Source organism: Pseudoalteromonas sp. TP27 (genome assembly GCF_056470645.1).
Map to the genome: position 1 here is coordinate 1 of NZ_JARDAK010000014.1, position 57,671 is coordinate 57,671.

Genomic DNA, 57,671 nt, shown 5'->3' on the forward strand with positions numbered 1-57,671 from the left:
CTGTTAACAGGCAATAAAATAGTTGGCTAAAATTAGCGACGAAGGAGCAAAAGCCAACTGTTTTTTGTCCTTGTTTAACAAAAATTAAGATGACACCCATCCTAATTCTTAGTTCGTCAAAGTGTAAAGTTTAGGATAGGTGCTAAGATGGATGTTTGCTAAGACGCGTCAATTCGCCAAACAGCTCAAGTAAACTAAGTACGATAAAGCACTTTAATAACATGCCAGCCGAATTTAGTTTTAACTAGGTGGGGTTCTAAAATTGCACCTTTAAATGCAATTTTGTCAAACTGTGGGACCATTTGTCCGCGTCCAAATTCACCTAAGTCACCGCCTTTTTTGCCCGATGGGCATGACGAATACTTTTTAGCTAAGGTTTGAAACTTTGCACCTTTACCTAATTGCTTAATAATATCTTCTGCAATTTCTTTGTGCTTAACCAAAATGTGAAGTGCATGTGCTGTGTTTGCCATGAAAAAAGCCTTTTATACCGTTAGCTAAAATTAAACGCGGCGATTTTAACACAACCCCATAAACCTAGCATCTACTTATACTGCAGTGTATTAATGCCTAATTTATAAATAATGTTTAGCATCATCTGGGTTGGGAATTCTACAATACTGATATTTTCCAAATAAGGTATAGCGGTTTAAGGCAACCCTATCGTATAACCAATTATTAAACCTATTTGGCAAAATACTAAATACGTTTGCTAGTTTATATGGGTAACCTAGTTGCTTAACAACGTTAAAAAAAGCATGGCTTTGTGTAAATGCTTTACCATTTTCAACAAGCACCATTGAAGCGTATTCATTCGTCGAAAAACCAAAATGCGTTAACAACAGATCCCCTTTTGGGGATTGCACGCTGCATAATTTAAAAATAGTATTGGCATCATTGTTAATAATAAAATTACACCACGCGCTGCACAGCTTACATTGCGCATCGAATAATATAATTTTTTGATTATGCATTAATATAGTTGCATCATCGCTCATAACACCTTCCTTAAATTAAGTACTTTACTGCTGCACCGGCTTTTTTTGTAATTTACGCTGTAACGTGCGCCTGTGCATATTAAGTTGCCTTGCGGTAACCGACACATTGCCATTATTACTGTGTAATACTTGTTGAATATGCTCCCACTCTAAGCGCTCTGGCGACATAACTGCATCATCAATAACATTCGATGCCGATGCCACAGGCTCGGTGTTAAGCGCTTTTAATAATGTTGCCATATCAACCGGTTTAGTAAGGTAGTCGTTTGCGCCTAAACGCATTGCCTCTACTGCGGTTGCTATACTTGCAAACCCAGTTAGTAAAACAATATGAGTTTGGGGGAGCAAACTACGCAGCGGTTTTATGAGTGCAAGTCCGTTATCGTCTCCTAGTTTCATGTCTAATAAAACAAAGTCGGGCAATAGTTTACGCGCAGCAAGTAACGCATCACTTTGATTATGCGCCACCTCGCAAGTAAAGCCTTGTTTAGTTAGGCGCCTTGCTAGTGTGCTGGCTAAATTAATGTCGTCTTCAATTATAAGTAACTTCATGAGGCTGTTTTCTCGGTGTTTACAATAGCGAGTTTAACTTTGGCGACAGCGCCGCCATCTGCATGGTTAAACAAGGTAAGTGAGCCATTTAAACGCTCAAAAGTAACATTTGATAAAAGCACAGCAAGCCCCATTCCTTGATCGCTTGGCATAAGTTGCCCGCCCAGCTCTGCTAATTGAGATGACGAAAAGCCACAGCCAAAATCGCGAATTAACAAGTAAACGAATTCACTATGTAAGTTATCTTGCTGCCAACTCAGCTCTAATTGAGTTTGACCTTGTTTTTGATTAGCGAGTGCGGCGTTTTGCAATAAATTTAAAATAGCAGGCAATAACATCGCATCACTCAATAGCGTTGCCGCAATAGGTGGCGTAATCCATTTAATGTGCTGATCAGGGTATTGCAGTAAAAGTGTGTCGGTAATTTGTGTTTGCAGTTGCTTTACCGTTGTATGCTCTTGTGAATTTTTAAGACGTAACTGCTCTGAGAGTTTTCTAAAGTCGTTAAGTTGTGTGCTGCACTGAGTAAGCGGCGCTTGCATGTGCTTAACTATAGGATTGTTTGGTTGATCTTCTAATAACTCTTCAAACAGTAACTGTAAGTTTGCTATAGGGGTCGCTAGTTGATGAGTTATTTGCGTAGCAGCGCCATCTAAGGTAACAAGCTGTTCGTTACGTAATTGTTTTTCACGCACGTTTGCAATAATTCGCTCTCGCTCTTTAAGTGCCCTGCTCATTGCGCCAATAACAAGTGCAATTACACTAGCACTTAAAACAAAATTGACCCACATACCAATAAAGTGACCACTCATATTCATTTGATGCATACTGTGATCGGGCATCTTTATCAGCAAAAAACTGTATGCGGCAATGGCTAATACTGCAATATAAGCTAATCCTTTTTCTCGCAGCGTAACAGCAGCGATCATTATCGGGAGCAATAACAGTGATACAAATGCATTAGTTGCACCACCGCTTAGCGAGAGTAAAACCGTTAAAAATAATACGTCTGCAGTTAGCTGCATCAACATACCTACAGGTTTAGCTTGGCTTACATTACGATAAGCAAACAGGCTAATAAGCTGAAACACAGCCTCAACGGCAATAACAATCAGTAAAGGCAGTAATGCGATTTGATGTTCTAATAAAAAATAAACGCTAAGCACAGCAATTAATTGCACCGCAATAGCACCGCTTCGCAGCATTAATAGTCGACTAATAGTGGGGTCGGTACGCATTAACAAAAGGTAATTGCCTAATCAAATGTTTAATAAGGGTATTTTAACGGGTATATGGTTTTTAATCATCATCCATCGAAATTGAAAACGGTGCACAAGGCGTTCCTTGGTGAAACACCATTTGCCATTGCTCACCTTGCTTACGCCAAAGCGACATACGTAACGAGTAATTAAACTCAGCCCGAGCAGAGCGCCTATAAGCGGCTTGATAACTAAGTTGCGCTACATCATCGCTCAGCATTCGGCCCTTAAAATGCTGATTATAAAACTGTGGCACAACCTCGGTAGGTAAGCGGGTAAGTACTTGGTATTTATTAAAGGTAGTGCCATTGGCAGCAATTTCGATAAATTCATCATCGAGTAAAGCATCTAATGCGCGCTCAGATTGGCGAATTTCTGGGTCGAGTAACTGGCGCTCAGCGTCAATCAAATGATTAAACAACGACACTTTTATTTTGCTGCTCATAACCTTCCCTATTGTTTATAAATTGACTTTGTTTTTATAACCCATGACGCTCTAAAATACGGTAGCATTTCGACAATAATTTATTGAATTAATACTATCTGCTTGCATACCAACACTCAAGCCACTAATTTTTATTATAAGAAGAGCGATCAGCCTGAACACTAAGATTATACTTAGGCTTGCTCTTTTTTAAATCAACTTATATGTAATTCTCTTTTAATTATCAGTAATTACACGCCAAAACACCTCATAAACTAGTCTTGAAAGCCATTTTTTGATATAACGTCCTCATAAGTAATACATGTCAGACCACCTTAAGAGAACATACTATGCCTTACGCACATATTACTGGTTGGGGTAAATGCATTCCACCAGCAAGCATTAGCAACGATGAAATTAGCGAAATAGTTGATACCACCGACGAGTGGATAACCTCGCGTACAGGCATTAAATCTCGCCGAGTGAGCCATGTAAGTACCGCCGAGCTGGCAACCGTTGCAGCTAAGCATGCTATTGCGTGCGCAGGCGTTGATCCTAAAGATATTGATTTAGTGATATTAGCAACCTGTACACCTTCTACTGTTGTGGCAAATACCGCCTCACAAGTGCAAAAAAATATTGGTGCAACAGGCGCTGCCGCAATGGATACAAACGCGGCATGTTCGGGCTTTCTATATGCATTGCAAGCCGCTACTGCACAAATTCAAGCCGGTATGATCAAAAAAGCAGTAGTAATAGCTGCAGAGCGCATGACGTGGTACGTAAACTGGGCACGTCGCGACAGCGCTGTTTTATTTGGCGATGGTTCAGGTGCAGTCGTACTTGAAGCTGCAGAAACACCAGCTGGTTTACTGGCAACCAAAACCGGTTGTGACAGTGAAGACCGCGATATTTTACACATCACTAACTTTGGTAGTGATTTAAATAAATATGAGCCAATTGGCCCGTCTGATTTATTATTTGAAGGTCGTGAAATTTTCAAACGTGCTGTTAAAGGCATGAGCGAAGCGTGCGACGATGTACTTAAACAAGCCGATTTGAGCCTTGATGACATTAATGTACTCGTTCCACACCAAGCTAACTTACGTATTATTCAGGCTATTCAGCATCGTTTAAAAGTACCTGACGAAAAAGTAATGGTTAACATTGGTGAGTATGGTAATACCTCTGCAGCCACTATTGCTATTGCGTTATGCGAAGCGGTTGAGCAAGGGTTAATTAAACCGCATTCGAACATTATGTCTGCCGCATTTGGTGCAGGCCTGACATGGGCTGCAAGTTACATAAAATGGGGCGAACGTGTAACGCCTATTAGTGTAAGCGATGCTGCTTTACCACCATGTGATAAAACAGGTTTAGAGCTTGTAGCACCGGCCGTTAAAGCATGTAAAGAAGCTGAGCCAAGCTAAAAATACATGTAATAAGCTATACATAAAACGCACTTAATAGTGCGTTTTTGCTTTTCAAGGAATTAAATTTGAAACTTTTAGGTATTCATCACGCTGCTATTATTTGCAGTGACTACGTACGCTCTAAACACTTTTATAGCAATGTACTTAAACTTAACGTTATTAATGAGCACTTTAGAGCTGATCGTAATTCATATAAATTAGATTTAGCCATGCCCGATGGTAGTCAAATAGAGTTATTTTCATTTGATGGAGCGCCTGTAAGACCAAGCTATCCCGAAGCACAAGGCTTAAGACATTTAGCTTTTAAGGTAGCTGATGTACAGATTGCAAAAACGTATTTAGAATCGTGCGATGTAAACGTTGAGGATATTAGAGTGGATGAGATAACCGGCAAAAAGTTTACCTTTTTTGCCGATCCAGACAATTTACCACTTGAGCTATACGAGGTTTAAAGTTCATAAGCTCAAGTCTTTGCTATTGACTAAAAAACTTATTTATTAAAACGATTTTGTAGGTAATTAAACACCGCGCGAATACCTAGTGCCTCGCCACCTGTTGGGCGACCTGGTAAAGCACGTAAGTTCCACGCCATTACATCAAAGTGTACCCACGGTGTTGTTGGTTCAACAAATTCTTTTAGATAAAGCGCTGCAGTAATAGCACCACCAAATGGTGTGCTTGCACAGTTTGCCATATCAGCTACATCGCTCTTTAAGAAGCTTTTGTACTGATCAAATAAAGGCAATTGCCAAACCGGATCGCTTACGTCCATTCCTGCATCAATAATACCGTTTGCTACATCGCGCTCTGTTGAGAAAAAGCCCGGAAGCTCTGTGCCTAATGCAACACGACATGCGCCCGTAAGCGTAGCAAAATCAATAATTAGTTCAGGGTTATCGTTTTGTGCTTCACTTAGCGCATCACACAATACTAAACGCCCTTCTGCGTCGGTATTATCAATTTCGACCATAATGCCTTTGCGGGTTTTAATTACATCACCTGGGCGAAATGCATTGCGCGATACCGCATTTTCAACAGCTGGTACAAGCACTCGTAATCTAATTGGTAAGTTAGCTGCCATAATAAGCTGCGCTAGTGCAATTACATGCGCTGCGCCGCCCATGTCTTTTTTCATGTTACGCATGCCAGAGCTCGGTTTTAAATCAAGTCCGCCTGAGTCAAAACATACGCCCTTACCTACTAGTGTAATTAATGGAGCGTCTGCTGCGCCCCATTTTAAATCAAGTAAACGCGGTTTATTTTCGCTAGCACGACCTACCATGTGAATAGTCGGGTAGTTTTGCTCTAGTAACTCATCGCCAACCCACTGTGAAAATTCGCCATTGTAAGTTGCAGCTAAATCTTCCATTACTTGCGATAAATGTTGCGGCATCATATCTACCGCTGGAGTATTAACTAAATCACGTGCAAGTGTAATGGCATCAGCTTGTTGGCTAATACGTTCATATAACGCTTTATCGCTAATGGCTAATTGCGCTTTAGCTGTTGGCTTTTCTTTATATTCACTAAATTCGTAACCACCAAGTACAAACCCTAAAGCAACTTGCTCTACAAAAGCGCTCTCGCCTTGAATTTGATAAGTACCAGTAGGAAGTGTATTTGCTAAATTACCCGCAGCCCAAAAATCATCGCTACTTTGCATTAAACAAAATACCTGGCTTAACTCGCCCGTTTTAGCATCAGGGATTAAAGCAACACCTTGCTTTTCAAAACCTGTATTAGTTAACCAATTTTGTATAAATGCAGGCTGCTGTGCTTGCCAGTCAGATAATTCGTTTTTAAGAATAAAAGATAAAGGAATACCAGAAGATGTATGACGTAGTAATGCACTCATTAAAAAGCTCATATAATATAAAAATGGTACTTAAGAGCATATCAATAAGCGCACCTAAAAGGTATCGCTAATTTGAAGGGATTTTAGTTACTTTTTTAAGCTATTTTTGGATTCTTGCTTTTGATTTTCTTGATCTATTTTTGCATCAAGCTCTTTAATAGATTTGCTCATATTAAACGAGCTTGGCAGTACATCAACTCCCACTAAACTCCCTAATTTAACAACTAAAGGAATTGTAAGCGGGGCAAAAGGTAATACTGCAAACACACCGAGCCCTAACCCTTTCAAAATATCAACAAACTGTTCATTAGCGCGTTTTAATTCTTCTTTACTTGTTTGGCCTTGGGTATAGCGCCTATAAATAGAAAGCATCTCTTTGGTTTCTTGCCTTTCTTGAGCAAGTGCAATTTTAAGCGCCACCATAGCACGACGAAAACGCAGCTGTTGGCGTTTCTTACTAATTTTAACTACCCGCCAAGGTGCACGGTGAATAACTTTATATAATCGCATAACTTTTATTTTCACACAGCAACACAGGTTCACAAAGAATAATTTACTTACAGCATCCTTTAACTTACCCTTTGCACCAAATTAGTATTAAATACATACAAAAGTGCAGAATATGACAAACCAATTACCGCAAAAACCTGAAAAACCAAAATCTGATGAATGCTGCGGTGGAGGCAGTTGCTGCCCCTGCGTGTGGGACGAATACAAAGAAAAATTAGCAGCTTGGCGATGCGAACAAAACATTGAAATCCCCACAAAAAAGAAACAAATAAATAACATTTAAACATTGCCAGCGCATTAACACTCCCCTAAAAAGCCCTATTTGCACCTATTTAGTTCATTTTGCCTTTACTTTGCACCACTATTGCATTTTTTCTTGAAGTGAACTTTTTTGTTATCAAATGGTTAATTAACAATTGCCCTTCCCGTTTTTTACCTATAGTCTGTAGATAGGACTTCACAAAAAGTAAGCTTAATTGATTAGGCTGTTGAGCTAAAAACTCAAACTTATGTGAAACAAAAAATTAAGCAAAAATAAAAGATGTGAAATCAGCATCAAAGATAAGAATTATTCTAACTGGGGAAAATTAGAATGAAATTAAAAAGTAATGCGCTAAACCAAGCAATTAAATTTGCCTTAGCTACAACCACTGCAGGGTTGTTTATTTCTGGATCTGCTATTGCGGCAGACGAGCAACAGCAAACTAAAGTAAATAAAAACGTAGAGAAAATTGCCGTAGTAGGTACGCGCTCAGCTCCACGTTCAATCGGTGACTCACCGGTTCCAATCGATATTATTGGTGGCGAAGAACTTGAAAAGTCAGGCAATACTGACATGCTTGAGCTTTTAAAAGGTGCAGTGCCATCTTTTAACGTACATCAAAATCCTATTAGTGATGCGGCCTCTCTTGTTCGCCCAGCTAACTTACGTGGTTTACCATCAGACAGCACATTGGTTCTTTTAAACGGCAAACGCCGTCATCGTGCTTCTGTAATTGCATTCTTAGGCGGTGGTATTAATGATGGCGCGCAAGGCGCAGATATTTCAGTTATTCCAAGCATTGCGATTAAACAAGTAGAAGTACTTCGTGATGGCGCAGCAGCTCAGTATGGTTCTGATGCGATTGCCGGTGTAATGAACTTCCAACTAAAAGACGCTTCTGAAGGTGGTAAATTAGAAATCCGCCATGGCCAATTTTATGAAGGCGACGGCGATACAACACAAGTGTCGGGTAACGTGGGTTTACCATTTACCGACAATGGCTTTGCTAACTTAAGCTTTCAATATAAAACAGCTGATGCAACAAGCCGATCAGTACAACGTGCCGATGCCGCTGCACTTTCAGCTGCCGGAGTTCCTGATGTATCTTCTCTTGCACAAGTATGGGGTGCACCAGAAGTAGATGACGATATTACTATTTTTGGTAATGTGGGTTTAGAGCTAACAAACGACTCTGAATTTTACATGTTTGGTAACTATTCTGAACGTGATGTACGTGGCGGTTTTTATTACCGTAACCCGCAAACACGTTCAGGTGTTTACTCAAACGATGGTGGCGAAACACTACTCGTTGCCGACACAACACCTGATATGAGTGCTAATTGTCCTACTATTGCAATAACAGATGCCAACGTACTAGATGATCCAGCTTACATAAATGGTGTAGCAAACAACCCAGATTGTTTTGCCTTTAACGAGATGCTTCCAGGTGGTTTTACACCTAACTTTGGCGGCAACATTACTGATACTTCTTTAACTATTGGTACTAAAGGCCGATTCACTGGTGGTTTCTTAAAAGATACTTACTATGACTTAAGCGGTACTGTGGGTTTAAATGAATCACGTTACTTTATTTACAATACGGTTAATGCCTCTTTAGGTGCCGATACACCACGTGATTTCAGCCCAGGTAAATATGAACAACTAGAGAAAAACTTTAACTTTGATTTATCAAAGGGTGTCAACTTTGGTTTAGCTTATGATGTAAACATTGCCGGTGGTTTTGAATGGCATGAAGAAACATTCACTATCATCTCTGGTGATGAAGAATCTTACACAGCGGGCCCTTTAACAGCACAAGGTTTTGGTATTGGCTCGAACGGTTTCCCTGGTTTTAAACCATCACAAGCTGGTGAGTTTTCTCGTCGAAACTATGCAGCATATGTTGATGTTGAAGCCCCATTTACTGAAGACTTTTTAATGGGCGTAGCGCTTCGCTTTGAAGACTACGACAGCTTTGGTACTACAACTAACTACAAAGTAATGGCTCAATACCATTTAACTGAAGATTTAAACATTCGAGGTTCTGTAAGTAGCGGTTTCCGTGCACCTACAGTTGGCCAAGCTAACGTAAGTAACGTACAAACAAGCTTAGATAGCGGTGTATTACAAGATTCAGCGCTTCTTCCACCAACAAACCCAATCGCAGTGCAATTAGGTGGTACAGAGCTTGAGCCGGAAGAATCACAAAGCTATACGCTTGGTGCTGTATACACAATCGGCGAGTTATTTTTAACGCTTGATTACTACAACATTCAAGTTGATGACCGTATTAGCCAATCAGATAAAATCAACTTAAGCCAAGCAGATAAAGATACGCTTACAGCGGCTGGAGTTCCTAATGTACAAGGTCTTGCTCAAGTAAGCTTTTTTACAAATGACTTTGATACAACAACTCAAGGTATTGATTTAGTTGCAAACTATACTGCTGAACTAATGGGCGGTAGCTCTACATTTAGCCTTGCTTATAACTGGAATGATACTGAAGTAACTCAATTTAGTGAGATTACAGGTGCGTTTAAAGTTAAACGTCTAGAAGAAGATTTACCTAATCATCGTGCAACGTTCACATTGTCTCAACAATGGGAATCAGTTTCTGCATTTGCTCGTGCAAACTACTACGGCGAATACCAAGGTGTTCACGTTGATTATGATGCAACAGCTAAAACAGCAGATGCTGCAGTGACTATTGATGCTGAAGTAACTTACTTCTTAAATGAATCAGTTAGCTTCTCTGTAGGCGCTCAAAACTTGTTTGACCAAGATGCTGAAAAACTTGATTTTGCAGATGCAACGGGTATCCCTAATAACAACTGGGGTGGTCAGTTCTACGAAACATCTCCGTTTGGTATTAACGGTGGCTTTTACTACGCTAAAGCAACGTATACTTTTTAAACTATTTTCATGAAGAACCAAAGGCGAAATGTTAAAGACATTTCGCCTTTTTAATTTTATAGTTAATAAAAATAATAATGAACAATACCAATTGCATTGAATAAGTGTTCTATTATAGCGCTCAGAAAATAGCGTAATAACAAGGCGAAAACTATGATATATAGTTGCTCTATATGAATAATTTTTAACGCAGTGAGTACGCTATTTAATGCGATAGAATGATTATTTTTTTAATAAAATTGGTATAACTATGCTACTTGAAAAAGCCAACCAACTACTGCAACAAAATAAACTCAAAGAAGCTGAGTTTCATTTTAAAACGCTATTAAATAGTAATCCCGAAAATGGTGAAGCTTTATTTGGCTTAGGCAGAATTGCCCTACGACTAGAGCGCTATGACGCTGGCGTATACTTACTGCAAAAAGCATGTGAGCGCATGCCCCATATGCTTGAACCATTACATGCCCTTGCAGATGCATTTAACGGTGTTAATTCGCCAAACGATGCGTTAACCGTACTTGAATACGCTAAAAAGTTGGCAAGTCATAACCCAGAGCCTCATTATTACTTAGCACAGCACTATTTAACACATGGCGAGTTAGATAAAGCCCATACAACCTTTGCCCATGCACTTAGCATTGGGGTATACCCTGTAACTGCTTATATTTTATTTGAACTTGTGCAGTTAGGCCGCTTTGATAAAGAGCATAATTATGTAAGTAATTTACATCACTTATTAACTCAAACGAGCAATTTACGTTTAAAAATGGTGTGTTACTACGCATTAGCAAACAGTTACGATAAACTTGAGGACACCGAGCAAGCATTTAATTATTTTATATTGGCAAATAAATTACAAAAAAAATTAAGTGAATTTAATACCAAAGATTTAATCCCTTTTTACGATGAAATAATAAAATACAACACCGAGGAATTTATTGCCTCTGCTGATAAAAAGTTTACAGGTAATATTACGCCTGTATTTATTATTGGTATGCCACGCAGTGGCTCTACACTTTTGGAGCAAATGTTGGCTAGCCATAGTCAGTTTTCGAGCCTGGGGGAGAGTACAAGTATTAGTAATAATGCAGTTGCTTTTATCGAACAAAAAACGGGAGTTGCTTACCCGCAATGTTTAGCGCATTTAACGCCTGACTTAATCAAAAAAGCCCGCGAACTGTATATCACAACATTAAAAACAGCATCGCCTATCAAGCCTTTTATAATAAATAAACTGCCGAGTAATTATCAGTCGCTCGGACTAATATATATCCTATTTCCAAATGCCAAATTTATAAATTTAAGTCGTGATTTTAATGCTACCGCGTTTTCTATTTTCACTAATTACTTTGCCGAAAACGAACCTTACTTTTGCTCACTACCTGAGTTTAAGCTTTACTATAGTGTGTATGAAAAACTAATGAGCCATTGGCACTCCTTCAACGATATGCCAATTTATGATGTCAGTTACGAAGATTTAGTGAGTAACCCAAAAGAGCAGCTAACGCAGTTACTTGGTTTTTTAAACTGCCATTTTGAAGAGCGCTGTTTAGCGTTTTATAAGCATAAAAAACCAGTAACCACGTTGAGTAAGCATGCTATTCGCCAGCCTATTAATAACGCCGCAATCGCTAAGTGGGAGCGCTACAAAACACCTCTTCTAAAGTTACTTAATGAGAGTTAATTAGGGCCTGTTTATCTTTCGAGGTTAAATTTGCAGCAGGCTGTTTGGTATTTAGGCAAGGCAGAGCCTATGTAGTGTGGTTGTTCCCCATAAATAGGCGATAACGCAGCATAAAAACCAAACATCCACTGCCCTTTGGGTTCTTTCTAGGGGCGATTAACTCTTTGTTGCTCGGTTTTTACTTAGCCCACTAGGTTACAAACTTCGCGCCGCGATTAAATCGCCCCTAGATTGAACAAATTTTAATCCTGAAAGGTCAACAGGCCCTTACTGAATATGCTTTAAACCAATTAAGTAAATCTTTAAATTGATCATCACGCGCACTCGGATGGGTAAGCATATTAATATGATCGTAATCAAAATTATGTCCGTGTTTACGACCGTAAATTTGCATTTTTTGAATGCCAGGCCCTGATTCGTCCATAAATTTTTTAATATCAATTGGTTGCGCTAATGCTTTATCTTTTACTGCAGCAATATGAAGCGTTGGCGGTAAATACAGGCTGTTTAGCGCTTTTGCATAATCAAAATTATCATCAGAATCTATCCATGGCTTCTTTTTAGCCCATTGCATACTTTGATAATGCGACTTTTGAGTTTCGTTATCACTTCCCCACTTATAGCCTTTTGCATCTAAATAACCGTGTTTTTTAGCGAGCAAAGGCGCCATAAAGTACCAAATCAAATTGGCTTGTAATAATTTTTGAGGATGGTTATTAAATAAAGAGCGTTTAGAGCCAAAATACACACACGCTTTTACATCGTTAATATATTCAGGAAAACGTGCAAACGCACTATTCATTAATACCCCGCCCCAAGAATGAGCAACCCAATAATCGGGCTTTTTACCTTCAATCAACTCTATTTGATTAATAAAAGCAGGGATATCTTCTAAAATAGCCTCGGTTTGCCCGTACTTAGCGTCACTTGAAATAACCGGTTTACTATCACCTCGCCCCCGTAAATCAGCAACATAACAACAATATCCATGCTCAGCTAAAAATGGTGCGAGCCCTTTATTAGAATGGGTATAAAAAATTTTACCGTTTTCTACAGCTCCATGCATAAAAAATACAACAGGCCCTTGCTGATTATCATCGCTAATACGGCGTAAATGAAGTGTTTGTTGAGCGTCTAAATTAATAATTATTGATTGCTGAGAAATTGCCACAGTTATTCCTTTTTATTACTTTCAACTCATCCTACCAGTAATATTATATATACCAAAGGAAATGTCTGCACTTTACCCACCTGCATTTGTTACAATCACCACATTATATCTGTTGTTAAAATGAAGCCATGAAAGAAAATAATACACGTTCAAAATTACACCCTCGTAACCTACATAAAAATGGATACGACTTCGATTTATTAACAACAGAGCACCCTGCTCTACTGCCTTTTGTTATAACCACACCAGCAGGCACTAAAAGCATTGATTTTAGTGACAACAAAGCGGTAAAAACACTTAATCAGGCGCTTTTAAAAGCGCACTACAATATTGATTTTTGGGATATTCCTGAGCATAATTTATGCCCACCTATACCAGGGCGTGTTGACTACATTCATTACTTAGCCGATTTATTAAGTGACGATAATCAACAACAAATACCTTTAGGTAGGCAAATTAAAGTGCTTGATATTGGCACTGGCGCTAACTTAGTTTATCCACTTACGGGTACAAGTGAATATAAATGGCATTTTACAGGGACTGATATTGATGCAGCATCAGTGAAAATAGCAAAGCAAATTGCGCAGTTTAATGGTTTAAAAATAACCTTAAAGCAGCAAAAAAACGCATCGCATATTTTTAAAGGCATTATAAATCAAAAAGATTTATTTCATTTAACACTTTGTAATCCTCCGTTTCATGCCAGTGAAGAAGAAGCAACTAAAGGCAGTGAACGTAAATGGAAAAACTTAGGCAAAACACCCAGTAGCGCACTTAATTTTGGTGGTCATAATAATGAATTATGGTGTGAAGGTGGTGAAGTTCAGTTTATCTCTAACATGATTAAAGAAAGCGAAGACTTTGCAGAGCAAGTACTGTGGTTTACGTCGTTAGTATCCAAAAAAGATAATATTGCAGCTCTTGAAGAAGTATTAAAAGCTCACCCAATAGCACAATATAAAATAGTTGATATGGCACAAGGTCAAAAGATCAGCCGCTTTATTGCATGGAGCTACTTTGATAAAGACACTCGTGAGCAAATTTGTAGCGAGCTGGCTTAGTACCAATTTTATTAAAAACAATAAAAAGGATAAGGCAATCATGATAGATTTTCGCTCTGATACAGTTACAAAACCAACAAACACAATGCGCGATATTATGTACAGCGCACCGGTGGGTGACGATGTATATGGTGATGATGAAAGCATTAACCAACTAGAAGCCTATGCGTGTAAGCGTTTTAACTTTGAAGCCGCACTTTATTGTAGCTCAGGAACACAAGCCAACTTACTTGCGTTAATGGCACATTGTGAGCGAGGTGACGAATACATTTGTGGCCAAAATGCGCATAACTATAAGTTTGAGGGCGGAGGCGCAGCCGTTTTAGGATCTGTTCAACCACAACCTATCGAAAACGAAGCTGATGGCAGCATCCCTTTTAGTAAAATAGCGGCAGCAATTAAACCAGACGATTGCCATTTTGCAAAAACGCGATTACTTAGCCTCGAAAACACCATTGGCGGAAAAGTACTCCCGCTTGAGTACTTAGCCCAAGCTCGTGACTTTGTTAATACGCATAATTTAGCGCTGCACTTAGACGGCGCACGTGCTTTTAATGCCGCTGTTGAGCTAAATGTTGATATCACTGAAATTACAAAACACTTTGATTCAGTTTCTATTTGTTTATCTAAAGGTTTAGGTGCACCCGTTGGCTCTTTATTATTAGGCTCACCAGCACTTATTAATAAAGCAAGGCGATGGAGAAAAGTACTTGGTGGCGGTATGCGCCAAGCCGGAATGCTTGCAGCCGCTGGGCAGTACGCACTTGAGCACAATGTAAATCGCTTAAAAGACGATCATGCAAATGCACGTTATTTGGCTCAACAATTAAGTGAGATAAGTGGTTTTACTGTTGATATGAGCAACACCACTAATATGGTTTATGCAACGTACACTAGCAGTATAAACATTGAAGAGATTGCTGAGGCACTTAAACAACAAGGTATATTATTTAGCCCAAGCAAGCAGCTTAGGCTAGTAACGCATTTAGATATTACGCGCGAAGATATTGATACATTTTTAAATGCTTTGTCGGCCCATATTTAACGCGGCTTTATAATGTTTGCGGCATACCGAAACGTATCGGTCATTGCCGCCAATTTCTACTTGGTTACCATCGGCTATTGCATCACCATTTTCATCAGTACGCAGTACATGGTTAGCTTTACGTCCGCAGTGGCATACTGTTTTAAGCTCAACTAACTTATCAGCCCACGCAAGCAAATATTGCGAACCTATAAATAACTCGCCTCTAAAGTCGTTACGCAAGCCATAACACAGTACCGGTATACCTAACTCATCAACCACATCGGTTAATTGCATTACTTGTTCTTTTGATAAAAATTGGCATTCATCAACTAATACACAATGGCGCTTTTTGTCGTTGTTAAGCGATTGAATAAGATCAAATACATCTTTACTAGCATCAAATACATGCGCGTCAGCTTGCAAGCCTATACGAGACGATACTTTACCCACGCCTTGTCTATCATCAATGGCTGCAGTAAGGATGACAGGTTCCATGCCACGTTCTTTATAATTAAATGCAGATTGTAATAACGTGGTTGATTTACCTGCGTTCATTGCAGAGTAGTAAAAGTATAATTGAGCCATTGCAGTGCCATTTTATAAAAAGTGCGCTTATGCTACCTTAATATTAAATTAATACCAATTTACAAACGCGAATTTAACGAGGTTATTTAAGTGTTTGTAAATATTTAATATAGATAGGTGCACTTTCAAATTTTGATAACCACTGCCACATTTTCAAGCTTAGAGCGTTATTTTCTTCGTAGAATTGTTTCGAAAAAATAAGATAACCATGGCTTGTTTCGTACGGTGGGTAAATCGGTTTAACATTATTACCTTCATACGGATAACTCGAGACTTTTAAGCCATCTACTTGGCATAGATCAACGCTCGCTTGCACCACGCCCTTATCAAGTAACTCAAAGGCTTTGCTTTTAGAAAACGTATTATGAATAAAAAATGGCTCTTCTTTTAACGCGCTATTTAGCCCATAGCCATTAGGAATAGCTATCGTAAATGCTTTATTTTGAAATACTTCGCGCGTCTCCCACTCTCTATGAAATTTATAGCGCCCTATAAGGCAGCTACCAAATTCACTTACTGCATACTTACTTTGCAACTTACCTTGCTCATTTATAGGGTAAACAGCAAGGTTTTCTCGTCCTTTGCGATAACTCGCAATAACGGCATCAACTCGATTAAATTCTAAATCGTTTAAGCATCTACGCCATGGTTTTCTTACATATGATATTTCTACATCGGGCAATGCTAAATCAAGTTGTTGGAGTATTTCGATTGATGCACCGGGTTTATCCGTTGGCGTATTTTGCCCTTCACCTAAAAACATAGGTGCTATATTTTTATCTTCGTAACAAAAAAGTAATTCTTTGGCCGTAACGCCATCGCAAAAAACAATAGACTTCAAAGCAAAAATATAAAGTAACGTTTTAATTTTCATAGTGATTTATATTTGTAAACTAAATCTTCAGTGTAGTATGTAGCACTAAACATACAAAATATTCGTTAAATTAATTTACATTAATCCTTCGTGTTTCAGTAACCAACGTTTTCTATCAAGCCCACCAGCATAACCCGTTAGCTTTGCATTTGCGCCAATGATCCTATGACAAGGCACGATTATGCTAATCGGGTTTTTACCATTAGCAGCGCCTACCGCTCTCACTGCTTTTGGGTTATTGAGTTGATTTGCAATATAGCCGTATGTTTGCGATTGCCCAAAAGGCACCGTTAATAGTGCTTGCCATACGTTTTGTTGAAATACTGTACCGTTTGTATCAAGCGGTACATCAAAAGTAGTGCGTTTTTTTGCAAAGTACTCGTTTAACTGTGCAGCGCAAATAAGCACCGCCTTGTTAACGACTTGCTCAAATGGCGTATAAGGGTGCTCAACGGGAGGATAAAACCCAACGTAACTCACACCTTTATCGGTCGCTTGAATAATTATGTCGTCTATAGGGCTCGAAATTGATGTTTGAATTATCATTATAATTGCTGCCAAAGTTGAAAAGTTAAGTAAGAACGAAAGGGAGCGCAATTAGCGGGTTCAAACGGGTTTGCCGCCGCTTGTGCTTTTTTAACACCTAAATCGCCATCAAGTAATATATCGGGTTGGCTTTGTCCTCGCAGCTTTGCGTAATTTACCGTCCAAGGGCCAATCCCCTTTAAACTAAGCCATTCGTCTAAATCGTCATTTTCAGGGGTTAAAGCACAAAACTGCGCTAAATTATGCAGTGCATTTTTACGCGCTTGTGGCATTTTAAAAAATGCAAAATCACTATTAGCAACAATGTTAGCAATAGGAAAGTAAATAGCATCACCGTCTTTTTCACCTAATTCATCAACTAACGTTGTTACTAAATTATGCGCTGCAGTAACACTCACTTGTTGCCCAAGTACTGCCCTTATACCGGCTTCAAAACTTGACCAAATCCCCGGCAGCCTGAGCCCTTCACACACTGTAAATGCATTGTTTATATTAGCCCTTAAATGCGTTTGAATTAAATTAATATCGGCATCTAAATCAAGCACACGACGTATATTATTTATAACCGATTGCAAATAAGCCGTATTATCTATATCGATAGATACAATAAAATGGTTTTTACTCTCTATAAATTCAGCAGTAAAGCTTCCTTTATATTCCTCACTTGCAAAAGTACGTCCGTAGCTCGTTTGCGTTATCCACTCCATTGGTTTTATCAAACGCCTTTGTAAAAAGCTCTGCAAAGCAGGCCAATTATAAGGCGGCCTAAATGGTAGCGTTAAAGTGAGTGTTGACGTTGGTTTTTTATCGCCACTGCGCAGCTTTGAGGGAGCTATATTTAACTGCTGTAAAAAAGCATCATTAAAGCGCCTAATGCTTTTAAAGCCAGCAGAAAATGCTATTTCGGTAAGAGGTAAATGTGTTTCTTGAATCAGCTTTTTAGCAAAGTGACACTGGTTAAATAATCGGTATTGCGTAATCGACACGCCAAAATGCTGCTTAAACAACTGTCTTAAATAACGACTACTTATGCCTAAACGAGCGGCTAATTTTTCGCAGTCGTGCTCATCATTTTGATCAATTAATTGCTTAGCTCTCAGAGCTGTGGTTTTTGTACCCTGCCAAGCAGCGCTGCCTGGGGCACTATCGGGTCTGCATCGTATACATGGCCTAAACCCAGCTTGGGCTGCATTATGCGCAAACTGATAATACGTGACGTTTTTTTCGTGAGCCGTTGGTGCAGGGCAAATAGGTCTGCAATAAATACCGGTACTTTTAACAGCAACATAAAAAAGCCCGTCAAAACGTGGATCGCGGCTCTGACGTGCTTTTTGCCAATGTAAAATGTCCATAAGCGACTCTGTAAAATAACCTAATAGAGTCTAGCTTATAGAAAAAAACTCACTTTACTAGCCATATTCGGAACTCAACTAATAGCAGCTAAGTAGCGCTTTTCAACTTCACTCCAATTAATTACATTATAAAAAGCAGCGATATACTCAGGGCGCTTATTTTGATATTTCAAGTAATAGGCATGTTCCCATACATCAAGTCCCAAAATAGGGGTATTTCCATGCATTAAAGGGCAATCTTGATTAGCGCTATTTTGTACAATCAGCTTTTCATCTGGCGTGACGCATAACCACGCCCAGCCACTACCAAATTGGCTAATTGCAGCGGCTGTAAATTCCTCTTTAAATTCATCAAAACCGCCGAGTTGCTCATTTATAGCTTGGGCCACAATACCTTCAGGTTTACCACCTCCTTGCGGGCTCATTACTTGCCAAAACAAACTGTGATTAAAGTGCCCACCTACGTGTTCTTGAACCGCTTTTTGCAATTGAGTGGGCAGCTTACTTATATTAATAAGTAACTCCTCAGCATTTACGTTAGCATATTCAGTGTTCTCTAATGCTGTATTAGCCTTATTTATGTAGGTTTGATGATGTAAAGTATGATGAATATACATTGTTTTACTGTCTATATGAGGCTCAAGTGCATCATATTCATAATTAAGTGCTGGCAAGGTAAACGACATAAATTACTCCTTTTTAGTGCAACTGGTTGTTTGGAGGTGTGTTTGAGCTTAAACAAAAATTCACTTGCTCAATAAGTTCTGGAAAAGAAGGATAACGCTGTGCGAATGATACAAGTTCAGAGGAAGTTTTAATGTAATGATGCTTACTCACTTTTTGTATATCGTAATGAGTATGCTTAATTAATGAAGAGAGTGTTAAGTGTACTTCGCATAGCCATTTGCATGCATTTTCAGGCTGTTGCATAGCTATATAGGTATCAGCTAAATTATGTGAAGCAACAACAAGTGCGGGTATACAATGCGTAATAGCATGAATGGCATTATTATTAATCTGAGCGTATAAAAACTGCTGAAGGAGATGATCTGCAAGTGTTTTGGCTAATAAATATTTATCGCGAGCTTCGAGTAAAGCACCTTGTTCAAATGCATAATTACCTTGCATTATGTTCGACTGCCAAGGGCTTAATGCTTGCTCAAGATAGAGTAGATCTGGGTGAGGCTGTTTTTGACTTGAGATCATATAATCATCTGCACATTTAATTATTGAGTGTGTATTTAACTTACACACCCAACAACGCAAATGCAAATGATTTTCATTAACTACTTAGCGAAATCTAATAATTCCTGCCCTGTTAAGCGATATATAATCCATTCGTTTTGTGGCTTTGCACCAATGCTATTGTAAAAATCGATAGCGGGTTTATTCCAATCAAGGACCACCCATTCAAAACGGCCACAGTTATTACTAATCGCATTATTAGCTAAGTGCTTCATAATGGCTTTGCCTGCACCATTGCCACGACTATCAGGGCTTACATATAAATCTTCTAGGTACAGGCCATTTTTACCTAACCAGGTAGAGTAATTATAAAAATATACTGCAAAACCAATTGGCTCATCGCCTTCTAAACAAATTATGCTGTGCGCGGTTGATCCTTCGCTAAACAAAGTATCTAGAATTGCTTGTTCATCTGTTTTTACCGCATCAGGTTCTTTTTCGTATATGGCAAGTTCGGTAATAAAGTGCAAAATTGTTTTTGCGTCACTTGGTTTTGCATCACGTATTATAACGGGTTTACTCATTGTATTTTGACCTTAAATATACAGCTCTAATTTATCTTTTAAAATATCTAATTGAATAGGTTTACTCAAGTAATCATCCATTCCAGCAGTTATACAACGCTCTTTATCGGAGTTCATTGCATTAGCAGTAAGGGCAATAATTTTTATATTTTTATGCTGCTCGCCCGCTCCCCCTTCGCGTATAGCTGCAGTTGCCCCAAAGCCATCCAAAACTGGCATTTGGCAATCCATAAGTACCAATTTAAAAAAGCCAGAATCATGCGCTTTTAGTATATCAATTGCCAATTGACCATTCCCGGCAATCGTAACGTCACAATTAAGCTTTTTAAGCATTAACCTAGCCACCTGTTGGTTAATGGGATTATCTTCTACAAGTAGTACTTGGGCAGATTCCTGCACCTTTTCTTTTTTAAGTGACGAAATATAGCCAGACGTAACTAATGGGAGCGTTTCGCCTGTTCCATTACTCGTAATAACCGACAATGCAGAAATTAAATCGGCAGTGGTCACAGGTTTAGGAAAGTATGCCTGAAAGCCAGCGTCAGAATAACGCTGAGCGCCTTCCATACCAGCAATACTGGTCATCATTACAAGTGGCATTGATTTATAATGTTCATGTGCTTTTAGTGTTTTACACAGCTCTATGCCGTCCATTCCTGGCATTTGCATATCAAGCACTGCAATATCGTACATACAATTTTTATCTTGGTATTGCTGCGCGCACATAGCAAGTGCTTGATGTGCATCGCATGCGAGCGCAACTTTTGCGCCCCAATGTTCAAGCTGTTGTAAAATTACTATTCGATTTGTTTCGTTATCATCAACAACTAAAACAGTTAATTCTTCCATATTAATATTAGGAATATACCGCTCTTTTTGATCGCCTGGTGTCAGCATTATAGTAGCAGTAAAGGTACTTCCTTTACCTGCTTCGCTAGTGAGAGAGATAGCACCACCCATTAACTCACAAAGCTGCTTACAAATGGCAAGCCCTAAGCCACTGCCCCCGTATTCACGCGTTGTTGATGCATCTACTTGAGAAAATGGAGTAAATAATTGCTGCTGTTTTTCTAAACTGATCCCTATACCGGAGTCTTTTATACTGACAATAAATTCTAAGTCTTGCGCCACTTTATTAATTTTCGCACTTACAACAACCTCGCCCTTACTCGTAAACTTAACGGCGTTACTTAGTAAATTAGTAAGTACTTGACGAATTCGCCCAGGATCACCGCATAACTGCGAAGGCTCAAGTGCAACCAAATCCAAGATTATTTCAATGCCTTTGTTTTGAGCCGTAAATGCTTGCGCGGCAGCAACTTCACCAATTAAATCGCGGGCATTAAAGTTAATTTCTTCAAGCTCAATTTTACCCGCTTCAGCTTTAGAAAAGTCCAAAATATCGTTAATTACACCCAATAAAGAATGCGCACTTGTTTTGGCTATATCTACTTTAGTTTCTATTGGTTTAGGTAATGACTCTAATTGAACAAGCTCTAACATGCCAAGTACGCCATTCATTGGCGTTCTTATTTCGTGACTCATCGTTGCTAAAAACTGGCTCTTAGCAATAGCTGCATCCTCTGCTTTTACAAGCGCAACTTTAAGCTCTTCACTAATTACTTTTCGCTTTTGAGAAACTAAAGTACTGCCCACTAAAGTAGCTAATGACCGAAGATAGGTTTCTTCACTTTGCGTCCAATAGTGGTGCTCATCAACAGTTTCAGCACATAAAATACCTAAATTACCATCGCCTGTTGCTATAACGGCATCAAGCATAGATTTAATATTGAGTGGTTTTGCATACGCTTCTATAAAATCAACAGTTGCCGGGTGAGTATAAACATCATCAATAGCCACTAAATTATGCATATAGATGGCATCATAATAAGCAGGATAGTCTTTAGCAGTTAAAACAGCATCTGTATCTACAAACCCTTGACCATCTATATATAAGCTATGACACGTCATCACATCTCGTTTTTCGTTAAAAATCCATACCGAAGCACGTGCAATATTTAGCACTTCACACATAGATTTAACCGCTAGCTTTTTAACTTGCTCTACATCACTATTTTGTACTTCAGGTGCAACCGTAAGCGCGGCTAAATTTTTGTTATATCTGTTGGCTTTTTCGCTTTCGAGTTCAAGGCGTTTATGTGCGTCAATACTTTGAAATGAGCCAAAAACACGCACACATTTACCATCTTTAAACTCTGTTTGCCCCATCGATTTAACCCAGCGTTCTTGCCCAGCATAGGTTAAAATAATAAGTTCAACACTCCAGCTTTCGCCTAATGTCACTGCGCATTCAAACAAAGTATTTATAGTATCTCGATGCACTCCTGGTTTATAAAAATCAATTGCGGTATCTATGTTCGGTTCAAAGCCCTCTGGTACTTCGTGGATAACTTTAACTTCATCAGACCAATAAAGCGTATGTGCTTCTAAGTCAATTTCCCATGCGCCAATCTGCCCTTGCTTACTCATTGACTCTAGTAAGCTCTGCTGACGACTTATTTTTAATTGTGTATTGTATCGCTCTGTAATATCTAAAATAAATCCATCTAAATGCAATATGTTGCCATCATCTGCGTAAATCGCTTGGCCTTTTTCGTTTACCCAATGCAAAGAGCCATCGCGGGCTGTAATTCTATACTCAACAGACCATGACTGCTTAGCACTGGCACAGCGTAAAATTTCAGCTTTTATTTTTTTAGAATCGTCTTCGCATATCAAATCAAAAAAGTTGAGTGTTTCGTTATGTATTAACTCATCAGGTGAATAACCTGTTATCTCACTTGCTTGCTCACTCATATAAAGCGTGCTTAATTTATCATCAAATTTACACCGATAAATAATACCCGGTATATTTGATACCAAAGATGCAAATCTATCTCGGCTTCCTTGCAGTTCAAGTTCAGTTGCTTTTTTATCTGAGATATCTAAGTGAGTGCCTATCATTCGCTTAGGCGAACCATCACTATTCCATTCAACCACTTTAGCTGTATCAAGCACCCACACCCAGTGGCCATTTTTATGCTTCATACGCGCCTCACTTTCGTAGTAATCTGTTTCACCAGCAAAGTGCGCTTTTAGCTTTAAGTCTGATTCAATTAAATCCTCTGGGTGAGCAAATTTATACCAAGTTTGTATTGTACAAGGTTCTAGATCACTCAGTTTATACCCTATAATTTCAGCCCAACGGTTATTAAACGTCACTTTATTAGTATCAATATACCAATCCCAAATACCTACAGCAGTTGTATCTATTACTAATTGTAACTGTGTTTTATGTTGCTCAAGCTCTAGCTCTTGTAGTTTAAGCGCGGTCATATCGGTACGAATAGCAATATAGCTTTGCGGTTTACCGCTTTCATCTAAAAATGGCGCAATGGTCGTATCTACCCAATAAAAGCCGCCATGCTTCGCTTTATTGCATATTTGCCCGTTCCATACATCTCCGCGTTTGAGGGTTTTATACATATTTTTAAAAAATTCTTTTTCGTGCTTTCCTGAATTTAAAATACGATGGTTTTGACCTATTAATTCATATTCATCATAGCCACTAATTTCACAAAACTTCTTATTTACAAAAGTAATGGTGCCATGCAAATCAGTTACTGCAACAATGGCATGTTCATCTAATGCGCTTTTTTGCTCAGCTAATTGTTTTAATGCAATTTGAAGTGCAGAGCGTTGTTTTTGCAGTATGCTTTGCTGTTCTGCTTTTACGGCCACTAACTTACGCAGGCCTAATGAAAGCTGATTAAACTCTATGCTGTCGTTTATTATTGGCACTTTAACCACATCACCTTTGGTAATGTTTTCAACAATTTTAGCTAAGTTAATTAAAGGACGAGAAAGCCGACGACCAAACCACCACGACGACGTTAATATAAGTAGTAACGCCCCCATATTTGTTAATATAGCGAGCTGCTTATAATAATTAGACCCTTTCAATGCAACGTCTTTTGGTTTTGATACAAGTAATTGCCAACCAGATTCATTTAAAAACTCTAAAGAATTAATATACCCATATAAAGTGACTTCATCTTTATTAGTATAAGAAAAAACACGTTGTGTTGGTGAGCCATTCTGAGAGAAAAATAGTGGTTGGGCATCGTCTGTATTATTACTTTTTTGAATTTTATTATTGTGCATAACATAAAATGTTATGTCTTTATTAGCTGTGTGTATTTTACTTAGATTATTCAATAAGCCGTTTAAATTTATATCTGCGAGCAATATGGTTTGTAACTTATTTTCGCCATTTAATACCGGTAAACCAATAATATGATACTCACGCCCTGAGACAGTCATTGACTGAAATTGAATTTCTCCTGTATTTTTAATACCAGAACGAATGTCGTTAAAGCGTTGATCTTTAATTATATTAAAAAAGGGGGATGTGGGGAGTGAATTAACGAGGTCTACATCAATAAGCTCTACATTATTAACAAAGTCGTACTGCTCAACAAATTGACTGATTAATTTTTGCTTTTTAGCAGGGCTAATATCAAACTGTGTCCTAAGCAAATATAGGTCTTTAACATGGTCTGCAAACCAAATATCAGCAAATTGCTTGCCTATATTATTAAGCTCGTTTAGTTCAGTGTCTGCATTTTGTTTAAGGGTGCTATTTACGTGTTCAAGACTAAACCACGTAAGTATACAAAGTGGCCCTAAGGCTATAATTATAAAGGTTATAATTAACTTACTTCGAACAGACTGTCCTTTACCTGTTAATTCACCAAAGTTTAAACCTTTGTCCATGCTTAATACCCAGCAGCTTTTAATCATTTAATATTACTTACATTAATGCACTAAATATATAAAGACGCAAGTTTTGAGCTGTAAACTCCTTAAAAAATCGATATTTAGCGTTACAATCTTAAATTCACGCATTCAAAAAAATACGCCTTTATCACTAACTTACAATTGCGTTCATTTACGCTATAACTCCTGTAGCTGTTTTAAATCACCCATGATATAAGCAATATTCAATCAAAGCATTTGAGGTCATTATGGCGCACGATCACTCACATAGTCATGTAGACGAAAACCAAAGCAATAAACAGCTAACCGTTGCTGTGGTTATTAATGTATTGCTAACTATAGCCCAAGTTATTGGCGGGGTATTTTCGGGCAGTTTGTCACTAATAGCCGACGCCCTACATAATTTAAGTGATGCTGCCGCTATATTTATCGCGCTCGTTGCACGTAAAATTGGTAATAAACCAGCTGACGGCACTCATCACTTTGGCTATAAACGCGCCGAAATACTCGCCACACTTTTTAATAGCAGTACATTAATATTAATTGGCGTGTATTTAATTTTTGAAGCCATTTCGAGCTATTTAAACCCTCAACCAATTAATGGCTGGATAGTTGTGTGGGTGGCAGCAATAGCATTGGTAATCGATTTAGCAACCGCATTTTTAACCTACCGAGCAGGTGCAAAGCACAGCATAAATATAAAGGCGGCCTTTATCCATAACGTATCTGATGCAATGGCGTCTATTGTGGTAATTATTGCGGGCACCTTAATTATTTTATACCAATGGTACATTGTCGATTTAATTGCCACTGTACTTATTTCTATCTATGTAATTTATCATGGCATTTTACTATTAAAGCAAAGCTGCAAAATTTTAATGCAAGCAGCACCCAATAACATCGACACACACGCAATATCGAATGCTATTGGTAGTGAATTTAATATCGAATCTGTAACCAGTATTAAGCTTTGGCAACTAGACGATAAAGAAAACTACTGCGAGCTTGTTATTAGCACTCAGCAAGCAATTGATTTGCCAACCTTAAAAAGCTTTTTACACGACAATTTTAATATCGAAAACTGCATAATAGAAATCCAACCAAATACACAACTATTTAATTGAAAACAGCTCGTATTATCATTTACAATGTTGCCATTAACTCATAATGAGATACCGTTTTTGAAACTTTGGTTACGTAGAATTCATTTAGGCCTTGCCCTTATTAGCGGACTATTTTTATTAATAGTGAGTTTAACCGGTGCTGTTATGATTTATGCAAAAGACATACAGCACCTAATAGAACCAAATAAATGGCTCGTAACGCCACAAGCAAACTTGATGCCTTACGATGTACTTATACAAAATGTACAAGCTCAAACTAAGCAAAAAATCACCTTTTTTATGCCCGAGCAAGCATCGGATGCCGCTTGGCAGTTCAGACTAGCTAATAAACACTACGCGAGTGTTAATCCCTACTCAGGGAGTGTACTAAACGTCTATGAATCAACCGACACGATTTATGGGTTTGCGATGGGATTGCATCGCTGGCTGTTGTTTGAAAACAGTAAGGGTGAAAAAACCTTTCGAAATTGGATGTCGGTGTGTGCATTGCTACTTTTAATCAATGTATTACTCGGCTTTTATTTATGGGTAAAGCCCAAAAACAGAATTAAACGTTTAGCCATAAAACCCAAAGCCAAATTTAGAGTGCTTATGTACCAATTACATACAGTGCTTGGTGTTTACTTTTTTATACCGCTGGTACTTATTGCCTTTACTGGCATGGCATTTAACTGGAAAACACAAACTCAATCGGTATTAGAATTTGTGACGTTTAATAAAGTAGAACAAAGACCTGAAGCGCCAAAAATAATAGCCCCTTCTCAAGCTACTTTAGACTATAACAAAGCAATTAAAAATGCAGAGAACGTATTTCCAGATGGTAAAGTATATAGGATTTATTTACCTAAAAAAGCCGACGAAGCAATTGCACTAAGAATGCAAAACCCTGGCGAAAGCCACGCTTACAGCTGGGTTTGGACTAACCCATTTACTGGTAAAGTATTAAACTCATTTGACGCCAGTAAAACCAACTTCACAACACAAGCATGGAACTTTAAGTATAAGTTTCACATTGGTGATTTTGCAGGTCCTATTGTGCAGTTTTTATGGTTATTAATAGCCCTTTCACTCGCATTTTTTATTGTAAGCGGTGTATATTTTTGGTTAAAACGCCATAAATGGAAATAAATCTCATTAACACTTGCGTCATTAGTTGATAATAATTACCATTACGTAAATTATTATCAACTAAGACACCCCATGTTAAAAACTTCGCTTTGCCTTATTGCTGTTGCAATAAGTACTAACACGTTAGCAAATGAAAATAATAAAAATGAATACACTTCTGATCAGTTAGAGCATGTCATTGTATCTGGCAGCCGCATATCAGAAAGCATTGACGAAGTACCTGCCTCGATTACCGTTATTAGTCAGCAACAAATACAACAGCATTTAAAAGTAAGTTCAGAACTAGGAAGTTTACTCGCGCAAATGGTTCCTGGCCTTGCACCCGATACCGGCAGTTCGAGTAATTCAGGACAAACACTACGCGGCCGTGCGCCTTTAATAATGATTGATGGTGTACCGCAATCAACCCCTCTTCGTAATGGTTCTTTAGGTGTAAAAACGCTTGATGCAAGTGCCATAGCGCGCATTGAAGTCATAAAAGGCGCAACGTCTATTTATGGTAATGGTGCCTCAGGTGGCATTATTAACTACATAACAAAACAGGCTCGCAGTGATGGTAAGCCTGAAGGCGAAATAAGTATTTCAAGTCGCTTTAGTGCGGTTAAATTAGCAGAAAGTGGCGGCGGTAGAATATCGGCAGCAGTAAACGGTAAGCTCGATAAACTAAGCTATCTGTTAACAGCAAGCTATGAAGAAAACGGCGTACAACGCGATGCAGAAGGTGATATTTTAGGTTTACAATATGGTTTATCCGACTCTGAAACTCAAAACTATTTTACCAAACTAACTTATGATTTTGACGACGAAAAGCAACTGCAGTTTAGCTATAACTTTTACAGCTCACAGCAAAAAACTGATTTAGGCGATGTTACTGGCGATGGCAATATAGGGGAAAAAACATACGCTATACACGTCCCCTTAGCGCTTCAAAAACAAGGTAAACCGCAAGGCCCAGAAGGCAACGAAAATATAACCCTAAAATATGTTGATTACGCGTTGTTTGAAAACACACAAATGACCCTCGATCTGTATAAACAAAATATAGAAAACGTATTCTTTTTCTCAACCGCTTTAGCCAATCTTGATGAAGGTTATAGCGGTGGTCAATCGGTTATTAAATCAGACAAACAAGGCGCAAGAGCTACATTTAATAGCCAGTTTGATTTTGAAAACGTAACAGCCACCCTAATCTACGGTATTGATGCCTTAAACGATAAAACATCGCAACCTTTAGTAGATGGCCGTGTGTGGGTGCCAGAAATGGACATGGAAAGTGTGGCTGGCTTTTTACAAACCAAATGGGTAATAAACGACGACATTATTGTAAAAGCGGGTGTAAGAAACGAAAGCATTGATTTGAGCGTAAGTGACTACCAAACGCTAAAACTTTGCAAAACCGCATCGCAATGTTCTGTACCATTAAATGTGCGTGGCGACACCATTAATTACGATGCAACAACCTATAATGCCGGTATTAAATATAACTTAACAGATGCCTTTAGCCCGTTCTTTAGTTACTCACAGGGCTCTGATATTTCTGATATTGGTCGCTTACTTCGCGCAGCGACCGTTGACGATATTGCACTTATTCAAACCCAAGCCTCAATAATCGATAATTACGAAGTTGGTTTTACTTCACAGTTTGAAAACGTGCGTTTTGAATTTGCTCTTTACAGAAGTACCTCAGAGCTTGGTACAAGTAATGAGTATAATGAAGTAACGGGAGTTTACGAACCTGTACGTGCACCACAAGAAATATGGGGTTACGAAGGGTTAGTTAACTACACTATTACCGAAGACCTTAAATTAAGCGCAACTTATAGCTATGTTGAAGGTAAAAATACCGAGGCCGATGACTATCTAGGCGCAAGCCAAATTAGCCCACCTAAAGCCACTGCTAATTTAACGTGGCAAACAAATGACGAGCTATCACTTGCGATGAGCTTTTTATATGTAGGCGACAGAAAGCGTTTTGATAAAAATGCGCAAGGCCAATACTCTGGCGATCAGGGCCCTGTTAGTAGCTACAACACATTTAACTTAAGTGGCCAATACAATGTTAACGCCAGGTGGAGTGGGTATTTTGGAATAGAAAACCTGTTCAATAGTGATTACTACACTGCCCGCGCACAGGCATATACCTACGGTGGATACAATATTAAAGGATTAGGCACAACGGCAACGCTGGGTGCTAAATATCAATTTTAACAAATAAACACACGTTATAGGCATGCCCCGCATGCCTATATACTTAACCTGAGCTCTGGTTAAGAGATTTACTGACCTATTGAATCATGGAGATATTTAAATTGATTTTCTCTAGCCAGATATTCTCAGTGAAAACAAGGCGACTTTACGCGTCAATAGCTAGCCTATTGCAAGTCAATTCAACGCAGTTAGCGCTGATAATAACTGCTGGAGATAGATTTATTATTCAGAGTTCAGGTTAATTAACAAACCCCGCATAAATAAACATCTCACTTTTTATCTAGCAATCATGATCTTATATTAGATGCTAATACAAATAACAAACTGTCCATAAACCAAGCAGTAACGCAAACTTAAATAAGAATCAAAACCAATAGTAACGCAATGATTTTTATAGAGAAAACTTGCAATACAGGCTATTTGTACTACACTGCATGCAATTGAAATAGTTAAGGCGATTTATCATGAAAGGTAATCAACAAGTAATCGATGCGTTTAATACATTGTTAGCTAACGAATTAGCAGCAATCGATCAGTATTTTATACACTCGCGCATGTATGACGACTGGGGTTTAAACAAACTATACGAGCGCCTTAACCACGAAATGGAAGAAGAAAAAGATCACGCAGATTGGCTTATTAAGCGCATCTTGTTTTTAGAAGGTGTACCAAATATGACTAAGCGCCGTGATTTACTTATCGGTAACGATGTAAAAAGCATGATGCAAAACGATTTAACACTAGAGCTTGAAGTAGTTGCATGTGTTAAAGATGTAATCGCAATATGTGAAGAACAACAAGATTATCAATCTCGTAGCATTTTAGAAAAACTGTTATTTGATACCGAAGAAGATCATGTTTACTGGTTAGAACAACAACTTGGCCTAATTGATAAAATTGGCTCTGAAAATTATCATCAAGCACAAATGGCTTAGTAGGAGCATATTATGAAAGGCGATAAAGACGTTATTGCAGCACTTAATAAAGTACTCGCTAATGAGCTTGTTGGTATTAATCAATACTTTTTGCATGCACGCATGTTTAAAGATTTTGGCTTTACACAACTAGATAAAGCAGATTACAAAGTATCAATTCAAAAAATGAAAAACGCCGATCGTTTAATCGAACGTATTTTGTTTTTAGAAGGCTTACCAAATCTTCAAGACTTAGGCCGATTACGTATTGGTGAAAACAGCGAAGAAATGATTGCAGCTAACATGAGTTTTGAACTTGATACTATTAACGAGTTACAAAGCGCAGTAAAACTGGCTGAAAGTAAAAAAGATTACATTACCCGCGAAGCCCTTGATCACATTTTAAATGAGCAAGAAGAGCAAATTGATTGGTTAGAAACCCAACAATTGCTTATTAAAAATACGGGTATTAAAAACTACTTGCAGTCTCAACTGTAAATAGTAACAAGCATAAAAAAAGCAGCTAAAAAGCTGCTTTTTTTATATCTAAATTTTATATGTAATTAAGCAACTTGATCCGTTACATCAGCAATTTGAATAAGTCTGCGATTAAGGATCTTTTTAGTACAACCACAACACTTACCGCATTGGCTGCCTACTTTAAGCTCTTTAGTTAATTCACGCATGGTCGTTGCACCATCGTCAATTGTTTGCTCAATTTTTTTATCAGTCACACCGTGACATAGACAAATATACATGAATACAAACCACTCTCAATTTCATTTAGTAGGTGCATACTAATCTAAACGAAAATGGTTATCAATTGTTATTTGGAAAAATGTGTATTTTTTGAAATTTTTTTGGCCAGCGCCACTTAAGTCGAGAATTCGCGGCAGCTTGAGAATAGTTTGAATATTAAGCAAGGTGTAGCACACAGATTGAGATTTATTAATTAGAGCTCACCTTAAATCTAAGTAAGATTAGGTTTAGGTAAATAGTTGAATGATTGAAAATTAATTACATTAAGGCTTTAGGAGCCTTAATGTATAAGGACTGAATTTATGGGTAGGTGATTTCCGGTTTGTGCCAGTGTAGGTCGGATAAGCGAAGCGCCATCCGACACAGTAAAATACCGTGTCGATTATTATCAATATCTTATGTTGTCGAGTGACTGGAGAGTGCCATGAGCGGTAGTTCATAATATCCTGATGAAGTGACGGTTATAGTTTGCTTATCCACCAAAGCCGCCAGCCACTATGCATTATTCACTAAGATGAGATGTAAGGCGTTCTCTGCGGACCCGTCACATCACCCGGTTTCTCTCACGCGTGATTAAGCGCGACCACAGGGTCGAGCTTTGCCGCCGCCCGCGCTGGCAAATAGCCAAAGGTAATCCCGATCAGGGTCGAGGACAGGAAAGCCACAACAATCGCCGTAGTCGAGAAACTCAACTGCACATCGGTCGAAAAATACACCACCATCTGCCCGCCGATCAGGGCTCCGGCGATCCCAATGACGCCACCTGTCAGGCAAACTAGAACTGCTTCGATCAGGAACTGCGCCACAATATCCGACCGCCGCGCCCCGATCGCGATGCGCACGCCGATCTCTTTTGTGCGCTCGGTGACAGATACCAGCATGATATTCATCACCCCGATCCCCCCCACAATCAGCGAGATCACAGCAATCATCGCCACCAGCAAGGTCAGCGTTTCCGTGGTCGAGGTCATCGTGTCGCGGATCGTGTCGGAGTTTGTTAGGAAGAAATCCTTGGTGCCGTGGCGGGTGGTCAGCAAAGCATTGATTTCTGTCTCGGCAAACGAGGTGTCGTAATCATCGCTCACCCGCACCTCGATGCTATCAAGGAAATTCTGTCCGGAAATCCGCGTCATCACCGTGGTATAGGGAACCCATACATTCAGTGATTCCGGGCCAAAGCTTGCCCCGCTGGACCGCACCACCCCAATCACCCGCACAGGCACGCCACTCAGAAGCAGAACCTTGCCAACCGGGTCGTCGCCCGCGTCGAAAAAAGTGTCGCGCGTATCCTCGTCGATCACCGCGACTTGGCTGCGGTCGATAACATCGTCGGACGCGAAGCTACTGCCGGTCAAGGTGTTGTAATTGTGGACCTGAAAATAATCCCCGCTCACCCCGTTGATCGACGCATCCGAGGCGCTACCTCGATAGACAACGTTGCTTTGGGTCGCAACCGAAGGCGAGGTGCTGTCGGCATAGGGTTGCAACGCCAGTGCTTCCGCATCCGAAGGCATCAGCGTTTCCACCTTGGCCGCATTGCGCGCCCCGAAGCCTGTACCCGAACGAACGGTGATCGTGCTGGTCCCAAGCGATGAAATGCTGTCGAGCACCTTTTCTTTGGTGCCTGTGCCCAACGCGACCACCAACACTACGGAGGCGATACCGATGATGATGCCCAGCATCGTCAGAACTGAGCGCACCCGATTGGCCAAAAGCGCTTTGAACGACATTTCAAACGCCTCGCGCAGCCGCAACAGCGCAGCCCCGGTGCCCGTTTTCCGCGGGGCGTGCTCCAACCGGTTCGCATCTGTGACATCCTTGGCGGCCGTCTGTGTATCCGAGATGATCCGGCCGTCACTTATTTCGATTGTGCGATGGGCATGCTGGGCGACCTCGGGGTCATGGGTAACCATGACGATGGTGTGGCCTTTGCGGTTCAGTTCCAACAGCAACTCGATCATTTCCCTGGAACTCTTTGTATCAAGCGCGCCGGTGGGTTCATCCGCCAGGATCACCTCACCGCCGTTCATCAAGGCGCGCGCCACGGAAACCCGTTGCTGTTGGCCCCCAGAAAGCTCGCTCGGGCGGTGGTCTAAGCGGTCGGCTAAGCCAAGCTGGCCCAACAGATCAGTGGCTCGTTGGTGCCGGGCCGCGCGGTCCTCTCCAGTATAGATCGCGGGCACCTCGACATTGCCCACCGCATCAAGATCGGGCAAAAGTTGATAGCGCTGGAAGATAAAGCCGAAATGCTCGCGCCGTAGTTGAGCAAGCTGATCGGGGCTGAGTTCGCTCACATCCTGACCGGCAAAGCTGTAGCTGCCCGAACTGGCGCGATCGAGGCAACCGAGGATGTTCATCAGCGTTGATTTACCCGAGCCAGAAGCCCCAATGATCGCCACCATCTCACCCGACCTGATGTCAACATCAACATCGCGCAGGACAGTGATGGTTTCATCGCCAGCCTGAAAGCTGCGCGAAATCCCACGTGCTGAAATCAGTGGTACCTCCATCATCACATTCTCACCCGTGGCGTGCTGGTATTGCTCTGTGAGGCAGAGGGGGCCACGACCGCGAGGCCGGTAACAACCTCTTCGCCCTCACTCAGTCCCGATATGATCTCGGCCCTGATCTTGTTGTTCAGCCCGACTTCAACCGGCACAGTCGTCGTTGTGCCGCCTGTGGCATCATACAGCTTGACAGTGTAACCATCGGCGCCTTTGCTCAGCGCCGCGGACGGCACAGTCAGCACGTTTTCCGCCTTGTCCAGAATGATCGAGACTTCAGTCGTCATGCCGATGCGCAGCAGATGGTCTGGATTATCTACCTCCAGCAACCCATTATAATAGATCGCCACATCGGTTGAGATGGTGTCGCTGGTCTCAATTGCCGAAGGCGCAGGCTCGATAGCGCGCACAGTAGCAGAGAATTTGTGATCCGGTTCTCCCAAGATAGTAAAGAACACTTGCTGCCCAGGTTTCACATGCACCACGTCAGCCTCGGATATCTCCGCCTTCACCACCATACTGTCCAAATCGGCAAGCTTGACGATTGTCGGCGCGCTTTGTGAGGCGTTCACCGTCTGGCCTTCTTCATTAACGATTGCCACAACCGTGCCGGAAATCGGCGCAACGATATTGGTCCGTTCAAGCGCGATTTGCGCGGTTGAGACGTTGAGCTCAACGCTGTCTTGTTGTGCGGCCAGCGCGTCAAGCTCGGCCTTGTAGACATCAACTTCGGCCTGAGCTGCCGCAAGATCCTCTTTCGATACATAATCCGAGGTGGTCAGCTTTATCTGCCTGTCCAGCGTCAGTTTGGCCTTGACCAGACTGGCATTCTTGGCGGCGATCTGGGCCTTTATATTGGCCAGATTCGCCTTCGCCGTTAGCACAGCATTTTGCTGGTCCTGACTGTCGATCTTCGCAATCAGGTCACCTTTCTCGACCTCGTCGCCAAGGGCGACCGCCAGTGTTTCGATTTGACCCGAGATACGTGCGCCAACGCTGACCAATTGTTTGGCCTCCATAGTGCCCGACGCCAGCACCGTCTCTTCAACGGTGCCAAGTCTGACAAGAGCCGTCGTCGGAGGGGCCTCGGGTTCGTTCTGGGCCAAATAGAACCAGCCTCCAACCGCGGTCGACAACAACACAATCGGGATCAATATGCGTAATGTTTTCATAAAAGAAGTCCTTTCGGGCTGAAACTGTGGCAACAAGCCGTTATACGCCGAAGCGTGATAATTCCATCGTCAGTTTTTCGGGCATCGTCCCTCCAAACGGCAAAAAGCCTAAGGACACCCAAGTTTACGCCGCCTGCAATTGCCTGTCCATTGACTATCGGGCTCATCATTCGCACACGTAGCAACGAAATTTCTTCTGTTAAAAAATGCTCTAATACTACTTCTAGATTTAACTTTATTTCATCGATATACATCTACACTCCCGAAATACATAGCGTCGTTTTAAGCGGCAAATTGCAGTTGGCTAAAATAAGTGAGGCACGAACAAAAAGCCAACTGTAATTTGTCCGACTTGAAAACCCTTACAGCTCGACCAAGCCACTTAATTTAAAAGTAACTGACTATTATACTAAGTGGAATATGCTTCTGTTGGTCACGAATATTTGAGCGGAAACAATCTATGTTTGTAACAAGACTTTCGGATCAACAGGAGCAATTTGTTTCAATACGCATACTTAGGGATTGTCGTAAAGTCGACTATTTATAAGACCTGCGAGAAACACTATTAATCACTACCTATCCTTTCACTTTACCTCTAGGAGGCCCAAAATGGAAGCCTTTAACGTTTCAGATTTTGCTGCCCTTATCGGGATCGATTGGGCCGACCGTAACACGATATTTATAAAATAAATCGCGCCACAAATACACAACACTTAAATGTGATTTCATCTGATCCTAAGTCAATTAATGCATGGGCGCTTGAGTTAAAACAACGCTACAATGGCAGACCTGTTGCTATCGCGTGAGAGCTTAAAAAAGGCCCGCTTATATACGCACTCAGTAAATTTAAGCACATTGTATTATTTGTGATTAATCCATCATGTGTCGCTAAATATCGTGCAGCATTTACGCACAGCGGGGCTAAAGACGATCCTACTGATGCGATTATTCAAGTTGAAATTCTACAACTTCATATGGATAAATTAACGGTTATCAGACCGGATTCAGAGGACGTTAGATGCCTTGCGCAGCTTGTCGAATATCGCCGCAAATTAGGACAAGATTGTGTTGATTTAACCAATAAAATAGCCACAACGCTAAAAAATTATTATCCCCACGTGATTGATTGGTTTAAAGAAAAAGACACTCAAATATTCTGTGACTTCTTACTGCGTTGGCCCTCTCTTGCTCACGCTAAAAAAGCGAGAAAACAAACACTACTCGACTTCTTTAATCAAAATATCTAGTCTAACAAAAACGTTAATAACTACTTTATACCTGTAATTAACTAATCACTTGTGGTTTTAGAACTGAACCAAGTAGTAAGTTAACCTGCCTATTCATGCAATAACTAACTACTTGCTATGTTGAGATGAATTAAGTACTAAGTCACTTAAACAAAATTCATGATAAATAATTAAAACAATAAAGTCGCTGATGGGTGATGTTCCGCTCTCTACCACACTTATCCTGCATTATTATTTAGAGTCATTACTCGTAACAACCTGAGTATCAATGTTTATCCAAATTTACTATGCCACTACACTCATCGTTATTATGGCCTAATGAGCCAAAAAAAGGACATTGGCTTAAACTAGCTGACCACTACAACTAGACTATATCTAAACTCCCTTCTACTCTCTAAGTATGCCTTTTTATAATGAGTTATTTTATGTACATTTTAATAAAAATACGAATGCAACTCACTTTAGAAAATCACTAAAAACATAGGTGTATACAATGTCTGATAGCAATGGGTTATTTGTTTTTAATGAAGAGCAAGAGGTTAACGATTTAAATAAGAAAGTAATCAAAATCCTCACAGTTGAAGACGACATTAACTATCAAAACGCTTTAACTAATAGCTTAAAAGAAATACAGGTTGATGAAGGGTGTACTATAGAAATTCTTGTAGCTAACTCGATATCACAAGCAGCCCTCGTTTTAAGCTCACACCCAGATATTGCATTAACCTTCATTGATGTTGTATTGGAGGAGGATGACTCGGGGCTGCGCTTAGTAGATACAATAAGAGAGGTGTTAGGCAATTCAGATATGCGTATAGTATTACTTACAGGTCAGCCCGGTTTTGCGCCGGAGCAGCATGTAATGAAATCATTAGATATTGATGAGTACTGGAATAAGTCAGATGTCTCAGCAGAAAAACTTCAGTCAATAGTCACAAGTAACTTACGAACTTGGCAATATATCTCTCAAATATCATCAGCAAGAAAAGGACTTCAATTAGTATTAGATGCATCTAGAAGCATTAACAGTAAGCACGACATGCGATCTTTTTCTAAAGCAGTACTAGAAGAAATTAGCAATATATTAAATATTACTGATGGTGGTGGAATAATATGCTCTAGCGGTGGTTCCAACACAAAAGCACTTATATCAACCGCTAATGGTTGCTTTGATGGATTTGAAGGTCAACTGGTTGAGCAAGAAATATTAAACAGCGATATTTACACTGACTTTGAACTTGCTATTACTGAACAGCGACACGTTTTTTCGAAGCACCATACAGTATTCTATTTTGAAACAAAAAACCTTGATAATAAAAGCTATGTCACGATCGTAAAGTCCGACAACTCCATAGGTGAGCAAAATGAATATTTACTCAAGGTGTTTAGTGAAAATGTTAATACGGGATTTGCGAATATAGCGCTACTCAATAAGCTGACTGAATTGGCCTATACCGATGTTTCACTCAATTTACACAACCGAAATTGGCTAACGCGCGAAATCAGAAATATGAATCTTCATGAGCAATACCGAACACTGTTAGTTGTGTTTGAAGTTGAGCAATTTGAAGAAAAAGCTTTTACATTTGGTCATGACTTTTGTCAAATATTACTAAGTGAGGTCTATAAAAACATTAAGCTTACTTTCGCCCCCTTCTCACCCCGAATAGCCATTATTAACAATAGTAGTTTTGGTTTACTCGTCAATACTGACGTTGAAATTTCAAAAGAAATGATTGCAGTACTCAATAGACCGGTGTGTCAGATACAAATGGTAAGACAATATGCCGATGTACGGATTTTAGAGATGGCTCTACGCTCTGTTTTGAGTTTCTCGCCAGAAAAAATAATTAGCATAGCAGAGTCAAGTTTAAGTGATAGCCACTTAACTTCTTCAAAATATATAAAGCATAATCAAGAAAAAACAGAAGCACTCACAAAGCGATTTAGCTTAATGGCTAAATTGAGAGCGGCCATTGGTTCAGGGACTTTAGAGGTTGCCTTGCAACCTAAAATGGATTTAGTAAATTTGATGCCCGTTGGTTTTGAAGCTCTCGCGAGGTGGCAACTAAAAGACGGTAGCTTCATTAGCCCCGAAGTATTTATTGAATTAGCAGAAACGGCTGGCTTAATAAGTGAATTAGACTGTGTTATTTTTGATAAAATTTTAGCAACTATACAAGAGCTTAAAAACAAAGGTATTAATTTGCCTGTTGCTTTTAATGCGTCTGCATTTGACTTGGCTAACCCGCAATACTTTGATCGAATAGCTCAAAAAATTCATGAAGTTAACATAGACCCATCTATGTTAGAACTTGAAATCACTGAAACACAAGCAATTAGTAATTATGATTTAATCAGAGAGTCGTTAGAAAAATTTATGGCATTGGGCATAAAGGTAAGTATTGATGATTTTGGTACTGGCTATTCATCGATTTCGCATATTACCGAAATTACGGCAAATATTCTGAAAATTGACCGCTGTTTCATATGTGATATTGAGCATAATACAGACAATCAATATATTCTTAAAATGATTGTAAATCTTGCTAAGCGATTTAATTTCTCTATTATTATTGAAGGAATTGAAACGTTAGAGCAATGCAATTGGGCTAAAAAAATAGGCTGTAATGTTGCTCAAGGATACTATTTTTCAAAGCCTTTATTTGTCAAAGACTTGATTGAATGGCTAAAACAGTATGAAAAATCTTGATATTGCTGAAGTAAATAGTTCACCTAACCTTAGTAAAAAAAATACAGCAATTAAACTACTTTTTCTTCTTTTTGTGACTGTGTTAATAGGTTTTTTAGTTTATCAGCAAACTCTGCAATCGAGGCTCACAGTGATTCAGGGCTATCAAGATGACAAACTTGCTTTTGTTAACACTGAGTTTGCTAAAGAGTTGAGCAGTCTAAAAAAGTTAACGCAATTTCTAACTAATAATAAAAATTTAAAAAAAGGCTCTACACCAAGATACATGTTAAGAAACCCTCAATCTTTGAAAGCGGTTAATGAGTACTTTTTAAATTTTGGCCTCATGACGCCTAACATATCTCAAATACGTTGGGTTGATATGATGGGAAATGAACGCTTTAGAGTTAACTTCAAAGATGGACATGGCCATGTGATAGAACCTAAAGCCCTACAAAACAAAATGTCGCGATACTATTTTAGGCAAGGTGTCGCGATTCAATCTCCCGACTCATTTCTTTCAAGAATAGATTTGAACATGGAATACGGCACTGTTACCTCCCCTATTGAACCTACAATAAGGGTAACCCATAGAACAAGTGCAAGTGATTATATTGTTGATGGATTAATTATAATCAACTTTAACCTAACTGATTTATTTAAGAAAATACGAGACTTATCCTCTAACGACACTCAAATAAATATCATTAATAGTGATAGTTATTGGCTGTTTAGCCATGAGCCTGCCAAAGAATGGGGGTTTATGCTAAATAAGCCTAACCTTAATGTTAAACACTCTAATCGTAAGCTTTGGAATATCATTACTAGCGAAGATGATCGAACGGTAAGATATTCTGATTCCAATATGTATACGTCAGGAACGTTACCTGTACTTTATTCTAAAAAGCATAATGAAGCGTTAAACGACACTATATATATTTATATTAAGAGCAGAGATAAAACGATATCAGAGATAAAACTTTCTGCATTTATTTATGGTTTCCTTTGTACGTCTATCTTTTTGTTTATTGGTACTTTTATTTTATATAGGGAGTATCGCTATAGTAAGGTTTTACATCAATTATTTGACGAACTACAAGTTGAAAAAATAGAGCTTAAACATGTTAACGAAACTCTTTCGAGTACAATTAAACAGCAACAATTACTACAAGAAAACCTTATAGAAGCACAAAAGCTTTCTTCTTTAGGCTTGCTTGTTGCAGGTGTTGCGCATGAAATGAATACCCCTATTGGCGGTGCAATTATCTCTGTGTCTAACGCAGAAACAGTAATAAAACGATTGTGTGAAGCAATTGAAACAGGACTAACTAAATCTCAGCTTGAGAAGAGCACACACAGTATCGAAAACAATCTGGGACTGGCCAGAGTAAACTTAGATAAGGCTGCGGTGCTTGTCAAAAGCTTCAAAAAAATGGCTATTGATAGAAATAATGAAGATTTTATTGATTGTAATATTAAAGACGTTATTGATGAATTATTAATAACACTTAACTCACGACTAAAAACCTCAAAAATAAAAATAAATACGCAATTTATTGAAAGCATAAATATAAAAAGTCGCCCCGGTATTATTTCACAAGTCATTGAAAACCTCCTCATGAATGCAATTAATCATGCTTTTAAAAAAAACCAGATAGGTGAAATAGAAATAAGCGCAAAAAAAACAAACGACAAAATTAAAATTGTAGTTTCAGATACCGGTTTAGGTATTGATAAAGAAAAGCAAATTTCAATATTTGAACCTTTTTATACATCAGCTCGTGGTAAGGGTAATATAGGTCTTGGATTGTATATGGTCTCTCAGTGGGTAACGCAAATTCTTAATGCAAAAATAGAACTAGAATCGGATCCTAATAGCAGTGAAAAATTTAAAACGAGATTTACAATTACTTTTTTAATAGACCCTTTTAAAAGGTGACTGAAATTCTAACTGCTAAGTACCCTTCAGGAAAAGATAAATCAATCCTGTACTCAGACCTTATAACCATAAACTATATACTTATGACCTCATTGCTAAGCACTTCGCCCTTTAAATAAAGCATTTCTATCGTAAACCATATTTTATTTATTAAATTATTTCTCTAACTTCTTTCAATTACAATGGGCTAAAGCTTTGATAGACCGAACGTTGCGTAAGCGTCTGGTAAAACGCACCTGCTAATGAGTAGTCAAAACTATTGAGCTATCTCTGAATTAAAGCAGAATAAAGTAGCAAAGAACCCTGTGTTTCTTAAGAGTGCAATGGCAATTAGCTCTTTATAGTCGTTGTGGGCGATAAGTACACTTTTTACAACACCTACATCGTTAATTTCAACAGTTTTAATCATTGTGATAGCACTTTTGGTATTATCCACCATTGCAATGTTTATACCAACTCCAATAAATAGCTGATCTATTTTACTTGCTAAAACAACCCATTTCTTTGTTGTAAATTTCGCAAAGGGAACAACCATTTACATCAATTTACGCCTAGAACTGAATTATTTTTTCGGCGTAAAATTTAGATCACATACTTAATGGAATTGGTATTACTTTTTTCCTTGCTACAGCAAAAACACCTATTGGCGGTATTAAAATCGCGGTAGGTGATGATCTTTTAGCCTTTAAACTGAAAATTTTGACTCTAGCTCATTGGCAGGTAAGCGTACATTATTGAAGTTTTACCGTGGCTCATGGTGCCCTATTGTTCGGCAGAACTGGTTATGTTTGAGGCGCTTAAACCAAACTAGATGAATATAACATTCAAATAGTTGGTATTTTTAACGATACCATTGCACAGCAAAAAGAGCATAAAATACGAGATAATATTAGCCACACTTTGGTGGCAGATCCTGAACTAAATATCATCCGACAATACGGCGTTGAACATCACAAAGCATTAGGTGCAACGTCGAAAAATCTGATTAGTATTTTTGGTATATCAATGCCCCTGCCTTGGAAAATGAAATATAAACCGATGTCTATTCCAACGTCGATATTAATTAATGAGAACGGCAAGATTCTATGGATTGATCAATCGAAGGATTATCGTTTACGTGTAAGTGAAGATGCGGTAATGGGAGCGGTAACCGCTAATTTTACCAAAGATTAATAAGACCGACGAAAACAAATCGCAACGCTCTGCACCTAAAGTCATTGCTATTGGGATAGAGAATACCTAGGATCTTACATGGCCTTTATCCGACTTTAAATAATAACCTTGGTGATCCTATGGTGTAGGTAGTGGTGCTAAATTACTTGAATTTATCACCACAGAACTTATGCCTATGGTTGAAAGAAAACACAAGGTTTATGATTATCGTGTTTTCTTCGGGGCATAAACTTTAGGCATTTTCTCTGTGTGCACCCTTTGCAAAAAAATACCTAAATTAATCAATGCGTATTAGCTTACAGACATCAAAGTTGTTAAATATTTACCTTATACATAATAATTTTTGAATGCCTGCCTATTTCTATCTCCTGACTATTGGCCAATTACCAAAGCTAAATTTATTGTTCTTAAATAAATTAACTATGTTCTATTCTTAATATTTACCGCTTAAAAATTTTGTGGAATAATGCCCGCCTCTTAGGGGAGTAGCCCGCTCAGTAATGAGTAAACTTATCAACATAATTGCACCTCAGTGCATGGTAAGTTTGTAATGTTGTAATGTTGTAGCAAGCGTTATCGGCGAGACCTAGGTAGACACTATCCTCATGGCGGGAGATAGTTGTTTGCCTTGGTTTAGTATTCCCGCCTGTAAGAATCAATAATGGAAGTTTTTTTAACCTCAACCGTCACTGTCACACTTGCCGAGATAGGCGATAAAACTCAGCTTTTATCACTCCTATTAGCAGCCCGTTTTCGTAATAAAAGCGCGCTTATTCTTGGTATTTTAGCCGCAACCTTACTCAATCATGGTTTATCAGCGTGGTTTGGTCAGTGGTTAAGTAATAGTTTTTCTTCTGAGTATTTACCTTGGCTTGTAAACATCAGCTTTATTGTTGTTGGCCTTTGGCTATTAGTTCCAGACAAAGACGAAGCTGTAAGTAGTAAATACGATAGCTACGGGGCTTTTTTAGTCGCTTTTGTATTATTTTTTATTGCAGAAATTGGTGATAAAACACAAATAGCGACGGTGTTATTAGGCGCGCAATATCAGTCTGTGTTTTGGGTCACGGTAGGAACCACATTAGGTATGCTAATTGCTAACGTGCCTGTCATATACGCTGGTAATGCGTTACTAAAAAGAATATCTCTAAACACCGTACGTGCTATTGCTGCTTGTGTGTTTGTGTCATTAGGTATTTATGGCTTAGTTACAATTTAATCAATATTAAAGCTCGCAACTGTTGATTTAAATGCGAGCTTTAGTTTTTCTTGCACGTTATTTATGCATTATTTACACAGTAACATCCCTTGGTTTGTGTAATTAAGAGGTTTGAGTTAAAACCTGCGGCTAAATTAGTGACCACAGTTTCAACAAAACCACTTCCCTGAGCACACGCTAATCCTTCAGAGAGCGGCCCAGCATAAACAAACTCACCGTTTTTATTAATAATAACGGCGGCAGGCGTTGCCGGAATAACCTGTTTAAGCTTTGGTGTTAATTCAACTTGTACAACCTTCATAGCTTTATTAGCAGCAAAAGAGGTTAACGATGAAATATGCGGCTTAGCCTGTATAGTACACCCGCAGTTTTTTTCTGTTATGAGTACTAACGACGGCTCACCAGTGTCATCCCAATCCAATTGTTTTTTAAAGTTACTAAACCACTGCTTTTGCAATAAAATATTTGAGTTATCAAATGGTTTGAGCTGCTCTAATTGAAAATAAATTAATCCTGCAACAACGCAAATTAGCCATACAGATATAAGCGAAAATACGAAAGTGTTAGATTTATTTAAACTTGGCAATGCTTTGCTCTAGTACATCTATACTTACATCAATTAGCTGCACTTTAGCGGTTAACTGCTGCACTATTTGCGTATCTTGGTATTGATTTTGTCGCATAGTATCGGTACTACTGGCTATTAACTCAGTATTACCTGCTTGCTCAGCTACCACTTGTGCAACTGAGTCAGAGCTTGAAGACACAGCGGCTATTTGCTCGCTCATTGCTGAAATATTCTCTTTCATTGCGGTACTGATACTTGTTAAATCAACTACAAAATTTACACACTGACTCATTGATTGCGTTGATGTTTTACTATTGTTAACGAGATCTCTGAGTGTTAAACCAATCTTGTCTGTTGTCGCTTTACTATGATTTGCAAGTGATCTCACCTCATCAGCAACAACAGCAAAACCTCGTCCATGCTCACCTGCGCGAGCGGCTTCAATAGCTGCATTTAAAGCAAGCAAATTTGTTTGCTCAGCGATACCCGATATTTCATTAAGAAGACCAGAAATAACCCCCCCAGCTGCAACTAAATGACTTATTTGCTCTTCTGTATGGTTAAGTAACGTTAATAATTCTCTACTTTTCGAATCTGTTTGATGAACATCTTCTAATGCATTACTGACAGTTTTAGTAATATGGTCGACTTGACTCTTAAGCGCTTCACTTTCTTCTTCAACAAGCTTAAAGCCATGTGCAACTTGTGAGCCTGAATTTGCTATATCATCCGTTTGCTGTGTACGATGCACAGCTCCATCTGCAAGCTGGTCATGAACTTCGATAAGCTCTCGCGAGTTTTTTTGCAGTGATTCTGATTGCGCTTGAACTTGCTTAATAACATCAGATATATAGTCTAGCAATGTATTAAATCCAACCACCGCATCGCTTTTAGTATCATCAGCACGTAGGGAAAGTTTAATATTTTCAGGGTCTTCCATTATTTGCTCTGTCGCATAACTTAATGACAAGCCTGCACGGCGCTCGCGTTGCAATGTTTTAGCTATATAACCTGCAACTAGCACTTCAACAATCGCATATCCTGCATGTATAAGTACTGTAGTAAAAGCAAGCCTATCAGGGTCAAATACGTAGAAACCTGTATTTTGAGTTTGAAGATAATAAAAAGATAAATGATGAACAGCAACAAATATAATTGCAGTTATAAAAACACGCCACTGTACAAACATTATAAGTACAGCCATTAAAATGAATATCTCAAAGTGGACTTCTATTAGCCCGAATGTTTGTTGGATGTGCAAAAAGGAGAACATCATAATAGCAGCTGCAACTACGTGTGCGGTTACAGCGTTGTCTGGATGCGTTCTGAGTAACCAAATTGGGAGTAAGCAAAGTGGCAAGCCAATAATAAAAGCTTGAATTAACGTACCAAAATACAGGCCAACACCAATAGACTCAATAAATAAAAGGCTAAAAATAATGGTAAACAACCGAGCGACACTAGACATAAAACCCTTAAATATATTGTAGGTTACTAAACACACAGCATTATACGTAATAAAACTTAAACTGGAGCACTTATTATTTGAATCTAAGTAATAAAACTTCAAACAATTGAAGACAGACTCAAATAGGCTTACTTTATTATAGGTAATATTTTTTTAAACGTTGGTGTTGCAGCCTGTTTTGTCCACTGAAAAATAACAATTTCAGCACATGAAATTACAGCCCCAGCTTGTCGTAACTGATCAATTGCTAGCTTTTTATGTTCAGGATTTCGAGAGCCTATAGCATCTTGGATAATAATGACCTCGAAACCACTTTGAATTAAATCTAAGCATGTTTGCAACACACATACATGTGCTTCAGTCCCTACAACTACAATTTGTTTTTTTCCATAGATTTTTAATTGTTCTAAAAACCCAGGCTCTGCGCATGCACTAAAATGAGTTTTATGAAAATACGCGGCATCGGGCAATATATTTTTGATTTGCTGATTCGTTTCGCCTAAGCCCTTCACATATTGCTCTGTTATTAAGGCTGGTATATCGTGAATAATAGCAGCATGCGATAACTGCAACGTACTTTTTAAAATATTCTGAAAATCTTTAATTGCAGGGGCGAGCAACTCTTGTAAGTCTACAATTAATAACATGCTATTTTTTACATCAATATTAGATAAAACCACTATACTCTCCTCATAAGTAGTAACTGTTATCTTTATAGATTAGCTCATATCTTTATATATTAGCTCACTATTTGAAAATAAAATCTTTAACTGAACGTATATTATTTGTAATTCAAAAATAAAAACTTATGCTATATTTACTATCTAGCTAAGTACCAATCTATCTACCCCTGAGAGTGTTTATAAGTGCGTTTGAGTAAATTTTTTTATCATATTATCATTATTTTTTTACTATGCATTCAAAGCACTTTTGCATCACAAAACTATGCTCAGCAATTACAACGTATTTCTACTGATGAAGGCCTCTCGCAAAGCTACGTTTTGCAATCACAAGAAGATGAAATTGGCTACATATGGATAGCAACCCAACAGGGTTTAAATCGCTTTGACGGATATCAAGTCAAAACCTTTGATGGTGGCTTTGGGTTAGATAAACACTATATTTATGCTTTATTTAAAGCCGAAGATGGAAATATCATAGTTTCAACCAATCTTTCCGGTGCATATATAATAGACCCCCTCACTTTAAAAACTGAAAAAATCTATTCTGGTCAAATAGATAAAGAAGAAAAAATGTTTTCTCCAATCTCCGCAATGACCCAAAAACAAGATACTTTTTACCTCGCCATAGATGATCAAATATATACATTTGATGAGACGAGTAAACGCTTCACATTTAAGCTAGCTCTGCCAAATAAAGGTGACTACATTAGAGCATTAACGATATATAAAAATACTTTATATATTGGTACAAATAATGGATTATACACTGCAAATATAGATAGTTCAGAACTTGTAAAAATACCTCTTCATCCCCCAGAAAAAAATACGTTAGATAATGTAAACGTAAAATTTTTAAGTGTTGATAGTGAATTAGGACTACTTGTTGGCACTGTTGAAGGCATGTATCAATTAGCATTTGATAATAACAAAAATATATCTGCAGTAAATATCACAACGCTAATTCCTGATTATAATATATGGGATTATGCCAATACTGTTTACGGCGAGTTTGTTGCAACAGAAAGTGGATTATTTAGTTACCACCGCGAAACCAAAGAGTTAGAGTTCATATTAAATTATGAAAAAAGTAAGTTTAATATTAATGAAAACTCAATCAACGATCTAATGATTGATAAGTCTGGCGTGCTTTGGCTCGCATCTAGAACCCAAGGCGTGTTTACCTGGCCAATTAAAACCCAACGGTTTAAACACATCTCCTTACCTGGCAACAACACTATTCATGCAACCTATCAAGACAATAATAATATTATATGGTTAGGAACCGAAGATGGAATTGCACGCTTCGATAAAACAACAAACAAAAGCGATATATATTTAAGTTCTACCGACCCAAAAGCGATATATGGGGCTTCTGCGGTATACGATATATTTGCTTCTTCAATAGGTGATAATCAATTCCTTTGGCTTGTTACTTATAACGGATTTGAACTTTTTGATAAGCAAACTGGTAAAATTATTGAGAATAAAGACACAGATAATAATGTAATTAACCAACCCAATTTATTTGGTTTTGCTCAATTAGCCGCAGACAAATATGCATTTATGTCTGATGATAACTTTTATGTTTTTAATGAAACAACCGGAAAAACAAGAATTATTAAAGGGCTTAAAGAACAAGTCGATCCTTTATTTTCTTACGCCTTTTATAAACCCCTTAAAACTAACCCTGACGAATTTTCACTTGGTACATCAAAAAGCTTCCTTAGGTACAACGAAAAAACTCAAAAATTAACAACTATATTTCAGTCATTTAACCCTAAAAAAGATATTTTTTACACGGTAGAAAATTTTTACTTAGACTCAAAGCGAAATATTTTATGGTTAGCAACCACCCAAGAAGGTTTACTTGGTGTTGACCCAATTACTTATGAAAGAAAGCACTATATAGGATTAAAAAATTCATTTAATACTGATTCTATTTATTCATTACTTCCTGATGAAAACGGTTTTTTATGGGTAAGTACCGACAATGGTTTGTATCAAATAAACCTAGATACACTCAATGTAATGAGTTATTCAGTAAAAGACGGTTTAAATATAAATCAATTTACACCGATAGCAGCAGCAACATTAAGCGATGGTCGTCTTATATTTGGTGGTAATGCAGGAGCACTACTTTTTGACCCTTTAGACTTTAACGAAAAAGAACAACTTAAAAAAAGTAACCTAGCTATTACTGATATCAGTCTTTTTACTAAAGAACTCAATTATTACCCTAATAAATACCTTAGCGAACCGCTTGATCTCGATTATGAAGACATGGGATTGACCGTTAGCTTTTCTAACTTTTCTTACCCTAATGTTGATAAAGCATATTATAAAGTAATTCTTTCAGGTCCTACATCCCTTACATACGAAGACTTACAATCTAACCAAGTGTTTTTTACAAAGCTTCAACCTGGCAATTACTCACTAAAAATATCAGCGCATAATCGTGATGGTATTGTTACAAGCGAACCGACTACGCTTAATATCAATGTAGCCTACGCGCCATGGAAGTCGCCCTTTGCTATTGCCGCTTATATAGTTTTAATACTTGGGGTTTTGTTTTTTATTTTTTGGCAGTATCGAAGCCGCCAAGTTGCTATTGAACAGGCACATAGAGCCACTATCCATTCGCAAAAACAAACCGAGCTAGCCCTTAAAAACAATAAAAGTGGAGTGTGGGATTATCGCTTTAAAGATAACTCTGTAAATACACTCAGAGGAATTGAACTTGGTTATTCAGATTTACCTGAACGTGTACATATAAAACAATTTTTAGCACTTATACACCCCGATGATCAACGCCACTTTGAAAGTCAGTGGGTAAACTATTTCAAATACAAAAAGCATCAAAACTGGCAAGCAACTTATCGCTTACAGCACAAAGATGGGCATTGGCTGTGGTATCAAGATACAGGGCAAGTTATATATGATCCTCAAACAAATGAGCCGTTATATGTTTCTGGCATATATACCAATATCACCGAGCAACGGGCTAATGAGCAACAAGCAAAAATTTTAGGTGAAGCGTTTAGTCAAATAAACGACTGGTTACTTATACTCGATGAACATTTAATGCCATTTTCAGCAAATAACAGTTTCATTGAAACATTTTCAAATGAACAAGCTGTGACTAAAATTAGTCCGAAGTTATTTATTAAGGCCATTGGTAAAAATAAATGTAGAGAGTTTGCTCATATTCTAAAAAAATTAAAACCGACAGACAACTGGCAAAATGATACTTATATAAAAACAACAAAGAATAACGAACATCCTATTCATATAAGTACGACTGCCGTTGCTAAAGATACATCGGTAGTAAGTTACTATGTTGTTGTTATTACGGATTTAACCGAGCAAAAGCGTGCGGAAGACGAGCTGCGCTACCTAGCCAATTTCGATCCTCTGACGCATCTACCAAATCGTAGTTTAATGTATCAAAACATCGAAAAAGCGATTAGATATGCCGATGAAAATAATACACAATGTGCATTATTATTTATTGATTTAGATAAATTTAAACCTGTTAATGACTCTTTTGGTCACGCAGTGGGTGATAAACTGCTGTGTAATATTACCCAAAGAGTAAGCGGTATGCTTTGCGAAAATGCCAAACTTGGCCGCCAAAGTGGTGATGAATTTTTAGTGCTCATTCAAAATATAGAATCGCTGCAATCTCTTCGCAATACAGTAAAGAAAATTAGCAATGAATTAGCTAATAAAGTCATTATTGAAGACTTCTCTATTAATATTTCAGCCAGCATTGGCGTCGCTTTATATCCATTCGATGCTGTAACCACCGATATACTCATTCGTAATGCCGATATTGCGATGATGCACGCTAAACAAGACGGGAGAAACGACTTTAAGTTTTTTAGCGATGAAATGAATGAGCTGATAAAACAAAAGCTACTTCTTGAAAATGATTTAAAAGATGCAGTTAAAGACAACCGATTTTTTAATCACTATCAACCTATTATCGATATAGAAGAAAAAACAATAAATGGTGTTGAGTTACTTATGCGCTGGGAGAATAAAGGTCAGTTAGTATCGCCAGCTCTCTTTATTCCTGTAGCAGAGGAAACCGGTTTAATAGAACTCCTTACTGAGCAAGCCTTGCACCGAGCACTTATTGAACTTGCCCCTATACTCAACGAAAACCCATTGTTTTATATATCTTTAAACTTATCGCCTAAGCATATTTTAAAAACAAATATAACGCAGCGATTGCTGTACATATTAGCTGAATCTCAAGTACACCCAAAACAGTTAAGGCTTGAAATAACAGAGAGCATTTTATTAGAAGATAAACTTAAAGCAGCCAAACAACTACAAAACTTAAAAGCGGCTGGGTTTAAATTATTACTTGACGACTTTGGTACGGGCTACTCATCACTCACCTATTTGAGCCAATTCCCTATTAATGTTATTAAAATAGATCAAAGCTTTGTAAATAGTATTGGTGTAGATAAAGGGGATGAGTCGATTATTAAAACCATTTTTTCGCTAGCAAAAAACTTAGATCTTTACTGCATTGCAGAAGGAGTGGAAACACGCGAACAGGTGGCATTTTTAGCTGAAGTTGGGTGCAATGTATTGCAGGGTTATTACTTTGCGAGACCAATGAATGCTAAAGACCTACGCAAAAGCGATTGTTTTAGCAATATCATTGATTTGAAGCGTTAAAAGCGTGCCTATCAACTCTGCACGCTTTTAATAGTAACTAACTTGTATTAATGGATGTGATGGCATTCGTGGCTTTCTATTTGTAATACACTATTGTGTACATTAAATTTTTCAGCTAGAAGTTGCTCGACCTTCAAACGACATGCTTCATCATGTTTTTCAATCGTACAATGCTGTTTAAGTACGACGTGCGCTCCTACTACAACACCGTTGTATTTACGCGTTACTGTGACGTTGTGAACATTGTGAACATGCTCCATATCTGTAATTACACTTTCAATATCAGTAACCTTAGGGAGTTTTGCTTTATTTAAACGCAAACCTTTTATACAACGAATAATAACCTTAATACCGGTGAATAATACGAAAGAAGCGATTAACATGCTCGATAAAATATCGATAACAACCCAGCCCGTAAAATATATAAGAATGCCGGCAACAAATGTCGATACGGTTGAAATTAAATCAAAGAATGAATGTAAAAATACCGCGTAAACATTAATACTCGCTTTACGGCCTTTATATAAAACCCATGCAGCTGCACCATGAAACAAAAAGCCAATTGCCGCAATAACCGACATCAAATAACTATTAATAGCCAGCTCATTGCCTTCATGTTGATGAATAAACCGTTCACCACCTTCGTATAAAATAATTAAGCTGATTGCTAAGTATAAAAAGCCATTTATTAGCCCACCTATGAGTTCAGCTCGTTGATGACCATCGTTGTAGGTTTTAGCAAAGTGGATAGCCAGACTTGACGCAATGAGCGCAATAAACAACGAACTATTGTGGACAAACAAATGCCCAGCATCAGCAAGTACAGCAAGCGAATTAGAATAATAAGCACCTATTACCTGAATTACCATAAATGAACACGTAATTGCTAGCGCAATAAGTAACCGACGACGCGAGGCTTGATGTGTAGTGATTTCTGTCATGAAATGCTTGAATAACCTATACTTAAAATGCAAATAAGCCAATGATGGCTTAGAGTAGAAATGGGTAATGATATACAGTATCAATTATAATACGTACAGCCATCAAACGCACTAAAAACTTAGTAAATCCAAAAAAATGTGCTAATAGTTAGTAAGTGAGAACAATAAAAATACAAATACAAAAGTAACAAAATTATAGCTTAAGTACATGGAGAGTTGAGTGAGTAAAAACCTAACAGATGAAACGTGGCAAAATATGGAATTACTGCCATTTTGCGTTTTACTCTATAATAGCAATACGAATATATTTAAAGTTAATAGCCAAGGGCTGAGTTTATTTGGCTTAAAAGAGAATACACATTTTAAAAAAGCTGATTTTTCACATATTACGTTAACCAATCATCACAGTAAAAAAGAGCTGTTAATCGAGGAGCTATTCTTTGACTATTTTACCGCGAATAATCAATGCCAGTTTGTTCTGTCAAAACCAACGTCCAAATTACTACTCAATGTAAAATTTGCAAAATTACTTAACTCAAACTCAATCATCATTATCGATATATTAAATAATAATGTAGATGAACAATATGATTTTGGTAACATTATTTCGAACATTTCAACTGACTTAATTGATATTCAAAATGATGATGTTGATAAGCATATCAATTATGCATTAAAAGCAGTCGGCACCGTTTGCCACGCAGATCGAAGTTACCTTTTTAAGTTCGCTGAAGATGGTAAAACCATCAATAATACTCACGAATGGGTCAATGGCAATATACAACCATTTAAGGACGACTTACAGGATCTTCCAAAAGACGATCTCCCTTACTTTTTTAGTTCAATGGTTAGTACTCACTTATTCAGAGTTAACGATGTAACGTCGTTACCTATTCAGGCAATGAGTGAAAAAACAATTTTTCAGCAACAAAAAATAAAATCGGTACTTTGCATTGGTTTACGTTATGACAAAGAACTGGTTGGCTTTATAGGCTGTGATTGCGTTGTTAAAAAACGAAACTGGACTGATTTAGACCTTATTCGCCTAAGGTTAGTAGGTGAAATGCTTGCTAATGCTTTCAAAAATTTAAATTACAAGCATGAACTTCAACAGACTCAGCAGCAACTCATTAATGCCAACCAAAAACTCAATAAACAAGTCAATACTGATGGCCTTACAAACATCGCCAATCGACGCTGTTTTGATCACACTTTAAAATGTGAAATTAAGCGCTGTGCACGTAATAAAGAGCCTATTAGTTTAATAATGTGTGATATTGATTTTTTTAAGCGTTATAACGACAACTACGGACATCAGCTAGGCGATGAAGTACTAAAACGAGTAGCCAAAGCGCTGCACAATTTGTGTAAACGAGAAGGTGATCTAGCAGCTCGTTTCGGTGGTGAAGAGTTTACGATAGTTTTACCCACAATCGATACAGAACATTGTCAAAGGTTTGCAGCTCTAATTCAGGAAAAAATTTCAGAACTCGCAATTGAACATAACTTTTCAATTGTCAGTAAATACCTCACTTTAAGCATTGGGTTTTATAGCTTTATACCCAGTCAAAAAACAACACCTAAAGAAGTAATAACTAACGCCGACATAGCCCTTTATAACGCAAAAGAAACAGGCAGGAATAAAATAGCCAGTTTTGAGAAAACCAACTAAGTCGGAGCGCTGCAGTGAGTTTTAGTGGTTAAAAGTCGGCTGTAGTGATAATCTATACACGCTGAAATTATAAACAATACAACCACTCAGCGTTTAATTATTACAAGGAATGTTTAATACCAATCTGCATAAAGATTAAGTCAATTTGATCCAGTCTCTAGAGCATATGCTTTTAACCGTATCAGGAACAGAAATGAATTTTTTCCACGCTTGCGAAACCTGTTCAACTATTCCTTCATAGCCACTAAACACACGATTAGATAGACAGTGTTGCCGTATCCAACTCCATACTTGCTCTATTGGATTTAACTCCGGGGAGTAAGGCGGAAGTTTTATTAGCGTGACATTATTGAATGGTTGTACAGTATCAATAGTATGCCAACCAGCGCCATCAACGATCACGACCGCATGACGTCCTGCCTCCGTGGCTTTTGATATTAATTCCATGTGTTGCGCCATGACGTCTTTATTGACGATAGGGCTGAACAGCGCTTCTGCTTTACCATTACTTGGGAACACTGCACCAAATAAGTATCCATACTCAAACTGCTGTTGCTTTGTTGCGCGAGGCTTCGAGCCTGTTTCAGCCCATAAGCGTGTTGTTTGATTTTGTTGTCCAAACCGTGCTTCATCTTGAAACCAAACATCAATGCGCTCTAAAGGGAGATGTCCTGGGGTGTGAAGGATCGTTTCCACTTGGGACTTTTTTAAAAGCCTCTTGGCTTTCATTTGACTGCTTTGGGTGCTTAGAACGGCTTGTGACCCAGCTAAACCCACGCTTCTGAGCAGTTTTTAAATATGAACGGTGTGATATCTAATGTTGAACTGGTCATAAATATACTGAGCAATATCTTTCCCCATTAGTCTGCCTCCTTCTGAAGAACTTGCTGAGTGTTTTACATAATCTGACAGTGTATTTAGTTGTTGTGAGGTTAATTTAGCAGGACGACCTTTAATCGGTTTGTTGTTCAAGCTAGCAACGCCATTGTTAAGGTAGCTTGAAACCGATTTATTGACACTGGCGCGCTGTATTTAGGCGCTTAGCAATATTCGTTCTGTTTTCACCCTCAAAGAATAATGAAACAGCAAGCAGGCGTATGCGTTTTCTTGCATTAGGCTCTTTACGTGATAAAGCTAAAAGTTGCTTGGATTTTTCTAAGTTCAATTTAGTAAAAGTAGATAAGTATCAGTGTGCTAATTAGATCACATAATTTGGCAGATTGGTATAAATGGACCCAGTCACACAAATTCTCGACATGATTTTTACTGTTGAGGCTTTTTTACTTGTTTTTGTCATCGTGCTTTTGAAAAGTAGCGTTAAATTTGTACCACAAAACCGCGCCTGGTTAATCGAACGATTTGGTAAATACCAATCTACTAAAGAAGCCGGCCTTAACTTTATTATTCCATTTATTGATAGGATCTCGGCTGATCGTAACTTAAAAGAACAAGCGCAAATGAAAGCTGAGCGTGTTAAACGTGCTCAAATTTTAGAATCAGAAGGTGACCGCCAAGCAAATATCAACGTTGCTGAAGGTAAAAAGCAAGCACAAGTACTTGCTGCAGAAGCCGATAAAGCCGAGCAAATTTTACGCGCTGAGGGTGAAGCAACTGCAATTACAACTATTGCTGAAGCACAAGCAAATGCACTTATTAAAGTTGGTGAAGCTGCAGATACCGAGCAAGGTCAAAAAGCAATTCAGCTAGACTTAGCAACTAAAGCAATTGCAGCTAAAGAAGCGATTGCTCGTGAGTCATCAATAGTATTACTGCCAGATAACGCAACAGATGCAAGCTCAATGGTTGCCCAAGGTATGGCAATTATTAATAGTTTAAATAAAAAGAATTTGGGTTAATAACTAAATAAAGAGGTTTGTATGGATTTTATTACGCAAAATTTACCGCAAACACTTATGGTACTTGGTATTGTTGCTTTAATAATAGAAGTAGCAGTACTTGGCCTTTCTACATTTATTTTGTTGTTTTTTGGATTATCGTTATTCCTCACAGGGTTATTAATGAGTTTTGGTATTTTACCCGACTCATTAACCACCGCCCTTTGGAGTAATGCAATTGTAACAGCAGGTTTGGCCGTTGTACTTTGGAAACCATTAAAACAAATGCAAAATCGCGTAGATAAGAAGCAAGTAAATAGTGATTTTGCTGAACTTACTTTTGTACTTACTAGCGATGTAACAGAACAAGGTTTAACTACACATCAATATTCTGGTATTAGCTGGAAGCTTAAAAGTGAGCAACCAATTGGCGCTGGTACTGAGGTTTTAGTAACCAAAAAAGAAGTGGGTGTTATGTGGGTTACGCCTAAAAGCTAATCATCACTTTAAAAAAAACACTGTAAATTGTAAGTTACAGTAAAACGGGCGGCTCAAACTGCCCGTTTTTTATATCTGATATTTGAAATACAGCACCTTGTTCGCTAACAGCATTATTAATCGCTTCATCAAATGCCGATGTCACAAGTAACCATTCAGCATTTTCACCACCGAAGGCGGTGCATGTCGGTTTTATTGCACAAAGCTTTATTGTTTTAATTAGCTCACCGCCTGGGGATAAACATATAACACATCCCATTCCCCACACAGCTAGCCACAAATTACCTAATTGGTCGGTTACGCATCCATCGGGACAACATCAGTATTATTAAATTGATAAAAAACACGTGGCTCAGAGCAAGGTTCGCCAGTTTGCTCATCCAAATCTAATACATAAATACAACTCGTGAAAGAGAGGCAGTAATAAGCGCGTAAACGTGCCTTATCAAAACACAATCCATTTGGGATACTCATGCCACTCACAACCGCTTTAAGCTGGCGTTTATAATAACGGTATATTTTACCATCACCTTTTTTAGCATTTACATCCATTGTACTAAACCAAAAACCACCCCATGGATCGGCGCGGCCATCGTTTGAACGCCTGTTTAACAGTGTATTTTCAATATTGAGGATAAGATGGCGAGTGTTTGAATTAATATGATATTTATATAAACCAATACTTTTACAGAGTAACAAGTGCTGCTCATCAATCCACGCTATTGCACTGAGCGTATCAGGCATATTAACTATTTTTAGTTGGCTTTCGTTGTGTGTCTTTTTACTTAAAAGTAGTTTTTTATTTATGTCGACCCAAAAAAAGTATTCAGCATAGGGTGCCAAAGAGGACTTTCTGCAAGCTGATTCTGTGTGCTTTCAAAAATGGTTACGCTAGGATCAAACATAAATAATTATTCTTTATTATTAACAAAGCCTTGTAACCCAAACCTTACCAGAAAACAGTTGATTTCGCGATGTGTACCTGGCTTTAATTTATCAACATGCCCTAGGGCGTGTTGATCTTTGGTGGGTGAATTTGCAGCAGTATGTTTGGTTTTTAGGCAAGGCGGAGCCTATGTAGTGTGGTTATTCCCCATGAATAGGCGATAACGCAGCATAAATACCAAACATGCGCTGCCCTTTGGGTTCTTTCTAGGGACGATTAACTCTTTGTTGCCTACATGGATGTCGGTAAGGGGCGTGAGCAGGACGCGGAAGCTTTGCTCGGTTTTTACTTAGCCCACTAGGTTACAAACCTCGCGCCGCGATTTAATCGCCCCTAGATTGAACAAATTTCGATCCACAAAGATCAACACGCCCTAGTGACTGCAAAATCAATATTATTGCACCACCGGCTAATTTTAAAGTTGGCCGTACCACTAAAAAGTTTGAAATACTCAATAGTGGTTACAACATGGGAATTGATGCTGCTAAAACCTTTTTAGCTAAATAGCGGTATTCTTTACTCTAATAATTGCGGTGCTTTACCCGCAATAACTGCCGTTAGTAAACCCGCTAACATGCCCCCCACAACGGTGCATATTGCACCGCCTAAAATACCATAAACACCTATAAAGCATATCAGTGCTAAACCAAATAACGGCGCACTTAAAAGTATTTTGGTTGGTATTGCGAGTGTATTTTTTCGTATGTTAATCATCATTAATAATAAACTCACCATGGCAATCATAATTAGTAGCTCGTTCATACGGGTTGTACCTCAACTTGTAATTTTTGTGTGTTTTTTATTTTTAAGGCAACAAACATACACATAACACCCACCACCATAAAGCTTATATCTACTACCGCAACAAGCGCGCTATTAAAGTTAATAACATTGCTCACTCCAAATATAATGTTAAGCGGCAGCACTACAGCAAGCGAAGCGCCGCATAGTAAAAGAGTCAGCTTAAAATATTTTTTATAATCCATAGGCAATGCACTTAAAAGTAACCATCCCAACCACGTATAAAAAAACACGGGTCCAAAAAAGCTATTTTGCGCCACGCCAACAACAGTGTAATTAAGTACAACTTGCAGAGGGAAAAGTACAAAGCTTGCTAATACCAAGCCTCCACAACTGCCAATAATAAAACGATTCCAGCGTGCATAGGCCTGCATGCTAAGCGATGGGCTACTGCCACGCGTACGCTTTGTGAGCCACATCATCATGCCCGAAAT

General features: G+C 38.5%; 47 protein-coding genes, 4 pseudogenes and 1 riboswitch (1 of these 52 running past the window's edge). Of the genes and pseudogenes, 22 read left to right on the plus strand and 29 right to left on the minus strand.

Going from position 1 to position 57,671, the window contains the following annotated elements:
- Positions 1–194: 194 nt before the first annotated feature.
- The 5 genes from PX700_RS15230 to PX700_RS15250 form a co-directional block, all read right to left on the minus strand.
- Positions 195–473, minus strand: a complete 279-nt coding sequence (locus PX700_RS15230; RefSeq protein WP_008171402.1) for a peptidylprolyl isomerase — start codon at positions 471–473, stop codon at positions 195–197.
- A 102-nt stretch (positions 474–575) separates the two neighbouring features.
- Positions 576–998 carry a thiol-disulfide oxidoreductase DCC family protein gene (locus PX700_RS15235; protein ID WP_479521146.1) on the minus strand — a complete coding sequence of 141 codons (423 nt, stop codon included), beginning with the start codon at positions 996–998 and terminating at the stop codon, positions 576–578.
- A gap of 24 nt (positions 999–1,022) precedes the next feature.
- Positions 1,023–1,550, minus strand: a complete 528-nt coding sequence (locus PX700_RS15240; protein ID WP_415637154.1) for a response regulator transcription factor — start codon at positions 1,548–1,550, stop codon at positions 1,023–1,025.
- Entirely contained in the window at positions 1,547–2,788 is a 1,242-nt protein-coding gene (locus PX700_RS15245; protein WP_479521147.1) for an ATP-binding protein, read from the minus strand. The genes PX700_RS15240 and PX700_RS15245 overlap by 4 nt, the downstream gene beginning before the upstream one ends.
- A 61-nt stretch (positions 2,789–2,849) precedes the next feature.
- The gene (locus tag PX700_RS15250; RefSeq protein ID WP_479521148.1) at positions 2,850–3,254 is read right to left on the minus strand and encodes a nuclear transport factor 2 family protein; all 405 of its coding nucleotides are present in this window, start codon (positions 3,252–3,254) and stop codon (positions 2,850–2,852) included.
- A gap of 329 nt (positions 3,255–3,583) precedes the next feature.
- Between PX700_RS15250 and PX700_RS15255 the strand changes: the two genes are divergently transcribed.
- The gene (locus PX700_RS15255) at positions 3,584–4,663 is read left to right on the plus strand and encodes a beta-ketoacyl-ACP synthase 3 (protein WP_479521149.1); all 1,080 of its coding nucleotides are present in this window, start codon (positions 3,584–3,586) and stop codon (positions 4,661–4,663) included.
- Positions 4,664–4,731: 68 nt separating this feature from the next.
- The gene (gloA2, locus tag PX700_RS15260) at positions 4,732–5,118 is read left to right on the plus strand and encodes an SMU1112c/YaeR family gloxylase I-like metalloprotein (protein ID WP_479521150.1); all 387 of its coding nucleotides are present in this window, start codon (positions 4,732–4,734) and stop codon (positions 5,116–5,118) included.
- 38 nt (positions 5,119–5,156) lie between these two features.
- On the opposite strand, the gene PX700_RS15265 is transcribed toward gloA2, so the two are convergent.
- A complete protein-coding gene (locus tag PX700_RS15265; protein WP_415637159.1) occupies positions 5,157–6,521 on the minus strand; it encodes a leucyl aminopeptidase family protein in 1,365 nt (454 codons plus the stop codon).
- An 87-nt stretch (positions 6,522–6,608) separates the two neighbouring features.
- Positions 6,609–7,031, minus strand: coding sequence for a hypothetical protein (locus tag PX700_RS15270; RefSeq protein WP_354630393.1), 423 nt, complete (start codon positions 7,029–7,031; stop codon positions 6,609–6,611).
- A 112-nt stretch (positions 7,032–7,143) separates the two neighbouring features.
- On the opposite strand from PX700_RS15270, the gene PX700_RS15275 reads away from it, so the two are divergent.
- The 3 genes from PX700_RS15275 (at position 7,144) to PX700_RS15285 (ending at position 11,890) form a co-directional block, all read left to right on the plus strand.
- Positions 7,144–7,314: an oxidoreductase-like domain-containing protein gene (locus PX700_RS15275; RefSeq protein ID WP_479521151.1), complete on the plus strand. Its 171-nt coding sequence runs from the start codon at positions 7,144–7,146 to the stop codon at positions 7,312–7,314.
- Positions 7,315–7,623: 309 nt separating this feature from the next.
- Positions 7,624–10,206, plus strand: coding sequence for a TonB-dependent receptor plug domain-containing protein (locus PX700_RS15280; protein ID WP_479521152.1), 2,583 nt, complete (start codon positions 7,624–7,626; stop codon positions 10,204–10,206).
- 250 nt (positions 10,207–10,456) lie between these two features.
- Positions 10,457–11,890: a tetratricopeptide repeat-containing sulfotransferase family protein gene (locus tag PX700_RS15285; protein ID WP_479521153.1), complete on the plus strand. Its 1,434-nt coding sequence runs from the start codon at positions 10,457–10,459 to the stop codon at positions 11,888–11,890.
- A 256-nt stretch (positions 11,891–12,146) separates the two neighbouring features.
- Here the strand turns inward: PX700_RS15285 and PX700_RS15290 are convergent, their stop codons facing one another.
- A complete protein-coding gene (locus tag PX700_RS15290) occupies positions 12,147–13,061 on the minus strand; it encodes an alpha/beta fold hydrolase (RefSeq protein ID WP_479521154.1) in 915 nt (304 codons plus the stop codon).
- A gap of 128 nt (positions 13,062–13,189) precedes the next feature.
- Between PX700_RS15290 and rlmF the strand changes: the two genes are divergently transcribed.
- Both rlmF and ltaE read left to right on the plus strand, forming a co-directional pair.
- Positions 13,190–14,122, plus strand: coding sequence for a 23S rRNA (adenine(1618)-N(6))-methyltransferase RlmF (gene rlmF / locus PX700_RS15295; RefSeq protein WP_479521155.1), 933 nt, complete (start codon positions 13,190–13,192; stop codon positions 14,120–14,122).
- A gap of 40 nt (positions 14,123–14,162) precedes the next feature.
- On the plus strand, positions 14,163–15,167 hold the full coding sequence (gene ltaE / locus PX700_RS15300) for a low-specificity L-threonine aldolase (protein WP_479521156.1): 1,005 nt from the start codon (positions 14,163–14,165) through the stop codon (positions 15,165–15,167).
- On the opposite strand, the gene PX700_RS15305 is transcribed toward ltaE, so the two are convergent.
- The 8 genes from PX700_RS15305 to PX700_RS15340 form a co-directional block, all read right to left on the minus strand.
- The gene (locus PX700_RS15305) at positions 15,141–15,734 is read right to left on the minus strand and encodes a thymidine kinase (protein WP_166377125.1); all 594 of its coding nucleotides are present in this window, start codon (positions 15,732–15,734) and stop codon (positions 15,141–15,143) included. The genes ltaE and PX700_RS15305 overlap by 27 nt on opposite strands.
- An 82-nt stretch (positions 15,735–15,816) precedes the next feature.
- Positions 15,817–16,608 (minus strand): amino acid ABC transporter substrate-binding protein, encoded by a 792-nt coding sequence (locus PX700_RS15310; protein ID WP_479521157.1) that lies wholly within the window; start codon positions 16,606–16,608, stop codon positions 15,817–15,819.
- 75 nt (positions 16,609–16,683) lie between these two features.
- A complete protein-coding gene (locus PX700_RS15315; protein WP_479521158.1) occupies positions 16,684–17,154 on the minus strand; it encodes a methylated-DNA--[protein]-cysteine S-methyltransferase in 471 nt (156 codons plus the stop codon).
- Complete coding sequence (locus tag PX700_RS15320; protein ID WP_479521159.1) at positions 17,154–18,506, minus strand: DNA-3-methyladenine glycosylase 2 family protein; 1,353 nt, start codon at positions 18,504–18,506, stop codon at positions 17,154–17,156. Before PX700_RS15320 ends, PX700_RS15315 begins: the two co-directional genes overlap by 1 nt.
- 74 nt (positions 18,507–18,580) lie before the next feature.
- Positions 18,581–19,192 carry a superoxide dismutase gene (locus PX700_RS15325; RefSeq protein ID WP_479521160.1) on the minus strand — a complete coding sequence of 204 codons (612 nt, stop codon included), beginning with the start codon at positions 19,190–19,192 and terminating at the stop codon, positions 18,581–18,583.
- Between the two features lie 13 nt (positions 19,193–19,205).
- Positions 19,206–19,712 carry a hypothetical protein gene (locus PX700_RS15330; protein ID WP_479521161.1) on the minus strand — a complete coding sequence of 169 codons (507 nt, stop codon included), beginning with the start codon at positions 19,710–19,712 and terminating at the stop codon, positions 19,206–19,208.
- Between the two features lie 80 nt (positions 19,713–19,792).
- Positions 19,793–20,275 (minus strand): GNAT family N-acetyltransferase, encoded by a 483-nt coding sequence (locus PX700_RS15335; RefSeq protein ID WP_165740462.1) that lies wholly within the window; start codon positions 20,273–20,275, stop codon positions 19,793–19,795.
- Positions 20,276–20,287: 12 nt separating this feature from the next.
- Positions 20,288–25,051: a PAS domain-containing protein gene (locus PX700_RS15340; protein WP_479521162.1), complete on the minus strand. Its 4,764-nt coding sequence runs from the start codon at positions 25,049–25,051 to the stop codon at positions 20,288–20,290.
- Between the two features lie 251 nt (positions 25,052–25,302).
- On the opposite strand from PX700_RS15340, the gene PX700_RS15345 reads away from it, so the two are divergent.
- The 5 genes from PX700_RS15345 (at position 25,303) to bfr (PX700_RS15365) (ending at position 30,926) form a co-directional block, all read left to right on the plus strand.
- On the plus strand, positions 25,303–26,178 hold the full coding sequence (locus tag PX700_RS15345) for a cation diffusion facilitator family transporter (RefSeq protein WP_479521163.1): 876 nt from the start codon (positions 25,303–25,305) through the stop codon (positions 26,176–26,178).
- 57 nt (positions 26,179–26,235) lie between these two features.
- The gene (locus tag PX700_RS15350; protein ID WP_479521164.1) at positions 26,236–27,306 is read left to right on the plus strand and encodes a PepSY-associated TM helix domain-containing protein; all 1,071 of its coding nucleotides are present in this window, start codon (positions 26,236–26,238) and stop codon (positions 27,304–27,306) included.
- Between the two features lie 72 nt (positions 27,307–27,378).
- Positions 27,379–29,514, plus strand: a complete 2,136-nt coding sequence (locus tag PX700_RS15355) for a TonB-dependent receptor (protein ID WP_415637174.1) — start codon at positions 27,379–27,381, stop codon at positions 29,512–29,514.
- Positions 29,515–29,978: 464 nt separating this feature from the next.
- Entirely contained in the window at positions 29,979–30,449 is a 471-nt protein-coding gene (gene bfr / locus PX700_RS15360; RefSeq protein ID WP_138490353.1) for a bacterioferritin, read from the plus strand.
- Between the two features lie 12 nt (positions 30,450–30,461).
- Entirely contained in the window at positions 30,462–30,926 is a 465-nt protein-coding gene (gene bfr, locus PX700_RS15365; protein WP_415637175.1) for a bacterioferritin, read from the plus strand.
- A gap of 65 nt (positions 30,927–30,991) precedes the next feature.
- Here bfr (PX700_RS15365) and PX700_RS15370 read toward each other — a convergent pair whose 3' ends face one another.
- From PX700_RS15370 to PX700_RS15380, 3 genes are all read right to left on the minus strand, one after another.
- Positions 30,992–31,186, minus strand: coding sequence for a (2Fe-2S)-binding protein (locus PX700_RS15370; RefSeq protein ID WP_002960627.1), 195 nt, complete (start codon positions 31,184–31,186; stop codon positions 30,992–30,994).
- Positions 31,187–31,750: 564 nt separating this feature from the next.
- Positions 31,751–33,697 carry a MacB family efflux pump subunit gene (locus tag PX700_RS15375; protein ID WP_479521220.1) on the minus strand — a complete coding sequence of 649 codons (1,947 nt, stop codon included), beginning with the start codon at positions 33,695–33,697 and terminating at the stop codon, positions 31,751–31,753.
- Positions 33,698–33,699: 2 nt separating this feature from the next.
- Positions 33,700–34,863 carry an efflux RND transporter periplasmic adaptor subunit gene (locus PX700_RS15380; protein WP_479521165.1) on the minus strand — a complete coding sequence of 388 codons (1,164 nt, stop codon included), beginning with the start codon at positions 34,861–34,863 and terminating at the stop codon, positions 33,700–33,702.
- Between the two features lie 609 nt (positions 34,864–35,472).
- Between PX700_RS15380 and PX700_RS15385 the strand changes: the two are divergent.
- From PX700_RS15385 to PX700_RS15395, 3 genes and pseudogenes are all read left to right on the plus strand, one after another.
- Positions 35,473–36,104 (plus strand): annotated as a pseudogene (locus PX700_RS15385) (IS110 family transposase); the annotation flags it as partial.
- 499 nt (positions 36,105–36,603) lie between these two features.
- Entirely contained in the window at positions 36,604–38,823 is a 2,220-nt protein-coding gene (locus PX700_RS15390; protein ID WP_479521166.1) for an EAL domain-containing protein, read from the plus strand.
- Positions 38,810–40,741 (plus strand): sensor histidine kinase, encoded by a 1,932-nt coding sequence (locus tag PX700_RS15395; RefSeq protein WP_479521167.1) that lies wholly within the window; start codon positions 38,810–38,812, stop codon positions 40,739–40,741. The genes PX700_RS15390 and PX700_RS15395 overlap by 14 nt, the downstream gene beginning before the upstream one ends.
- 256 nt (positions 40,742–40,997) lie before the next feature.
- Here PX700_RS15395 and PX700_RS15400 read toward each other — a convergent pair whose 3' ends face one another.
- Positions 40,998–41,276 (minus strand): hypothetical protein, encoded by a 279-nt coding sequence (locus tag PX700_RS15400; RefSeq protein ID WP_479521168.1) that lies wholly within the window; start codon positions 41,274–41,276, stop codon positions 40,998–41,000.
- A 281-nt stretch (positions 41,277–41,557) separates the two neighbouring features.
- Here PX700_RS15400 and PX700_RS15405 point away from each other — a divergent pair.
- Both PX700_RS15405 and PX700_RS15410 read left to right on the plus strand, forming a co-directional pair.
- Positions 41,558–41,914: pseudogene (locus tag PX700_RS15405) on the plus strand (peroxiredoxin family protein); the annotation flags it as partial.
- Positions 41,915–42,382: 468 nt separating this feature from the next.
- Positions 42,383–42,492: riboswitch (yybP-ykoY riboswitch) on the plus strand.
- Positions 42,493–42,575: 83 nt separating this feature from the next.
- Positions 42,576–43,133 carry a TMEM165/GDT1 family protein gene (locus PX700_RS15410; protein WP_165728421.1) on the plus strand — a complete coding sequence of 186 codons (558 nt, stop codon included), beginning with the start codon at positions 42,576–42,578 and terminating at the stop codon, positions 43,131–43,133.
- Positions 43,134–43,194: 61 nt separating this feature from the next.
- Here the strand turns inward: PX700_RS15410 and PX700_RS15415 are convergent, their stop codons facing one another.
- The 3 genes from PX700_RS15415 to PX700_RS15425 all read right to left on the minus strand — a co-directional run bounded on the left by PX700_RS15415 (position 43,195) and on the right by PX700_RS15425 (position 45,849).
- Positions 43,195–43,719, minus strand: a complete 525-nt coding sequence (locus PX700_RS15415) for a DUF6436 domain-containing protein (protein ID WP_415637182.1) — start codon at positions 43,717–43,719, stop codon at positions 43,195–43,197.
- The gene (locus tag PX700_RS15420; RefSeq protein WP_479521169.1) at positions 43,703–45,169 is read right to left on the minus strand and encodes a methyl-accepting chemotaxis protein; all 1,467 of its coding nucleotides are present in this window, start codon (positions 45,167–45,169) and stop codon (positions 43,703–43,705) included. The genes PX700_RS15415 and PX700_RS15420 overlap by 17 nt, the downstream gene beginning before the upstream one ends.
- A gap of 128 nt (positions 45,170–45,297) precedes the next feature.
- Positions 45,298–45,849: a hydrolase gene (locus PX700_RS15425; RefSeq protein WP_479521170.1), complete on the minus strand. Its 552-nt coding sequence runs from the start codon at positions 45,847–45,849 to the stop codon at positions 45,298–45,300.
- Positions 45,850–46,035: 186 nt separating this feature from the next.
- On the opposite strand from PX700_RS15425, the gene PX700_RS15430 reads away from it, so the two are divergent.
- Positions 46,036–50,544 (plus strand): EAL domain-containing protein, encoded by a 4,509-nt coding sequence (locus PX700_RS15430; protein WP_479521171.1) that lies wholly within the window; start codon positions 46,036–46,038, stop codon positions 50,542–50,544.
- A gap of 47 nt (positions 50,545–50,591) precedes the next feature.
- Here PX700_RS15430 and PX700_RS15435 read toward each other — a convergent pair whose 3' ends face one another.
- Positions 50,592–51,485, minus strand: coding sequence for a cation diffusion facilitator family transporter (locus PX700_RS15435; protein ID WP_415637186.1), 894 nt, complete (start codon positions 51,483–51,485; stop codon positions 50,592–50,594).
- 220 nt (positions 51,486–51,705) lie between these two features.
- Between PX700_RS15435 and PX700_RS15440 the strand changes: the two genes are divergently transcribed.
- Positions 51,706–53,157, plus strand: coding sequence for a sensor domain-containing diguanylate cyclase (locus tag PX700_RS15440; RefSeq protein ID WP_479521172.1), 1,452 nt, complete (start codon positions 51,706–51,708; stop codon positions 53,155–53,157).
- A 135-nt stretch (positions 53,158–53,292) separates the two neighbouring features.
- Here PX700_RS15440 and PX700_RS15445 read toward each other — a convergent pair.
- Positions 53,293–54,322, minus strand: a pseudogene (locus tag PX700_RS15445) (IS630 family transposase).
- A 64-nt stretch (positions 54,323–54,386) separates the two neighbouring features.
- Between PX700_RS15445 and PX700_RS15450 the strand changes: the two are divergent.
- Positions 54,387–55,013 carry an SPFH domain-containing protein gene (locus PX700_RS15450; RefSeq protein ID WP_479521173.1) on the plus strand — a complete coding sequence of 209 codons (627 nt, stop codon included), beginning with the start codon at positions 54,387–54,389 and terminating at the stop codon, positions 55,011–55,013.
- Between the two features lie 21 nt (positions 55,014–55,034).
- Positions 55,035–55,490: an NfeD family protein gene (locus tag PX700_RS15455; RefSeq protein WP_165742026.1), complete on the plus strand. Its 456-nt coding sequence runs from the start codon at positions 55,035–55,037 to the stop codon at positions 55,488–55,490.
- 34 nt (positions 55,491–55,524) lie between these two features.
- On the opposite strand, the gene PX700_RS15460 is transcribed toward PX700_RS15455, so the two are convergent.
- Together PX700_RS15460 and PX700_RS15465 are read right to left on the minus strand one after the other, a co-directional pair.
- Positions 55,525–55,749 carry an SMP-30/gluconolactonase/LRE family protein gene (locus tag PX700_RS15460; RefSeq protein WP_415637190.1) on the minus strand — a complete coding sequence of 75 codons (225 nt, stop codon included), beginning with the start codon at positions 55,747–55,749 and terminating at the stop codon, positions 55,525–55,527.
- A gap of 38 nt (positions 55,750–55,787) precedes the next feature.
- Positions 55,788–56,333 (minus strand): SMP-30/gluconolactonase/LRE family protein, encoded by a 546-nt coding sequence (locus PX700_RS15465; protein ID WP_479521174.1) that lies wholly within the window; start codon positions 56,331–56,333, stop codon positions 55,788–55,790.
- A gap of 475 nt (positions 56,334–56,808) precedes the next feature.
- On the opposite strand from PX700_RS15465, the pseudogene PX700_RS15470 reads away from it, so the two are divergent.
- Positions 56,809–56,943 (plus strand): annotated as a pseudogene (locus tag PX700_RS15470) (DUF6363 domain-containing protein); the annotation flags it as partial.
- Between the two features lie 9 nt (positions 56,944–56,952).
- Here the strand turns inward: PX700_RS15470 and PX700_RS15475 are convergent.
- A complete protein-coding gene (locus PX700_RS15475; protein WP_415637192.1) occupies positions 56,953–57,198 on the minus strand; it encodes a hypothetical protein in 246 nt (81 codons plus the stop codon).
- Positions 57,195–57,671: the end of a PepSY-associated TM helix domain-containing protein gene (locus tag PX700_RS15480; protein ID WP_479521175.1), read on the minus strand. 1,119 nt of this gene lie beyond the right edge of the window; only the last 477 of its 1,596 coding nucleotides appear in the window; its start codon lies off the right edge, out of view; its stop codon occupies positions 57,195–57,197. The genes PX700_RS15475 and PX700_RS15480 overlap by 4 nt, the downstream gene beginning before the upstream one ends.

Coding starts and splice junctions, on each gene's coding strand:
- PX700_RS15380 (WP_479521165.1), bottom strand. CDS start 34,863: ATGAAAACATTACGCATATTGATCCCGATTGTGTTGTTGTCGACCGCG.
- PX700_RS15325 (WP_479521160.1), bottom strand. CDS start 19,192: ATGTCGTTTACCTTGCCAGCACTTAATTATGAATATGATGCACTTGAG.
- PX700_RS15455 (WP_165742026.1), top strand. CDS start 55,035: ATGGATTTTATTACGCAAAATTTACCGCAAACACTTATGGTACTTGGT.
- PX700_RS15370 (WP_002960627.1), bottom strand. CDS start 31,186: ATGTATATTTGTCTATGTCACGGTGTGACTGATAAAAAAATTGAGCAA.
- PX700_RS15240 (WP_415637154.1), bottom strand. CDS start 1,550: ATGAAGTTACTTATAATTGAAGACGACATTAATTTAGCCAGCACACTA.
- PX700_RS15330 (WP_479521161.1), bottom strand. CDS start 19,712: ATGATCTCAAGTCAAAAACAGCCTCACCCAGATCTACTCTATCTTGAG.
- bfr (WP_415637175.1), top strand. CDS start 30,462: ATGAAAGGCGATAAAGACGTTATTGCAGCACTTAATAAAGTACTCGCT.
- PX700_RS15345 (WP_479521163.1), top strand. CDS start 25,303: ATGGCGCACGATCACTCACATAGTCATGTAGACGAAAACCAAAGCAAT.
- PX700_RS15355 (WP_415637174.1), top strand. CDS start 27,379: ATGTTAAAAACTTCGCTTTGCCTTATTGCTGTTGCAATAAGTACTAAC.
- PX700_RS15235 (WP_479521146.1), bottom strand. CDS start 998: ATGAGCGATGATGCAACTATATTAATGCATAATCAAAAAATTATATTA.
- PX700_RS15340 (WP_479521162.1), bottom strand. CDS start 25,051: ATGGACAAAGGTTTAAACTTTGGTGAATTAACAGGTAAAGGACAGTCT.
- PX700_RS15320 (WP_479521159.1), bottom strand. CDS start 18,506: ATGGACATTTTACATTGGCAAAAAGCACGTCAGAGCCGCGATCCACGT.
- PX700_RS15250 (WP_479521148.1), bottom strand. CDS start 3,254: ATGAGCAGCAAAATAAAAGTGTCGTTGTTTAATCATTTGATTGACGCT.
- PX700_RS15270 (WP_354630393.1), bottom strand. CDS start 7,031: ATGCGATTATATAAAGTTATTCACCGTGCACCTTGGCGGGTAGTTAAA.
- PX700_RS15450 (WP_479521173.1), top strand. CDS start 54,387: ATGGACCCAGTCACACAAATTCTCGACATGATTTTTACTGTTGAGGCT.
- PX700_RS15315 (WP_479521158.1), bottom strand. CDS start 17,154: ATGATAATTCAAACATCAATTTCGAGCCCTATAGACGACATAATTATT.
- PX700_RS15275 (WP_479521151.1), top strand. CDS start 7,144: ATGACAAACCAATTACCGCAAAAACCTGAAAAACCAAAATCTGATGAA.
- PX700_RS15305 (WP_166377125.1), bottom strand. CDS start 15,734: ATGGCTCAATTATACTTTTACTACTCTGCAATGAACGCAGGTAAATCA.
- PX700_RS15390 (WP_479521166.1), top strand. CDS start 36,604: ATGTCTGATAGCAATGGGTTATTTGTTTTTAATGAAGAGCAAGAGGTT.
- PX700_RS15245 (WP_479521147.1), bottom strand. CDS start 2,788: ATGCGTACCGACCCCACTATTAGTCGACTATTAATGCTGCGAAGCGGT.
- PX700_RS15435 (WP_415637186.1), bottom strand. CDS start 51,485: ATGACAGAAATCACTACACATCAAGCCTCGCGTCGTCGGTTACTTATT.
- PX700_RS15460 (WP_415637190.1), bottom strand. CDS start 55,749: ATGGGATGTGTTATATGTTTATCCCCAGGCGGTGAGCTAATTAAAACA.
- bfr (WP_138490353.1), top strand. CDS start 29,979: ATGAAAGGTAATCAACAAGTAATCGATGCGTTTAATACATTGTTAGCT.
- PX700_RS15285 (WP_479521153.1), top strand. CDS start 10,457: ATGCTACTTGAAAAAGCCAACCAACTACTGCAACAAAATAAACTCAAA.
- PX700_RS15475 (WP_415637192.1), bottom strand. CDS start 57,198: ATGAACGAGCTACTAATTATGATTGCCATGGTGAGTTTATTATTAATG.
- rlmF (WP_479521155.1), top strand. CDS start 13,190: ATGAAAGAAAATAATACACGTTCAAAATTACACCCTCGTAACCTACAT.
- PX700_RS15280 (WP_479521152.1), top strand. CDS start 7,624: ATGAAATTAAAAAGTAATGCGCTAAACCAAGCAATTAAATTTGCCTTA.
- PX700_RS15310 (WP_479521157.1), bottom strand. CDS start 16,608: ATGAAAATTAAAACGTTACTTTATATTTTTGCTTTGAAGTCTATTGTT.
- PX700_RS15395 (WP_479521167.1), top strand. CDS start 38,810: ATGAAAAATCTTGATATTGCTGAAGTAAATAGTTCACCTAACCTTAGT.
- PX700_RS15410 (WP_165728421.1), top strand. CDS start 42,576: ATGGAAGTTTTTTTAACCTCAACCGTCACTGTCACACTTGCCGAGATA.
- PX700_RS15420 (WP_479521169.1), bottom strand. CDS start 45,169: ATGTCTAGTGTCGCTCGGTTGTTTACCATTATTTTTAGCCTTTTATTT.
- PX700_RS15265 (WP_415637159.1), bottom strand. CDS start 6,521: ATGAGTGCATTACTACGTCATACATCTTCTGGTATTCCTTTATCTTTT.
- PX700_RS15400 (WP_479521168.1), bottom strand. CDS start 41,276: ATGGTTGTTCCCTTTGCGAAATTTACAACAAAGAAATGGGTTGTTTTA.
- ltaE (WP_479521156.1), top strand. CDS start 14,163: ATGATAGATTTTCGCTCTGATACAGTTACAAAACCAACAAACACAATG.
- PX700_RS15375 (WP_479521220.1), bottom strand. CDS start 33,697: ATGGAGGTACCACTGATTTCAGCACGTGGGATTTCGCGCAGCTTTCAG.
- PX700_RS15335 (WP_165740462.1), bottom strand. CDS start 20,275: ATGAGTAAACCCGTTATAATACGTGATGCAAAACCAAGTGACGCAAAA.
- PX700_RS15230 (WP_008171402.1), bottom strand. CDS start 473: ATGGCAAACACAGCACATGCACTTCACATTTTGGTTAAGCACAAAGAA.
- PX700_RS15255 (WP_479521149.1), top strand. CDS start 3,584: ATGCCTTACGCACATATTACTGGTTGGGGTAAATGCATTCCACCAGCA.